This is a genomic window from Brevundimonas sp. (assembly GCF_035627475.1).
GTDB lineage: Bacteria > Pseudomonadota > Alphaproteobacteria > Caulobacterales > Caulobacteraceae > Brevundimonas.
In genome coordinates, this window is the sequence record NZ_DASPLR010000004.1 from 55,096 (window position 1) to 110,603 (window position 55,508).

The 55,508-nt window shown below is 69.8% G+C and carries 55 protein-coding genes (2 of these 55 only partly in view); 31 read left to right on the top strand and 24 right to left on the bottom strand.

The genetic code is table 11. The annotated features are described in order from the left end of the window. The 3 genes in view from VEA62_RS01145 to VEA62_RS01155 are tightly spaced (at most 52 nt apart) and all read left to right on the top strand, a layout consistent with a single transcriptional unit that may run on beyond the window. Nucleotides 1-614: the 3' portion of a glycosyltransferase family 9 protein gene (locus tag VEA62_RS01145; RefSeq protein ID WP_324817297.1), read on the top strand. Its footprint begins 340 nt before the window's first position; only the last 614 of its 954 coding nucleotides appear in the window; its start codon lies beyond the left edge, outside the window; its stop codon occupies nt 612-614. A gap of 9 nt (nt 615-623) precedes the next feature. Next, entirely contained in the window at nt 624-1,955 is a 1,332-nt protein-coding gene (locus VEA62_RS01150; RefSeq protein ID WP_324817300.1) for a dihydroorotase, read from the top strand. Nucleotides 1,956-2,007: 52 nt separating this feature from the next. Next, the gene (locus tag VEA62_RS01155) at nt 2,008-2,187 is read left to right on the top strand and encodes a hypothetical protein (RefSeq protein WP_324817303.1); all 180 of its coding nucleotides are present in this window, start codon (nt 2,008-2,010) and stop codon (nt 2,185-2,187) included. On the opposite strand, the gene VEA62_RS01160 is transcribed toward VEA62_RS01155, so the two are convergent. From VEA62_RS01160 to VEA62_RS01170, 3 genes are read right to left on the bottom strand one after another with little or no spacing between them, the layout of a single operon-like run. Further along, nucleotides 2,184-3,110: an alpha/beta hydrolase gene (locus VEA62_RS01160; protein ID WP_324817306.1), complete on the bottom strand. Its 927-nt coding sequence runs from the start codon at nt 3,108-3,110 to the stop codon at nt 2,184-2,186. The genes VEA62_RS01155 and VEA62_RS01160 overlap by 4 nt on opposite strands. Nucleotides 3,111-3,124: 14 nt before the next feature. Beyond that, nucleotides 3,125-3,790 carry an SdpI family protein gene (locus VEA62_RS01165; protein ID WP_324817309.1) on the bottom strand — a complete coding sequence of 222 codons (666 nt, stop codon included), beginning with the start codon at nt 3,788-3,790 and terminating at the stop codon, nt 3,125-3,127. Next, nucleotides 3,787-4,077 (bottom strand): metalloregulator ArsR/SmtB family transcription factor, encoded by a 291-nt coding sequence (locus VEA62_RS01170; protein WP_324817312.1) that lies wholly within the window; start codon nt 4,075-4,077, stop codon nt 3,787-3,789. Before VEA62_RS01170 ends, VEA62_RS01165 begins: the two co-directional genes overlap by 4 nt. A 577-nt stretch (nt 4,078-4,654) precedes the next feature. On the opposite strand from VEA62_RS01170, the gene VEA62_RS01175 reads away from it, so the two are divergent. Both VEA62_RS01175 and VEA62_RS01180 read left to right on the top strand, forming a co-directional pair. Beyond that, nucleotides 4,655-4,936 (top strand): hypothetical protein, encoded by a 282-nt coding sequence (locus VEA62_RS01175; RefSeq protein WP_324817314.1) that lies wholly within the window; start codon nt 4,655-4,657, stop codon nt 4,934-4,936. A 143-nt stretch (nt 4,937-5,079) separates the two neighbouring features. Continuing rightward, on the top strand, nt 5,080-5,757 hold the full coding sequence (locus tag VEA62_RS01180; protein ID WP_324817317.1) for an alpha/beta fold hydrolase: 678 nt from the start codon (nt 5,080-5,082) through the stop codon (nt 5,755-5,757). A 248-nt stretch (nt 5,758-6,005) separates the two neighbouring features. On the opposite strand, the gene erpA is transcribed toward VEA62_RS01180, so the two are convergent. Next, on the bottom strand, nt 6,006-6,383 hold the full coding sequence (gene erpA, locus VEA62_RS01185) for an iron-sulfur cluster insertion protein ErpA (RefSeq protein WP_324817320.1): 378 nt from the start codon (nt 6,381-6,383) through the stop codon (nt 6,006-6,008). A gap of 62 nt (nt 6,384-6,445) precedes the next feature. On the opposite strand from erpA, the gene VEA62_RS01190 reads away from it, so the two are divergent. From VEA62_RS01190 to lpxC, 14 genes are all read left to right on the top strand, one after another. Next, nucleotides 6,446-7,621, top strand: coding sequence for a deoxyguanosinetriphosphate triphosphohydrolase (locus VEA62_RS01190; protein ID WP_414641774.1), 1,176 nt, complete (start codon nt 6,446-6,448; stop codon nt 7,619-7,621). A 246-nt stretch (nt 7,622-7,867) separates the two neighbouring features. Further along, nucleotides 7,868-8,608 (top strand): SPOR domain-containing protein, encoded by a 741-nt coding sequence (locus VEA62_RS01195; RefSeq protein WP_324817325.1) that lies wholly within the window; start codon nt 7,868-7,870, stop codon nt 8,606-8,608. Then, complete coding sequence (nagZ, locus tag VEA62_RS01200) at nt 8,605-9,657, top strand: beta-N-acetylhexosaminidase (RefSeq protein WP_324817327.1); 1,053 nt, start codon at nt 8,605-8,607, stop codon at nt 9,655-9,657. The genes VEA62_RS01195 and nagZ overlap by 4 nt, the downstream gene beginning before the upstream one ends. Continuing rightward, a complete protein-coding gene (locus VEA62_RS01205) occupies nt 9,654-10,472 on the top strand; it encodes a ScpA family protein (RefSeq protein ID WP_324817330.1) in 819 nt (272 codons plus the stop codon). Before nagZ ends, VEA62_RS01205 begins: the two co-directional genes overlap by 4 nt. Further along, nucleotides 10,469-11,128 carry an SMC-Scp complex subunit ScpB gene (gene scpB / locus VEA62_RS01210; protein WP_414641776.1) on the top strand — a complete coding sequence of 220 codons (660 nt, stop codon included), beginning with the start codon at nt 10,469-10,471 and terminating at the stop codon, nt 11,126-11,128. The genes VEA62_RS01205 and scpB overlap by 4 nt, the downstream gene beginning before the upstream one ends. 166 nt (nt 11,129-11,294) lie before the next feature. Then, entirely contained in the window at nt 11,295-12,725 is a 1,431-nt protein-coding gene (murC, locus tag VEA62_RS01215) for a UDP-N-acetylmuramate--L-alanine ligase (RefSeq protein ID WP_324817333.1), read from the top strand. Further along, nucleotides 12,722-13,195, top strand: a complete 474-nt coding sequence (locus tag VEA62_RS01220; RefSeq protein ID WP_324817335.1) for a hypothetical protein — start codon at nt 12,722-12,724, stop codon at nt 13,193-13,195. Before murC ends, VEA62_RS01220 begins: the two co-directional genes overlap by 4 nt. After that, nucleotides 13,185-14,090, top strand: coding sequence for a UDP-N-acetylmuramate dehydrogenase (murB, locus tag VEA62_RS01225; protein ID WP_324817337.1), 906 nt, complete (start codon nt 13,185-13,187; stop codon nt 14,088-14,090). The genes VEA62_RS01220 and murB overlap by 11 nt, the downstream gene beginning before the upstream one ends. 250 nt (nt 14,091-14,340) lie before the next feature. Then, complete coding sequence (locus VEA62_RS01230) at nt 14,341-15,279, top strand: D-alanine--D-alanine ligase (RefSeq protein ID WP_324817339.1); 939 nt, start codon at nt 14,341-14,343, stop codon at nt 15,277-15,279. Continuing rightward, complete coding sequence (locus tag VEA62_RS01235) at nt 15,267-16,151, top strand: cell division protein FtsQ/DivIB (RefSeq protein WP_324817340.1); 885 nt, start codon at nt 15,267-15,269, stop codon at nt 16,149-16,151. Before VEA62_RS01230 ends, VEA62_RS01235 begins: the two co-directional genes overlap by 13 nt. 14 nt (nt 16,152-16,165) lie before the next feature. Then, a complete protein-coding gene (gene ftsA, locus VEA62_RS01240; RefSeq protein WP_324817343.1) occupies nt 16,166-17,494 on the top strand; it encodes a cell division protein FtsA in 1,329 nt (442 codons plus the stop codon). Nucleotides 17,495-17,714: 220 nt separating this feature from the next. After that, nucleotides 17,715-21,068: a TonB-dependent receptor domain-containing protein gene (locus VEA62_RS01245; RefSeq protein ID WP_324817346.1), complete on the top strand. Its 3,354-nt coding sequence runs from the start codon at nt 17,715-17,717 to the stop codon at nt 21,066-21,068. Nucleotides 21,069-21,312: 244 nt separating this feature from the next. Further along, nucleotides 21,313-22,923, top strand: a complete 1,611-nt coding sequence (gene ftsZ, locus VEA62_RS01250) for a cell division protein FtsZ (protein ID WP_324817348.1) — start codon at nt 21,313-21,315, stop codon at nt 22,921-22,923. 232 nt (nt 22,924-23,155) lie between these two features. Beyond that, on the top strand, nt 23,156-24,055 hold the full coding sequence (gene lpxC, locus VEA62_RS01255; protein ID WP_324817351.1) for a UDP-3-O-acyl-N-acetylglucosamine deacetylase: 900 nt from the start codon (nt 23,156-23,158) through the stop codon (nt 24,053-24,055). A 12-nt stretch (nt 24,056-24,067) separates the two neighbouring features. Here lpxC and pgeF read toward each other — a convergent pair whose 3' ends face one another. The 3 genes from pgeF to lgt form a co-directional block, all read right to left on the bottom strand. Then, nucleotides 24,068-24,838 (bottom strand): peptidoglycan editing factor PgeF, encoded by a 771-nt coding sequence (gene pgeF / locus VEA62_RS01260; protein WP_324817353.1) that lies wholly within the window; start codon nt 24,836-24,838, stop codon nt 24,068-24,070. Nucleotides 24,839-25,013: 175 nt separating this feature from the next. Continuing rightward, nucleotides 25,014-26,102, bottom strand: a complete 1,089-nt coding sequence (locus VEA62_RS01265) for a class I SAM-dependent methyltransferase (protein ID WP_324817357.1) — start codon at nt 26,100-26,102, stop codon at nt 25,014-25,016. After that, on the bottom strand, nt 26,103-26,978 hold the full coding sequence (lgt, locus tag VEA62_RS01270) for a prolipoprotein diacylglyceryl transferase (protein WP_324817359.1): 876 nt from the start codon (nt 26,976-26,978) through the stop codon (nt 26,103-26,105). A 180-nt stretch (nt 26,979-27,158) separates the two neighbouring features. On the opposite strand from lgt, the gene VEA62_RS01275 reads away from it, so the two are divergent. The 3 genes from VEA62_RS01275 (at nt 27,159) to VEA62_RS01285 (ending at nt 28,813) form a co-directional block, all read left to right on the top strand. Further along, a complete protein-coding gene (locus VEA62_RS01275; protein WP_324817362.1) occupies nt 27,159-27,434 on the top strand; it encodes an accessory factor UbiK family protein in 276 nt (91 codons plus the stop codon). 64 nt (nt 27,435-27,498) lie between these two features. After that, entirely contained in the window at nt 27,499-28,002 is a 504-nt protein-coding gene (locus VEA62_RS01280) for a YbjN domain-containing protein (protein ID WP_324817364.1), read from the top strand. Nucleotides 28,003-28,006: 4 nt separating this feature from the next. Beyond that, the gene (locus VEA62_RS01285; protein WP_324817367.1) at nt 28,007-28,813 is read left to right on the top strand and encodes a pyrroline-5-carboxylate reductase family protein; all 807 of its coding nucleotides are present in this window, start codon (nt 28,007-28,009) and stop codon (nt 28,811-28,813) included. On the opposite strand, the gene VEA62_RS01290 is transcribed toward VEA62_RS01285, so the two are convergent. The 3 genes from VEA62_RS01290 to VEA62_RS01300 form a co-directional block, all read right to left on the bottom strand. After that, entirely contained in the window at nt 28,803-29,297 is a 495-nt protein-coding gene (locus VEA62_RS01290) for a hypothetical protein (protein ID WP_324817370.1), read from the bottom strand. The genes VEA62_RS01285 and VEA62_RS01290 overlap by 11 nt on opposite strands. An 86-nt stretch (nt 29,298-29,383) precedes the next feature. Continuing rightward, nucleotides 29,384-30,727, bottom strand: a complete 1,344-nt coding sequence (locus tag VEA62_RS01295; RefSeq protein WP_324817373.1) for an ATP-binding protein — start codon at nt 30,725-30,727, stop codon at nt 29,384-29,386. 7 nt (nt 30,728-30,734) lie between these two features. Next, nucleotides 30,735-31,466: a response regulator transcription factor gene (locus VEA62_RS01300; protein ID WP_324817376.1), complete on the bottom strand. Its 732-nt coding sequence runs from the start codon at nt 31,464-31,466 to the stop codon at nt 30,735-30,737. A gap of 88 nt (nt 31,467-31,554) precedes the next feature. Here VEA62_RS01300 and VEA62_RS01305 point away from each other — a divergent pair, with 88 nt between their 5' ends. Further along, nucleotides 31,555-32,430, top strand: coding sequence for a branched-chain amino acid aminotransferase (locus tag VEA62_RS01305; protein ID WP_324817378.1), 876 nt, complete (start codon nt 31,555-31,557; stop codon nt 32,428-32,430). On the opposite strand, the gene VEA62_RS01310 is transcribed toward VEA62_RS01305, so the two are convergent. Continuing rightward, nucleotides 32,427-33,362 (bottom strand): DUF4349 domain-containing protein, encoded by a 936-nt coding sequence (locus tag VEA62_RS01310; RefSeq protein WP_324817381.1) that lies wholly within the window; start codon nt 33,360-33,362, stop codon nt 32,427-32,429. The genes VEA62_RS01305 and VEA62_RS01310 overlap by 4 nt on opposite strands. 220 nt (nt 33,363-33,582) lie before the next feature. Between VEA62_RS01310 and VEA62_RS01315 the strand changes: the two genes are divergently transcribed. The 3 genes from VEA62_RS01315 (at nt 33,583) to VEA62_RS01325 (ending at nt 36,340) form a co-directional block, all read left to right on the top strand. After that, on the top strand, nt 33,583-34,854 hold the full coding sequence (locus VEA62_RS01315) for a NupC/NupG family nucleoside CNT transporter (protein ID WP_324817384.1): 1,272 nt from the start codon (nt 33,583-33,585) through the stop codon (nt 34,852-34,854). Nucleotides 34,855-34,871: 17 nt separating this feature from the next. Further along, entirely contained in the window at nt 34,872-35,492 is a 621-nt protein-coding gene (locus VEA62_RS01320) for a glutathione S-transferase (protein ID WP_324817387.1), read from the top strand. 68 nt (nt 35,493-35,560) lie between these two features. After that, on the top strand, nt 35,561-36,340 hold the full coding sequence (locus tag VEA62_RS01325; protein ID WP_324817389.1) for a hypothetical protein: 780 nt from the start codon (nt 35,561-35,563) through the stop codon (nt 36,338-36,340). Nucleotides 36,341-36,348: 8 nt separating this feature from the next. On the opposite strand, the gene VEA62_RS01330 is transcribed toward VEA62_RS01325, so the two are convergent. From VEA62_RS01330 to VEA62_RS01355, 6 genes are read right to left on the bottom strand one after another with little or no spacing between them, the layout of a single operon-like run. After that, nucleotides 36,349-37,227, bottom strand: a complete 879-nt coding sequence (locus VEA62_RS01330) for an RDD family protein (protein ID WP_324817392.1) — start codon at nt 37,225-37,227, stop codon at nt 36,349-36,351. Continuing rightward, nucleotides 37,224-38,222 (bottom strand): stage II sporulation protein M, encoded by a 999-nt coding sequence (locus VEA62_RS01335; RefSeq protein ID WP_324817394.1) that lies wholly within the window; start codon nt 38,220-38,222, stop codon nt 37,224-37,226. Before VEA62_RS01335 ends, VEA62_RS01330 begins: the two co-directional genes overlap by 4 nt. Then, on the bottom strand, nt 38,219-39,523 hold the full coding sequence (locus tag VEA62_RS01340; RefSeq protein ID WP_324817396.1) for a DUF58 domain-containing protein: 1,305 nt from the start codon (nt 39,521-39,523) through the stop codon (nt 38,219-38,221). Before VEA62_RS01340 ends, VEA62_RS01335 begins: the two co-directional genes overlap by 4 nt. After that, complete coding sequence (locus VEA62_RS01345) at nt 39,520-40,470, bottom strand: AAA family ATPase (protein ID WP_414641781.1); 951 nt, start codon at nt 40,468-40,470, stop codon at nt 39,520-39,522. The genes VEA62_RS01340 and VEA62_RS01345 overlap by 4 nt, the downstream gene beginning before the upstream one ends. Then, nucleotides 40,463-41,698 (bottom strand): hypothetical protein, encoded by a 1,236-nt coding sequence (locus VEA62_RS01350; RefSeq protein WP_324817401.1) that lies wholly within the window; start codon nt 41,696-41,698, stop codon nt 40,463-40,465. The genes VEA62_RS01345 and VEA62_RS01350 overlap by 8 nt, the downstream gene beginning before the upstream one ends. Then, on the bottom strand, nt 41,695-42,360 hold the full coding sequence (locus VEA62_RS01355; protein WP_324817403.1) for a DUF4129 domain-containing protein: 666 nt from the start codon (nt 42,358-42,360) through the stop codon (nt 41,695-41,697). The genes VEA62_RS01350 and VEA62_RS01355 overlap by 4 nt, the downstream gene beginning before the upstream one ends. Nucleotides 42,361-42,524: 164 nt before the next feature. Between VEA62_RS01355 and acs the strand changes: the two genes are divergently transcribed. Then, nucleotides 42,525-44,498, top strand: a complete 1,974-nt coding sequence (gene acs, locus VEA62_RS01360; RefSeq protein ID WP_324817405.1) for an acetate--CoA ligase — start codon at nt 42,525-42,527, stop codon at nt 44,496-44,498. A 192-nt stretch (nt 44,499-44,690) separates the two neighbouring features. Further along, nucleotides 44,691-45,362 (top strand): Crp/Fnr family transcriptional regulator, encoded by a 672-nt coding sequence (locus tag VEA62_RS01365; RefSeq protein WP_324817408.1) that lies wholly within the window; start codon nt 44,691-44,693, stop codon nt 45,360-45,362. Here VEA62_RS01365 and VEA62_RS01370 read toward each other — a convergent pair. Genes VEA62_RS01370 through VEA62_RS01380 form a run of 3 tightly spaced genes read right to left on the bottom strand, consistent with a single transcriptional unit; the run spans nt 45,359 to nt 49,192 of the window. Continuing rightward, nucleotides 45,359-46,936, bottom strand: coding sequence for a tetratricopeptide repeat-containing protein (locus VEA62_RS01370; RefSeq protein WP_324817411.1), 1,578 nt, complete (start codon nt 46,934-46,936; stop codon nt 45,359-45,361). The genes VEA62_RS01365 and VEA62_RS01370 overlap by 4 nt on opposite strands. 49 nt (nt 46,937-46,985) lie before the next feature. Continuing rightward, complete coding sequence (locus VEA62_RS01375; protein WP_324817415.1) at nt 46,986-47,594, bottom strand: nucleotide synthetase; 609 nt, start codon at nt 47,592-47,594, stop codon at nt 46,986-46,988. Next, a complete protein-coding gene (locus tag VEA62_RS01380) occupies nt 47,591-49,192 on the bottom strand; it encodes a toll/interleukin-1 receptor domain-containing protein (protein ID WP_324817418.1) in 1,602 nt (533 codons plus the stop codon). Before VEA62_RS01380 ends, VEA62_RS01375 begins: the two co-directional genes overlap by 4 nt. 156 nt (nt 49,193-49,348) lie before the next feature. On the opposite strand from VEA62_RS01380, the gene VEA62_RS01385 reads away from it, so the two are divergent. Together VEA62_RS01385 and VEA62_RS01390 are read left to right on the top strand one after the other, a co-directional pair. Then, nucleotides 49,349-50,182, top strand: coding sequence for a hypothetical protein (locus VEA62_RS01385; RefSeq protein ID WP_324817420.1), 834 nt, complete (start codon nt 49,349-49,351; stop codon nt 50,180-50,182). Then, nucleotides 50,182-51,075, top strand: coding sequence for a hypothetical protein (locus tag VEA62_RS01390; RefSeq protein ID WP_324817422.1), 894 nt, complete (start codon nt 50,182-50,184; stop codon nt 51,073-51,075). The genes VEA62_RS01385 and VEA62_RS01390 overlap by 1 nt, the downstream gene beginning before the upstream one ends. Nucleotides 51,076-51,357: 282 nt before the next feature. On the opposite strand, the gene VEA62_RS01395 is transcribed toward VEA62_RS01390, so the two are convergent. After that, complete coding sequence (locus tag VEA62_RS01395; RefSeq protein ID WP_324817424.1) at nt 51,358-52,377, bottom strand: type II CAAX endopeptidase family protein; 1,020 nt, start codon at nt 52,375-52,377, stop codon at nt 51,358-51,360. Between the two features lie 495 nt (nt 52,378-52,872). Then, complete coding sequence (locus tag VEA62_RS01400) at nt 52,873-53,424, bottom strand: GNAT family N-acetyltransferase (RefSeq protein WP_324817425.1); 552 nt, start codon at nt 53,422-53,424, stop codon at nt 52,873-52,875. Between the two features lie 584 nt (nt 53,425-54,008). On the opposite strand from VEA62_RS01400, the gene VEA62_RS01405 reads away from it, so the two are divergent. Then, complete coding sequence (locus tag VEA62_RS01405) at nt 54,009-54,302, top strand: hypothetical protein (RefSeq protein ID WP_324817428.1); 294 nt, start codon at nt 54,009-54,011, stop codon at nt 54,300-54,302. Between the two features lie 76 nt (nt 54,303-54,378). Here the strand turns inward: VEA62_RS01405 and VEA62_RS01410 are convergent, their stop codons facing one another. Both VEA62_RS01410 and VEA62_RS01415 read right to left on the bottom strand, forming a co-directional pair. Beyond that, nucleotides 54,379-55,146 carry an AraC family transcriptional regulator gene (locus tag VEA62_RS01410; protein ID WP_324817431.1) on the bottom strand — a complete coding sequence of 256 codons (768 nt, stop codon included), beginning with the start codon at nt 55,144-55,146 and terminating at the stop codon, nt 54,379-54,381. A gap of 88 nt (nt 55,147-55,234) precedes the next feature. Beyond that, a protein-coding gene (locus tag VEA62_RS01415; RefSeq protein ID WP_324817434.1) for a hypothetical protein crosses the window boundary here: on the bottom strand, nt 55,235-55,508 show its 3' portion. 134 nt of this gene lie beyond the right edge of the window; the window shows 274 of its 408 coding nt (coding positions 135-408); the start codon falls outside the window, past its right edge; its stop codon occupies nt 55,235-55,237.

Consider the following 55,508-nt stretch of genomic DNA (forward strand, 5'->3'; position numbering starts at 1 on the left):
TGGAGCTGGCGGCTCGGGTGCTGCAACTTGATGAAGTTCCGGCCCCTAGGCTGTTCGTGTCCGAGGCGACGCAGGCGGCGACCGACGCCCTGATCCCGCCGGGCGACGGGCCGATCCTCGCTGTCGGGCCGGGGGCCGAATGGATGGGCCGGCGCTGGCCCGCCGAGCGGTTCGCCAAGGTGGCCGCGGCCCTGGTCGGCGAGGGCGGGCCGCTGGAGGGCGGCCGGGTGCTGGTCGTGGGAACGGAGGCCGACCGGGACGCCGCCCACACCATCCGGCTGAGCCTGCCGCGCCACCGGACGATCGAACTTCACGGCCGGCTGAGCCCCTTGCAGGCGGTGGCGGCGGTGGGACGCTGCGCCCTCTACCTCGGCGGAGACTCGCTGTGGACCGACCTGGCTGTGGCGTCGGGGGTTCCGGTGGTGGCGGCCTATGGACCGTCGGACGAGGTCGAGCGGGGGCCCTGGGGCGGGATCGCCGTGCGCGGGCCGCGCTCGGTCGACGAGTACCGCAAGATCGATCCGCGGCTGGACCAGGCCATCGAACACATGAACGACCTGCCGGCCGATCGGGTGCTGAAGGCGGCTCGCAAGCTTCTGGCCGAGCGGGTATAGGGCCGGGCCATGACCCAGACATACGACCTGATCGTCCGCGGCGGCGAGGTGGCCAATCACGCCGGGCGGGGCATGGCCGACGTCGGGGTGATCGACGGACGGATCGCCTTCGTCGGCGACCTGTCGCAGGCGACGGCCGGCGAGACGGTGGATGCGGCGGGCCTGACGGTTCTGCCGGGCGTCATCGACACCCAGGTCCATTTCCGCGAACCGGGGCTGGAGTGGAAGGAAGATCTGGAGACCGGGTCGCGGGCGGCGGCGCTGGGCGGGGTCACCGCCGTGTTCGAAATGCCGAACACCGAGCCGAACACCACCGACCCCGACACCCTCGCCGACAAGCTGGAGCGGGCGCGGGACCGGATGTGGACCGACCACGCCTTCTATATCGGCGGCACGCATGAAAATGCGCGGTTCCTCGGGGAGCTGGAGCGGCTGCCGGGGTGCTGCGGGGTCAAGGTGTTCATGGGGGCCTCGACCGGGACCCTGCTGGTCGCCGATGACGACGGCGTGCGCGAGGTGCTGCGCCATGTGAAGCGGCGCGCGACCTTCCACTCCGAGGACGAATACCGGCTGGCCGACCGGCGGCCGCTGGCCCGCGCCGGCGACTGGACCAGCCATCCGGAGGTGCGCGACCCCGAGAGCGCGATCATGTCGACGCGCCGTCTGGTGCGGCTGGCGCGGGAGACGGGGGCCCGCATCCATGTGCTGCACGTGACCACGGCCGAGGAGGTCGAGTTCCTGGCCGGCCACAAGGACGTGGCGACGATGGAGCTGACGCCTCAGCACCTGACCCTGGATGGGGACGAGGCCTATGAGCGGCTGAAGGGTCTGGCGCAGATGAACCCGCCGATCCGCAACAACTATCACATCGCCGGCCTGTGGCGGGGGATCGAGCAGGGCGTGGCGGACGTGCTGGGCTCGGACCACGCGCCGCATACGCTGGAGGAGAAGGCCCGGCCCTATCCGGCCTCGCCGTCGGGGATGCCGGGGGTGCAGACGCTGGTGCCGGTGATGCTGACCCATGTGGCGAACGGGCGGCTGAGCCTGGACCGGTTCATCGACCTGACCAGCCACGGGACCAACCGGGTGTTCGGCATCGCCGGCAAGGGGCGGATGGCCGAGGGCTATGACGCCGACCTGACGCTGGTCGACCTGAAGGCGAAGCGGGTGATCAAGCATGAGGACATGGCCAGCCGCTGCGGCTGGACGCCGTTCGACGGTTTCGAGGCGACCGGCTGGCCGATGGCGACGATCGTGCGCGGCCGGGTGGTGATGCGCGACGGCGAGCTGATCGGAAGCGCCCACGGGCGGCCGGTGCGGTTCCAGGAGACGCTGGCCTGACGGGAACTTCCCGGACTCTCCACGATTCCCTTGTCGTGGAAGGAGTTACGCCATGAGCAAACGCGAACTGATCGAACCCAATCCCGGCGACAAGCGCTATGCCCGCAGGGACGAGGAGGGCCGCTTCACCGAGATGGTCGACGTTGGCCGGTCGCTGTCGCAGGACCGGCGGCGCGAGGCGAAGCACGAGGCGCCGAAGGGCCAGGGCGACCGGGGCGACCGGCGCAACTAGCGCGGCTGGAGGATGAAGCCGGCGATGTCGTCGACGACGCCGGGGGCCAGCGGCAGGTCGGGGTTGCTGTAGGTCGCCGCGTTGGCGGCGCGGTCGGCGGGCGCGACCTTGAGCAGGTGGTTGACGCCCTCCCAGATCTTCAGAGCGGCGTCCGGCCGGGCGGCGGCGAGCGCCTCGGCGTCGGCGACGCTCACTTGGATGTCGGTGGTTCCCTGGCCGATCATCACCGGGCCCTCGTAGGCCGTGACCAGCGCCGCGGGGTCGAGCGGCAGCCATGAGATCATGTAGGGCTGGACCGAGGGGCGGAACAGGGCGACCAGCTGCGGCGGGATCTCGGCGACCGGGCGGCCGGCTTCGAGTTCGGCGAGGATGGCCAGGGCCTGACCGAGCAGGGGCTCGGGGACGCCGGCCAGCTGTTCGCGCAGCACGGCGCCGATCGGACGGCCGGCGCCGGACAGCAGCACCAGGCCGCAGACGGCGTCGTCGGCCTCGCCCGCGGCGACGAGGGCGACCAGGGCGCCCTCGCTGTGGCCGATCAGCCAGGCGCACGGCTGGCCGGTCAGCCGGGCCGTCTCGGCGGCCCAGGCGCGGGCGTCGTCGGCGTAGTCGGTGAATTTCAGGTCGGCCTCGGAGGTCAGGGCGGAGGCGCTCTCGCCGATGCCCCGCTTGTCGGTGCGGACCGTGGCCACGCCGTGCCCGGCGAGCCCCTCGGCCAGCAGGCGGTAGCTGGAGGCCGAGACCCCGAGCGGGCTGTTGCCGTCCCGGTCGGTTGGCCCGGAACCGGCGATGATCAGGGCCGCGGCGCGGGCGCCGCCCTCGGGCGCCAGCAGGGCTCCGTGCAGGGGGGCCGGCTCCGACGGCAGGGTCACGGGCGCGGAGACCGGGTCGGACAGCAGGGCGGCGGCGAGGATCAGGCTGAGCATGGCGGTCTCCGTGGTCAGAAGGGCTGCCGGTCGGGGTCGGTGCGCCAGACGCGCCAGCTCTCGATCACCGAAAGCAGGGCGGCGGCGACGACGGCGCCGATGAGCAGCTGATAGCCAAGGGGCTGGGGCGCGACGGGGGCGGCGGCGAGACCGACGAGGCCGATCAGGAAGAAGAGCCGGCCGGCGAGGCGGTTGGAGCGGTCCCAGGCGAGGCGGCTCTTGTAGCTCCACGGGGTGCGGACGCCGGCGAGCGGATTGGGGCCGACGCGGCCCAGCACGGCCCCGATAAGCAGGAACAGGGCGGCGAGGCCCGCCATGGGGACGGCCGAGCCCAGCGAGGTCAGGTCGGTGAGGCTGGACACGCCGGAGAACAGGGTCAGGCCGAGGAAGGTGAGCAGGATCAGCACCTGGCCGGAGCGGAGGGCCCGGGCCCGGGCCCTGTCCTCCGCCCGGGCGGCGGCGGCTCCCATGCCGCCGGCGAACACGCCGGTCAGCAGGCCGAGGACGACGATGCCGCCGCCGATGGCCTCGCGCCCGGCCCAGGCGTCGGCCTGGCCGTCGGCGCCGTAGTGGTAGGGCATCACTTCCAGCGGGCCGGCGAGGAAGATCCAGACGCCGGCGGCGACGATCAGCAGGGTGACCGCGACGGTGGCGCGGTCGGCGGCGGTCAGGCGGGTCATGGGCGGGGCTCCTCTTCGGGATCGGGGGCGCGGGCGCCGGTCATCTGCAACAGGAAGGCGAGGGCCTCCTCGACGGCGGATATCTCCAGCCGGTAGCGGATCGAGGCCCCGTCGCGCTCGGGCGAGACCAGGCCGGCCTCCTTGAGGGCGTTGAGGTGGCCGGTGATGGTCGGCCAGCTCATGTCGAAGGCGGCGGCGATGTCGCCGGACGCCAGCGGCCCCTTGCGCAGCATCTCGACGATGCGGCGCCGTACCGGGTGGGACAGGGCCTTGAACAGGGCGTTCATAGGAAAGAGGCTAATTAGGAAAGTCCCTAATAGCAATCCGGCGACGTCGGAAATTCGGTGTGACAGAGTCGGCAGCGGGTCCGAAAATTCGAGGTGGCGGAGTCGGCAGAGTCGGCAAACGCCGGAGCGTTCGTTGTTTGCCGGACCCTGTGGCGGGCCGGGCGGAGTTCGATTGTCAAAGACCGGGCGAGGCGACGTCTCGGCGAAGGCGCACATCATAGGGGAGCCTCGCCCTCAGGCGGGTTCATGACGCTGACGTCGTGGCGGAGTGGAGGGAAAACAGCGGGTTAGCCGATGAAAGTGTGACGGCTGGCGGCGGATTTGCAGCGCAGCAATCCTTCCTGTCGTCAGCCTCCGGCGCTCCGCAGGCGCGACCGGGGGACCCGGCGGCGCCGAAGGCGATTTGTTCGCGCCGGCTGACTGAAACAGCGGCGCACCGACAGGGTCGCGCTCACGCGCGCCGCCGGGTCCCCCGGTCGCGGCGCTGAAGCGCCTCGCCGGAGGATGACGAAAGCGGGGAGGCTGCTTCCGCTTGCGACCCGTTGCGGACGTTTGGACGGTGGCAGATCATCGGCGAATGACAGCAGCGATCAAGCCGAGCGTGGCGACCCCGCAGTTCCGCACAGCACTGTTGCGGGCGCTCAAAAATGATTTCCCCAGTTGCGAGCCGCATATCCATCCAGCGGCGGGAGCGCGTGTCGCATTCCAGCTTTTCGACGCTGACGGAAATGCTCGAAGCCAGTTGGTGACCATCAGCCGGCACACAACGGATACGCTGACGCGATCAGGGTTGTATCGGATGATCCAGAACGCGGGCGCGACTGACACCGGCTTTCCCAAGGAGCTTGGCGGTCGCTGAGCGATGTCCGCTATCCACCCGCAGGCGTCGGTCCGCTTTCGACCCGTTGCGGACTCTGTTCGGTCGCACGACATTAAGCTATGCCTTATGCCGAACACGATGGACACCGCATCTTCTACACGGTTCAAGGCAGTGGGCCAGTCATGGTTCTGCTGCATGGCCACCTGCTGAGTTCAGCCTCTTGGCGAGATGGCGGTTTCGCTCAAGCTCTCGGAGACGGCCACACGGTCGTTCTCATCGACGCCTTGGGCCATGGCTTCAGTGACAAGCCGAACGCCCCCTCCGCTTATCGGCGGGAGCGTCGTGCCGGCGAGGTCATTGCCGTTCTCGATGCCATCGGAGCCGGGAGCTTCCATCTCGTGGGTCATTCCATGGGCGGTTGGACGGCAGTCGGATTGGCGCAGGCCACACCGGGCCGCCTGCTCTCGGTAACGCTGGGCGGATGGAACCCCGTGCAGGGCATCGCGGCAGGGCTTCCGGCCGGGGTGACAGGGCCAGTCCCGTTTGCCCGGGTCCTTGGCATGGCCCGGGCGACCGCCCCTGATCTCGTCTCGTGGGTGACTGCCGAGAACGAGTCAGGATTGCGCGCCTGCTGGGAGGCGATGGACGACCTCGACGGCGCGGCTGAGGTGCTTCTCGGCTGTGGGTGCCAGGTGCTGCTCTGGAGCGGGCGCGACGACGCGAGAGGGACGTCTATGCAGACACTCGCAGACCATTTCGGATGGGAGATGCTTTGGACCGAAGGCGATCACCTAACTGTCGTGACCAAGCATGGCGAGGAGAACGCGCTGCTGGTCCGGCAGGCCATCGAGAAGCATTGAAGACTGCTGGCGGCAACGTCCGCTTCCCACCCATTGCAGCCCTCCACAGTGTCCGCTTGCGGCGCATTGCCCCCCCAGCTCACCCCGTCGTCATCCTCGGGCTTGACCCGAGGATCAGAGGTGGGAGGCGGGCTGAGCGGCGGTGGCGGCCCGGCGAGCGTGACCGTGCATCGTTCGACCGGGCGCCGGGGGGTCTGATCCTCGGGTCGAGCCCGAGGATGACGGGGAAGGGGTGGTGGACGTCGCCCTCAGATCGAGAAGCTGACCCCGCAGCCGCAGCTGGAGGCCGCGTTCGGGTTGCGGACGACGAACTGGGCGCCGGCGAGGTCGTCGACGAAGGCGATCTCGGAGTTCTTGAGGAAGGGCAGGGAGACGGGGTCGACGAGGGCGGCCTGGCCGGCGGTTTCGATGCGCAGGTCGTCGGGATCGGCGGCCTCAACCAGTTCGAAACGGTACTGGAAGCCGGAGCAGCCGCCGCCGTCGACGGCGACGCGCAGCATGACCGGGCGGCCCTCGGCCCCGGCCAGTTTCGCGAGGCGGGCGGCGGCGCTGTCGGACAGGGTCAGGCCGTGGCCGCCGGCGTGGGGCGAAATCTGGAAGGTCGGGGCGGATTGGACGGTGCTCACGGGGCTCTATATGAGGCGCGGACGGGCGATCGCAAAGGCCCGCCGGAGAATGAGCCGCCGTGTTGATCCCTGAGCGTGCGCCGTACGCCGAATACCCCGAGCACAGCCGCGGCCGGCTGACTCCGGAGCCGATCAGCCGCACGCGCAACGCCTATGCCCGGGACCGCGACCGGATCATCCACGCCACCGCCTTCCGCCGCCTGAAGGAGAAGACCCAGGTCTTCGTGGCGCACGAGGGCGACCACTACCGGACCCGGCTGACGCACAGCCTGGAGGTGGCGCAGATCGCGCGGTCGCTGGCCCATGCGCTGCGGCTGGACACCGACCTGGCGGAGACGGTGGCGCTGGCCCACGACCTCGGCCATCCGCCGTTCGGCCACGCCGGCGAGGACGAGCTGCAGGCGCGGATGGAGCGCTGGGGCGGCTTCGACCACAACGTCCAGACCTTCCGGGTGGTGACCCGACTGGAGGAGCGCTATCCGCAGTTCGACGGGCTGAACCTGAGCTGGGAGACCGTCGAGGGGGTGGTCAAGCACAACGGGCCGGTGGCGCACCGGCTGGACGAGCCGGCGTGGCGGGCCATCGCCGACTATGCGCCCGGTTGGGACCTGAGGCTGGACAGTTTCGCCTCGCTGGAGGCGCAGGCGGCGGCGATCGCGGACGACATCGCCTACAACAACCACGACGTCGACGACGGGGTGCAGGCGGGGCTGTTCACCCTGGAGGACCTGTCGGACGTGCCGCTGATCGGGCCGGTGCTGCACGGAGTGCGCAGGGACTGGCCGGACATCGACGAGCGGATGGTGCGGATCGAGGCGGTGCGCCGGATGATCGGCGTCATGGTCGAAGACGTGCTGGCCGAGACGGAGGCGCGGATCGAGGACGGCGCGGTGCGCTCGACCGAGGACGTGCGGACGGCGGGGCGGCCGCTGGTCGGTTTCTCGCACGGCATGCTGGCCGACCTGGGCGTGCTGCGGAAATTCCTGTTCGAGCGGATGTACCGCCACTATCGCGTCAACCGCACGCGCAGCCAGGCGCGGCGGCTGCTGGGCGAGATGTTCGAGCTGTTCATGGCCGACCCGGGGACGCTGCCGCCCGAGTGGTCGGGCAAGGCGGGGACCAGCGACGAGGCGCGGCGGGCGCGGGCGGTGTGCGACTACATCGCCGGCATGACCGACCGCTATGCGATCGAGGAGCACAGGAAGCTGTTCAGCCTCGATCTGGCGCTGGATCTGTAGAGCGCCCTCCACCGCCGTCATCCCCGGACTTGATCCGAGGATCAGAGGCAAAGCCGGGCTGTGCGGTGGAGACGGCCCGGGGACGGCGTCCGCGCGACCTTCGACGGAGCACCGGACGGTCTGGCCCTCGGGTCAAGCCCGAGGGTGACGGGCAAGGGCGCCAGAACCCGCCTGAAAAAGGACTCGGACCGGGATAGAGTGTCGGTCCCGCGTCTCGATTCGCGCGGCAGGACGGAAGGCGCGGCCATGTCTCACGAAGATCCCTATCGTCCCAATCCGGGCCGCGACCGCGGCGCCTATACGCCGCCGACGGACGACGACCTGCCGTTCAACCGCCAGGGCTACGACCCGCGCCGCGGCGGCGGGGGAGGCGGCGGCGGCAAGGCCCCGCCGATGACGCTGATCATCTCGGCGGTGGTGCTGCTGGTGCTGATCGTGGCCGTGGTGGTCTATTACCGGGCCGGGCCGCGGTCCTCGGACGACGCGCCTCCGGCCGTCGGCACGCCGGTGGGCGAGATCAGGTCGGACGCGCCGATCGACGCCCAGCCGGTCGATCCGACCGCCGGCATCGACGTCTACGCCGGCGAGGAGCCGGTCCCGGCGGCCCCGACCTTCATTCCGCCGCCGGAAGCGGTGCAGCCGCGACCCGCGCCCGCGCCCGTCGAGACCGCGCCGGAGCCGGCCCGGCCCGCGCCGGCGCCGACGACCCCGCCGCCCGCGAAGAAGGCCGAACCGGCTCCGGCCGGCGGGACCTCGGGCGTGCAGATCGGCGCCTTCTCGACCCCGAGCCTGGCCGAGCGCGAATACAATGCCGTGGTCGGCCGCTATCCGGCCCTGACCGAGGGCGGCAGCCGGCGGGTGCAGGAGGTGACGGCCTCGAACGGTTCGACCGTCTATCGCACCACCATCACCGGCCTGAGCCGCGAGCGGGCGACCGGGCTATGCAACGCCATCAAGGCCTCGGGCGGGGACTGCATCGTCCGGTGACGCGTTCGGCGGCGATCTACGGTTGCAGCGGGCACAGGCTGACGGAGGACGAGAAGGCCTTCTTCGCCGAGGTCCGGCCGTGGGGCTTCATCGTCTTCCGCCGCAATGTCGACAGCCCGGACCAGATGCGGGCCCTGACCGACGAGATGCGCGACTGCGTCGGCGACCCCGACGCGCCGGTGCTGATCGACCAGGAGGGCGGCCGGGTGCAGCGGATGGGCCCGCCGCACTGGGCCAAATATCCGCCGGCCGAGGCGTATCTGAAGGCGACGAACGATCCGCTGGCGGCGCGCGAACTGGCGAGGCTGGGCGCGCGGCTGATGGCGCACGACCTGAAGTCGGCGGGGGTGAACGTCGACTGCGCGCCGGTGCTGGACGTGCCGGTGCCCGGGGCCCACGACATCATCGGCGACCGGGCGTATGCGCGGGATCCGGCGACGGTGGCGATGCTGGGCCGGGCGGCGGCCGAGGGACTGCTGGCCGGCGGGGTGCTGCCGGTGATCAAGCACATGCCGGGGCACGGGCGGGCCTTCGCCGACAGCCACCACGACCTGCCGGTGGTGCATGCGGACCTGAAGACGCTGGACGGCTGGGATTTCGCGCCGTTCAGGGCGCTGTCGGACATGCCGCTGGCGATGACGGCGCATGTGGTGTTCGACGCGGTCGACCCGAAGCGGCCGGCGACCACCTCGAGGAAGGCGCTGAAGCTGATGCGCGAGGGGCTCGGCTTCGGCGGGCTGATCATGACCGACGACCTGTCGATGAAGGCGCTGACGGGAAGCCTGCGGGAGCGGGCGGAGGCGGCGCTGGAGGCGGGCTGCGACGTGGTCCTGCACTGCAACGGCGAGCTCGGCGAGATGCGGCAGGTGGCCGAGGGCGTCGGCGGGCTGAAGGGCAAGGCCGGCAAGCGGGCGGCGGCGGCGCTGGCTCGGATCGTGCGCGAGGTGGAGCCGCTGGACGTGTTCGCGGCGCGCGACCGGTTCGACGCCCTGATGGCCGGCAAGGTCGAAGCGGCGCGGGGCCCTGACGTGGGGGAGGCGCAGGCGTGACCGACGCGTTCCAGCCCAATCTGGACTTCGCCGCCGTCGAACAGGCCGACGACCGCGAGGCGTTCGTGGTCGATCTGGAGGGCTACGAAGGGCCGCTGCACGTGCTGCTGGCGCTGGCGCGGACGCAGAAGGTCGACCTGCTGAAGCTGTCGATCACCCGGCTGGCCGAGCAGTATCTGGCCTTCGTGCACGAGGCGCGGCGGCGGAATTTCTCCCTGGCGGCGGACTATCTCGTGATGGCCTCATGGCTGGCCTATCTGAAGTCGCGCCTGCTGCTGCCGCGCACCGACAGGAAGGGCGAGGAGGCGCCCGCCGAGGAGATGGCCGCGGCCCTGGCCTTCCGGCTGCAGAAGCTGGAGGCGATGAGGAAGGCGGTGGAGGCGATCACCGCCCGGCCGCGGCTGAAGCGCGACGTGTTCACGCGCGGCGACCCGGAGGCGCTGGTGATCATCCCGTCCGACCGGATCGACGCCAGCCTGTACGAGCTGATGGCCGCCTATGTGACACAGCGGCGGCGCGAGGAGCAGCGCCACTACAATCCCGGCCAGCGGGTCGAGGCCTTCGGGCTGGAGGCCGCGCGGGACTGGCTGAGGGACATTTTGCCGAGGCTGGAGGAGTGGACGCCGCTGGAGCGGGTGGCGCCGGAGAAGCATGGCGAGGCGGGGCCGTCGCAGGCCAGCTTCACCGCCTCGACGCTGTCGGCCAGCCTGGAGCTGGTCAAGGAGGGGGCCATGGACGTGAAACAGGCCGAGGCCTTCGCCGAGCTGTATCTGAAGCGGCGGGGCAAGGGTCAGCCGCTGGAGCTGGTGCCTTGATCCAGTTCGCGCCGGACCATCTGGAGATCGAGCGCCGGGTCGAGGCGCTGCTGTTCGCGGCGGCCGGACCGTTGTCGGCGGCGGAGATCGCGCGGCGGCTGCCCGAGGGGGCGGACGTCGGCGGGGCGATCTCGGCGCTGCGCGAGCGCTACCAGGGGCGGGGAGTGGAGCTGGAGTGCGTCGCCGACCGCTGGCGGTTCCGCACGGCGCCGGATCTCAGCTTCATGATGACCGAGGAGCGGGAGGAGCCGCGGCGGCTGTCGAAGGCGGCGCTGGAGACGCTGGCGATCATCGCCTACCACCAGCCCTGCACCCGGGCCGAGATCGAGAGCGTGCGGGGGGTGTCGCTGTCCAAGGGGACGCTGGACCTGCTGCTGGAGCTGGGGTTCGTGCGGCTGAAGGGCCGGCGGCGGACGCCGGGGCGGCCGGTGACCTACGCCACGGCCGACAAGTTCCTCGAGCATTTCAGCCTGTCGAGCCTGTACGACCTGCCGGGGGTGGCCGAGATGAAGGCGGCGGGGCTGCTGGACCTGTCGATCCCGGTCGGGTTCGAGGTGCCGGACCCGTCGCGGGCCTCGGATGACGACGATGCGCCCCTGCTGGCGGGCGAGGAGGACAGCCCGGAGTTCGCGCAGGATTTCGTCAAGGAGGACTGAGCTCCCGGCCGGACCCCTCCACCCCTTCGGGGTCCCCCTCCCCATCGCTGCGCGACAGGGAGGAGACAGCCGCCTCGCTCCGTCTCCTCCCCGCGAAGTGGGGAGGGGGACCGCGAAGCGGTGGAGGGGTGATGCATTCCCGCAGAACCCTTGCTAATCCGCTGCGATGATCGCACGCCTTCGTCCCGTTCCGTTCGACCTCGGTCCCGTCCATTTTGTCGGCATAGGCGGCATCGGCATGAGCGGCATCGCCGAGATCATGCTCAAGATCGGCTATTCGGTGCAGGGCTCGGACGCGAAGGCCAGCGCCAATACCGAACGGCTGGAAAAGCTGGGCGCGAAGATCTTCATCGGCCACGATGCGGCGCATGTCGGCGATACGGTGTCGGCGGTGGTCTATTCGACCGCGGTCAAGGCCGACAATCCCGAGATGGTGGTCGCCCGCGAGCGGCGCATTCCGCTGGTGCGGCGGGCAGAGATGCTGGCCGAGCTGATGCGGCTGCAGTTCTCGATCGCGGTCGGGGGGACGCACGGCAAGACCACCACGACCTCGATGGTGGCGGCCATCCTCGACGCCGGCGGGCTGGACCCGACGGTGGTCAACGGCGGCATCATCAACGCCTATGGCACCAACGCCAAGGTCGGCGACGGCGACTGGATCGTGGTGGAGGCCGACGAGAGCGACGGCAGCTTCCTGCGCCTCAAGTCGACCGTGGCCATCGTCACCAACATCGACCCGGAGCACCTGGACCACTACGGCGACTTCGACGGGGTGCGGAAGGCGTTCGTGGACTTCGTCGAGAACATCCCCTTCTACGGCTTCGCCGCCGTCTGCCTCGACCATCCCGAGGTGCAGCGGCTGGTGGCCTCGATCGATAACCGGCGGCTGGTGACCTACGGGATCAATCCGCAAGCCATGGTGCGGGCCGACAACTGCGTCATGGGCGCGGACGGCTGCCGCTTCGACGTGGTCATCCAGGGGCGGGGTATGGCGGCGCTGGACGAGCCGACGCGGATCGAGGGGCTGCACCTGCCGATGGCCGGCTGGCACAATGTCTCCAACGCCCTGGCGGCGAGCGCCGTGGCGCGCGAGCTGGACGTCTCGGACGAGGCGATCAAGGCCGGACTGGCCGGGTTCGGCGGGGTGCGGCGGCGCTTCACCACCACGGGCGTGGTCGGCGGGGTGCGCATCGTCGACGACTACGGCCACCACCCGGTCGAGATCGCCGCCGTGCTGAAGGCCGCGCGGCAGGTGGCGGAAGGCCGCGTCATCGCCGTGGTTCAGCCGCACCGCTACACCCGGCTGCGCGACCTGATGGAGGAGTTCTCGACCTGTTTCTCGGACGCCGATGCGGTGATCGTGGCCGACGTCTATCCAGCCGGGGAGACGCCGATCGAGGGGGTCGACAAGGAGGCGCTGGTGGAGGGCATCCGCCGCTTCGGGCACCGGAGCGTGCAGCCGCTGGAGAGCGTCGAGGCGCTGCCGGGCGTGGTGGCGGCGGAAGCGAAGGCCGGCGATCTGGTAGTGCTGCTGGGCGCGGGGGACATCACCCAGTGGGCCTACGCCCTGCCGGCGCAGCTGGAGGGGCTGGGTTGAGCGAGGAAGCACCCGAGGAGCGGATGGTGGCACTCCACAGTCTTGCCGCCGAGTACTCGCAAAAACTCGACCTCACCAACCCTGTCCTGAGCCGGTCAGCGCTCTCCACAGCGCGAGATGGTTGGTGGTTCGACCTGACGTTGGTCTCGGCTGAAGACGCTGATGATGATGACGGACCGGCTTGGTGGTTCAGCCTCATTCGGCGAGAGGACGGTGTGGATGCGGTCCAGTCCGAAGCGACGCTCGGCAATGAAGAGCGCCTCCTGTTCGAACTGTTTTCAAGCGTCACGCACGAACTTGCGCGACAAGGCCTAGACGCGATCGAGGGAAGCGATTTCCGCCCTCAAATGTTCGCTGATCAACACCGCTTGTTGGCGGCCATCAACCCGGGTTGGGCGGCGCTGAAAGCGGAACAGCATCGCCGGCTGTTGGCGCAAAGCCCGGCTCAGGACGTAGCCGATGTGGACTGACTCCCTCCCTCCTGTTCGCGGCAAGCTCCTGCGTGACGAGCCGCTCGGGCCGTTCACCTGGTTCCGGGTGGGCGGGAAGGCCGATGCGCTGTTCATACCGGCCGACGCCGACGATCTGGCGGATTTCTTGAAGGCGCTGGACCCCCGCGTGCCGGTGACGGTGCTCGGCGTCGGCTCGAACGTCATCGTGCGCGACGGCGGGGTCGAGGGGGTGGTGATCCGGCTGGCCGGGCGGCCGTTCGCGGGGATCGCGACCGACGGCGACATCATCACGGCCGGCGCGGGCGCGCTGGACTCGATGGTGGCGAGGGCTTCGGCCAAGGCGGGGCTGGCGGGGCTGGAGTTCTACGCCGGGATTCCGGGCACCATCGGCGGGGCCCTGACGATGAACGCCGGCTGCTACGGGGCGGAGACCAAGGATATCCTCGTCTCGGCCTGGGGGCTGAACCGGAAGGGGGAGCGGGTCGACTACGCGCTCGGCGACTTCGGCTACACCTATCGGCATTCCGAGGCGCCGGCGGACATCATCTGGATCGAGGCGATCTATCGCGGCACGCCCGACGATCCCGAGGCGGTCGCGGCCCGCATCGCCGAGATCACTTCCCGCCGCGAGCAGACCCAGCCGATCCGGGAGAAGACCGGCGGCTCGACCTTCAAGAACCCGCCGGGGCATTCGTCGTGGAAGCTGGTCGACGAGGCGGGCTGGCGCGGCAAGCTGTTCAAGGCGACCGGGGGCGGGGCCATGTTCAGCGAGCTGCACTCCAACTTCATGATCAATCCCGGCGAGGCCACGGCGGCCGACATCGAGGGGCTGGGCGAGGCGGTGCGGGCGGACGTGCTGGCGAAGACCGGCGTTCAGCTGGATTGGGAGATCAGGCGGATCGGACGGGCCTGAGTCTCCCCTTCCCCTCGAGGGGGAAGGGGTCGGGGGATGGGGTGGAGGCAGGCCGTGTCAGACAGTGGCGCGGGAGGCGTCGTCGATCTTCGTCCTGACGGAGCCCATCCGCTCTCAATCGACAACCATCCTGCCTCCACCCCACCCAACCCTCCCCCTCGAGGGGAGGGCTTTTCTGTTCACGGACCCGATTGGTTGACGGGCTGTTAAGGACGGTTGCCGCATTGCGGAGACTGTTCCGGAGCTTCGCATGACCCGCCCCTTCGCAGACCTTCACGTCGCCGTGCTGATGGGCGGACTGTCGGCGGAGCGCGAGGTGTCGCTGAGCTCGGGCAAGGGCTGCGCCGACGCCCTGGAAGGGCAGGTCGCCAAGGTCAGCCGGGTCGACGCCGGGCGCGATCTGGCCGAGGTGCTGACGGCGCTGAAGCCGGACGTGGTGCTCAACGCCCTGCACGGGGCCTGGGGCGAGGACGGCTGCGTCCAGGGCGTGCTCGAGACCCTGGCCATCCCCTACACCCATTCCGGCGTGCTGGCCTCCGCCCTGGCCATGGACAAGCACAAGTCCAAGGCGGTGCTGAAGGCGGCCGGCATCATGGTGCCCGGCGGCGGGCTGTTCGACCGGCACGAGGTGGCCAGCCGCCACGTTCTCGAACCGCCCTATGTGGTCAAGCCCAACGCCGAGGGATCATCGGTCGGGGTCTATCTGGTGCGCGAGGGCGCCAATTGGCCGGTGGCCGAGGTGGGCGAGCCGGGCTGGGCCTATGGCGAGCAGGTCATGGTCGAGCCGTTCATCGCCGGCAAGGAACTGTGTGTGGCGGTCATGGGCGAGGCCTCGGGCCCGCGCGCCCTGACGGTGACCGACATCACTCCGGTGAAGGGCTTCTACGACTACGAAGCCAAATATGCGCCGGGCGGCTCGATCCACCAATTGCCCGCCGACATCCCGCCCCACGTGTTCGAGACGGCGCTGCGCCAGTCGGAGCTGGCGCACGCCGCCATGGGCTGCCGCGGCGTGTCGCGGACGGACTTTCGTTATGACGATCTTAACGACGTTCTCGTTCTTCTGGAGGTCAATACCCAGCCCGGCATGACGCCGACCTCGCTCGTCCCCGAGCAGGCCGCCCATGCGGGGATGGGATACAAAGACCTGGTCCGGTGGATGGTGGAGGACGCCTCATGCCCGCGGTAGTTCGCGGCGGTCGGCGACAGAGTGCGAAACAGCCCGCCAAGCGGCCCGGGGCTCCGAAGGGGGGCAGGGGCCGCGCGCCCCGCAACGCGCCGGCTGTTCCCGGCAAGGTGGCGGCGATCGGGCGGCTCGACCTGTCGCCCCGCGCGGTGATGATCTCCATAGCCGCCGGCGTCGTGGTGCTGGGCGGCGTACTGGCCACCGGCGCCCGCGCGGACCGGATCGGCGCCTCGATCGGCCGGGGCGTCGACGGCGCGGCCGTCGGCATGGGGCTGAAGCTCGAGAAGGTGTTCATCGAGGGCGAGTCCGCCGAGGCGACCGCGGCCATCCAGCGCGCGGTGCAGCTGGACGGCGGACAGGCCATGACCTCGATCGACCTCGACGCCGTGCGCGAGCGTGTCGAGCAGGTCGGCTGGGTCAAGGAGGCGCGGGTCGTGCGCCTGCTGCCCAACACCCTGATCGTCCACGTGACCGAACACGACCGGCTGGCCATCTGGCAGGCCGGCGGGCGCAACCTGGTCATCGACAGCCACGGACAGGTTATCCGCGGCGCCGACGCCGGCCGCTATCCGAACCTGCCGCTGGTCGTCGGCAAGGGCGCCGAACAGGCCGCCGCCGAGGTGCTGCCGCTGATCGCCCAGCGGCCCCGGCTGATGGCCCGGCTGGAGGCGCTGGTGCGCGTCGACGAACGGCGCTGGGACCTGCGCCTGAAGGACGGCAGCCTGATCCAGCTGCCGGCCACGGACCAGGACGCAGCCCTGATCCAGCTGGACGCGCTGGACCAGCGCGAGCGGCTGCTGGAGCTCGGGTTCGCCCGGATTGATCTGAGGACACCGGAGGAGGTCGCCGTCCGGCCCTCCGCCGGCGACGCGTAGGGCAGGAACATAGTATGGCTGGGCGGTCTGTGGACAAGTCTGTGGATGGCGGCAAGACCGCCGCGGGTCGCGCGCCGGTCGTGGCCGCGCTGGACCTCGGCCAGTCCAAGGTCGGCTGCTTCATCATGAAGCCCGACGGCGTGCGCCACGCCGACCGCACCATTCGCGTCGCCGGGGCCGGACACGTCCAGTCGCGCGGCATCCGCGGCGGCGGCATCGTCAATATGGACGAGGCGGCCCAGGCGATCGGCCACGCGGTCGAGCGGGCAGAGCGCGCCGCCGGCTCGCCGGTCTCGGGCGTGGTGGTGACCACGGCCATCGGCCAGATGGCCAGCCACCGGGTGCAGGCCCGCGTCTCGCTGGGGGCCAATCCGGTCGGGGACGCCGACCTGGCGCGGGCCATCGCCATGGCCCTGGCGCAGATCCGCCTGCCGAACCGGCGGCCGATCCATGTGCTGCCGATCGCCTGGTCGGTCGACGGAGCGCGCGGGGTGCACGACCCGCGGGCCATGCGCGGGCATTCGCTCGGCCTCGACCTGCTGGTGGTGTCGATGGCCGAGAGCGCCTTCACCGCCCTGAGCCACTGCCTCGAACTGGCGCACCTCGACCTGCAGGGCGTGGTGGCGGCGCCGGTGGCCTCGTCGCTGGCGGCGCTGGAAGACGACGAGATGGATCTGGGCTGCGTCTGCATCGACATGGGCGGCGGCGCGACCTCGGCCGCGGTGTGGGGCGGACGTTCGCTGCTGCATATCGAGAGCCTGAATGTCGGCGGCGACCATGTGACGGCGGATATCGCCCGCGGCCTGTCGACCTCGCGGGCCGGGGCCGAGCGGCTCAAGACCCTGCATGGCTCGGCCATGGCCTCGGCCAACGAGGACCGCGAGATGCTGGAGGCCCCGCCGCGCGGCGAGGATCCGTCGGCCGGGCCGGTGGTGGTGCCGCGGGCGATGCTGAAGACCGTCATCGCGCCCAGGGTCGAGGAGACGCTCGAGCTGCTGCGCGACCGCCTCCGCAGCGCCGGGGTCGGGCTTGAGCCGGGGGCCGGGCTGGTGCTGACCGGCGGGGCCAGCCAGCTGAACGGCGTGCGCGAGCTGGCGGTGCGGGTGTTCGACCGGCCGGTGCGGCTGGGCAAGCCGCAGCGGGCGCCGCACCTGGCGGACGCCGCCTCGGGGCCGGCCTTCTGTTCGGCCGCGGGCGTGCTGCTGCGCGCCGCCTACGGGCCGCGCGAGGCCGTATCGGCGCGGAAGCTGATGTCGCGGCAGATTACCGCAGCGGACGCGCCCCGCATGCACCGGGGCGGAATTGTGGCCCGCGCGGCGGGCTGGCTGCGGGAAAATCTCTAATAAAGCCAAGGGGGCGGGAGGCCGGGGCGAGGCTGTCCGGGCGTTTTGGGCGGCTGTCGCAACTGTGTCCAGATTGTAACAGACCGTGCCTTGATTGGGCGCCTGTCGGCCACATTCCCTTGCCGACACACCCTTTGCTGCTAGCGTGCAAATTCGAAGCGGAGTCCGTCGTCAGGCGGAGGACGCATCTTGCTTTCCATAACCGGTTGGGGCCCAACACATGCTTCTCAAGCGCAAGTTTCTTTTCGGCACGACGATCCTCGCAGGCGTTGTAGCCGCCGCGGCTCCGGCCCTGGCTCAAGACCAGCTGCCCGGCGTCAACGTCCAGGGCCAGCAGAGCCAGGAAGCGACGCAGATCGAAGAGGTGGTGATCACCGGTTCGCGTATCCGTCGCGACCCGACCAACTCGCCGACCCCGCTGATCTCGGTTTCGCGTGAAACCCTGCTGACGACTGGTCAGTCGACGGTGATCGACTATCTGGCCACCATCCCGGCCCTGTCCAACTCGGTCGTTCCGTCCGACACCACGGGTTCGGGCCTGGGCGACGGCGGCCTGTCGCTGGCCAACCTGCGCTCGCTGGGCTCGAACCGCACCCTGACCCTGGTTGACGGCCGTCGCCACGTCGGTTCGGGCGGCGGTTCGCTCGCGGTCGACGTCGACACCATCCCCCGCCTGCTGATCGAGAACATCGAGATCGTCACCGGCGGCGCCTCGTCCGTGTACGGCGCCGACGCCGTCTCGGGCGTGCTGAACTTTGTCCTGCGCAAGGACTTCGAAGGCCTCGAGATCGACGCCAACTACGGCATGATCAACGAGAACGGTGAAGCCGCGAAGCGCATCTCGGCCCTGATCGGTCACAACTTCCTCGACGACCGCCTGAACGTCTACGCCCACGCGGAGTACGAAGAGCAGGATCAGGTCACCGCCTACGACATCGACTGGATCAACGACGGCTACTACCTGATCGGCATGGACGCCGATCCGACCAACCCGGCGCTCGGCCCCAACGTCGACGGCACCACCGACCTGGCCCTGTTCCGCTCGCCGCTGCGGATGGACCGTCCGGTCTGGGGTCAGACCACCGTCGTGCACGTGACGCCGCTCAGCCCGACGGGCGACCCGGACGTCGCCAACTTCTCCGGCAGCAGCTGTATCTTCACCTACGCCGCCGGCTGCTACGCCGTGGCTCCGGGCTACACCTACTGGTATGACGGCACGACCGCCCGTCCGGCCAACTTCGGCACCCGCATCGGCAACACCGGCGTGAACCGCCCGTACAACTACGGCGGCGACGGCATCAACGCGGCGGCCTTCGGCACCCTGTCGATCGTTCCCCAATCGGAATCGTCGCGCTTCCAGGCCGGCGCCAACCTCGACATCACCGACAACATCCAGGCGTTCTTCGAAGCCAAGCACGTCATCGAAGACACCTTCGACGTCAGCCAGCCGACGTTCTTCGACTTCGATCTGGACAACACCTCCTACGCCCCGACCCAGCTGAACTCGCTGTGGGGCGTGCAGGCCATGGACCTGCGCTGGGACGACAACGCCTTCCTGCCGGCCCTGGTGCGCAACGCCATCGCCACCAACGTCCTGCAGGGCTGCACGGCGCCGACCCAGAACACGGGCAGCACCTGCGTCCCGCTGGGCGTGCTGCAGCTGGCCCGTCACACCATGTTCGGCCCCGACCGCACCCAGGAGAACGAGCGCGTCCTGACCCGCTTCGTCGCCGGCCTGCGCGGTTCGATGGACCGGCTCGCCTTCGTCGACAACGTCAACTGGGACATCGGCTACACCTACGGTGAAGTCGAGGTCGAGAACCGCGAACGGGGCGTCGACTCGCTGCGCTTCGGCCTGGCGGCCGACTCGGTCGTCGACACGGCCGGTCTGGTCAACGGCAACCCGGGCGAGATCGTCTGCCGCGTCCAGCTGCTGGACGCCCAGGGCCTGCCGCTGGTGTACGCCAACAACGGCAACGTCTTCGGCGGTGAAGACCTCCGCAACCTGCAGGGCTACGGCCAGGCCGACGTCGACCAGTGCGTGCCGCTGAACATCTTCGGCGACGGCAACCAGGACCCGGCGGCTCTCGCCTATGTGGACGCCACGATCGGCATCACCGAGCGCAACGAGCAGGAGCAACTGATCGCTTCGGCCGCCGGCGAGCTGTGGGACATGTGGGGCGCCGGCCCGATCGGCATCGCCGTCGGCCTTGAGCACCGCCGCGAGTTCACCGAAGGTGTGGGCCGTGACGCCGATACCAACGGTCGCCTCCTGTTCATGAACACGGGCCCGGACTTCCAGGGCGCCGAATACGAAAGCGACGAGGTCTTCGCCGAACTGTCGATCCCGCTGTTCCGTGACAGCTGGCTCGGCGAGTACGCCGAACTCAGCGGTTCGTACCGCTACGCCGACTACTCGACCGTGGGCGAAGTCGACGTCTACGGGATCAACCTGGTCTACCGTCCGATCCAGGACATCTCGTTCAAGACCAGCTTCAACTCCTCGGTGCGGGTGCCGGACCTGGGTGAGAACTTCTCGCCCTTCAGCCAGACCTTCGCCAACGGCTTCGTCGATCCCTGCTCGACCACGGTCATCGGCAACCTGACGGACAACGAAATCCGCCAGAACCGCATCGCCAACTGCTCCGCCCTGGCGGCGGCGCAAGGCTTCGCGTTCGACTTCGCCGGCGCGACGGTGACGACGACCGACGACTTCCTGCCCAACTACACCTCCGGCATCGCCGGCGTGTCGGGCGGCAACCCCTTCCTGAAGCCGGAAACGTCTGAATCCTTCACCTTCTCGACGGTCATCCAGCCGCGGTTCATCCCGAACTTCTCGCTGGTCCTCGACTATTACGAGATCGAGATCGAAGACGTTATCTCGACGGTTTCGGCCCAGACCGCCGCCAACAACTGCGTCAGCGGCGACCAGCTGAACCAGGCCGCTTGCGACACCATCTTCCGCGACACCGGTGCGGCCGGCGAGGAGTTCTGGGTCGGTGGTCCGGTTGGCGACCCGATCGGCGGCTTCATCGAAGGCTCGATCAACTACGCCGCCCTGACCACCCGTGGTCTGGACTTCACGGCGCGCTACAGCCTGGATATCGAAGAGACCTTCGGCCACAACTGGGGTCGTCTGGACTACTCGATCGGCGGCCTGTGGCTGATCGAGCAGGAGCAGTTCCTGAACGCCTCGGATCCGGAAGACGGCACCGAGCTGGGCAGCACCACCTTCTACCCGCGGGTCCGCTTCTCCTCGTCGCTGACCTACACGCCCAACGACACCTGGAGCGTGAACTGGACGGTGGACTGGCAGACGTCGCAAGACATCGTCCAACTGCGCAACTACGTGACCAACTCGGACAGCCGGCCGATCCAGTACATCGAGACGGGCAACTTCGCCCGCCACGACTTCACGGTCCGCTGGAACGTCCGCGACGATCTCTCGCTGCGCGCCGGTGTGGTCAACGCCTTCGACGCCGAGCAGGCGCCGTGGCTGGAGCGTACTGTGTTCTCGAACTTCGACCCGTACGGCACCCGCTACTTCATCGGTCTGAACTACCGCCCGTTCTAAGACCGGACGGACGACCAAAGACGGAAGGGGCGGCTCGCGAGAGCCGCCCCTTTTCGTTGTCCACAGAGCGAAATCTGCGGCGAAGGTTAACGATTCCCGTGGCTCGCGGCCCGACTCAGCCTATCCGGTAACACTCCCTTAAGCAGATGGGGTGTTTCCTTAACGCGCTCATAACCAATGCGAATCGGCGGGGTTTTCGCATCGGGGCTGCAGGGCAGGGTCGGAACCTAAGGTCGGAATTAGAATGTCTCTCTCGCTGGTGCGTCCGCAACACACGGAACTGAAGCCCCGCATCGTCGTCTTCGGCGTCGGCGGCGCCGGCGGCAACGCCGTCAACAACATGATCGACGCCGGCCTCGAAGGGGTCGAGTTCGTCGTCGCCAACACCGACGCGCAGCACCTGTCGTTCGCCAAGACCGACCGCCGCGTCCAGCTGGGCGAGACGATCACCCAGGGCCTCGGCGCGGGCGCTCACCCCGAGGTCGGCATGAACGCCGCCGAGGAGTCCGCCGAGGAGATCTACGGACACCTGGACGGCGCCCACATGGTGTTCATCACCGCCGGCATGGGCGGCGGCACCGGCACCGGCGCGGCTCCTGTCATCGCCAAATGCGCGCGCGACCGCGGCATCCTGACCGTCGGCGTTGTGACCAAGCCCTTCACCTTCGAGGGCCGCCACCGCATGCGCCTGGCCGACGCCGGCATCGCCGAGCTGCAGCGCTACGTCGACACCCTGATCGTCATTCCGAACCAGAACCTGTTCCGCGTCGCCAACGAGCGCACCACCTTCGCCGACGCCTTCGGCATGGCCGACCAGGTGCTGCACTCGGGCGTGCGCTCGATCACCGACCTGATGATCCTGCCTGGCCTGATCAACCTCGACTTCGCCGACGTCCGCGCCGTCATGTCCGAGATGGGCAAGGCGATGATGGGCACGGGCGAGGCGTCGGGCGACGACCGCGCCCTGATGGCGGCCCAGAACGCCATCGCCAACCCGCTGCTGGACGAGACCTCGCTGAAGGGCGCCAAGGCCGTGCTGGTCAACATCACCGGCGGAATGGACATGACCCTGCTGGAAGTCGACGAGGCCGCCAACGCCATCGCCGGCGAGGTGGACGCCGACGCCAACATCATCTTCGGCGCGGCCTTCGATCCGGCCCTGGATGGCAAGATCCGCGTCTCGGTCGTGGCCACCGGCATGGAAGATCTGGCCGCGGCCCAGACGCCGTCGAACACCTCGACCTCCGTGTTCGACACCCGTCGGCCGACGCCGTCGTACGCCGCCTCGCGCGCCGAGCCGGTGCGTCAGGAAGCGGTTCGCGAGCCGGCCCGTGACTTCGGCCGCGCCGAGGCCCCGCGCCAGCCCGAGCCGGCGCCCATCGTCCCGACCTTTCAGTCGAGCCAGCCGGCCTACGGCGCCGTGGCCCGGGCTCCGGAGCCGCGCCCCGAGCCGGTGATCCACGTCGCCGAGGAGCGGACGCTGGAGCCCATCGTCGATCCGTGGGTCGAGGAGTATGAATCCTCGCCGCGCACCGCTGCGCAGGCGACGGCGCCGGTGGCGCAGGGCGACCTGTACATGGACCGCATGGGGGAACGCGCCGCCGACCGCCCGGAGCCGGAACAGCGCCGCGACGAGCCGGCCTATGACGATCACGACGACCGCGACCACCGCAAGTCAGGCTGGAGCCTGTTCGGCCGCGGCAAGCGTCAGCCGGCCCAGCCGACCTACGCTCCGCAGACCCGGACCACGGAAATGCGCTCGACCAGCCAGGTCCAGCCGACGCCCGAGCCCGATCAGGGCCAGGCCGAGGACGATCTGGAAATCCCGTCGTTCCTGCGGCGGCTGGCCAACTAGGGTTCAGGCCACAGGCAACAGGCAACAGGGAGGGCGGTCTCAGGGCCGCCCTTTCGCTTTTGCCGGGACAGCGAGACTGATCCACACCCCTGGTGCCTGCCGCCTCCCGTCTCCCGTTAACGAAACAATCCGAAACCCGACTTTCATTTTCCGCTGGCCGCCCGGCCGGTAGACGGTTCGTGGGGCGTACTCCGCACGCAGAGGCGGGGCGCAAGTTGAAGAGAGTTCGAGATTGCCGGTCCGCAACGACCATCACCAGAAGACCACCGTCGCGCCCGCGATCATCGCCGGCGTCGGCGTGCACACGGGCGACCGCGTGCGCCTGGCCGTGCGCCCGGCGCCGGTCGGCACGGGCATCGTCTTCGTGCGCACCGACATCACCGATCGCGACAACCGCATCCCGGTCTCGGGCGAGGCCGTCGTTGACGCCCGGCTGAACACCATGATCGAGAACGCCGCCGGCGTGCGGCTGTCGACCATCGAGCACCTGATGGCGGCCTTTTCGGCGCTGGGCGTGTCGAACGCCGTGGTCGAGGTGGACGGGCCCGAGCTGCCGATCCTCGATGGGTCGGCGCTGCAGTTCGTCCAGCTGCTGGACCGCGCCGGCTTCCGCCGCCAGGAAGCGCCGGTCCGCTATATCGAGATCCTCGAGCCGATCCGGGTCCAGGACGGCGACAAGAGCGCCGCCCTGCTGCCGTGCGACCGCTACGAAATGCGCTTCGAGATCGACTTCCCGACGCCGGTGATCGGCAACCAGGTGGTGGATTTCGTCGTCGACGAGCAGACCTTCCGCGACGAGATCATGGCCGCCCGCACCTTCGGCTTCGCCCATGAGGTCGAGGCGCTGCGCAAGGCCGGTCTGGCCCGAGGCGGCAGCCTCGAGAACGCCGTGGTCATCGACGGCGACCAGATCCTCAATCCCGGCGGCCTGCGGATGGAACGCGAGTTCGTGAAGCACAAGGCGCTGGACGCCATCGGCGACCTGTATGTGCTGGGCGTGCCGCTGCTGGGCCGCTACGAGGGCGTCAAGGCGGGGCACGCCATCAACAACCTGCTGGTCCGCGAACTGCTGGCCAGGCCGCAGGCGTGGCGCGAAGTGGTGCGGGTGCCGGAAATGGCGATGGCGGGCTGAACAGCCGCGGGATCAGCCCAGGCTGATCGCGCTCATCAGCCGGCCGAAGTCCGGTTCCCCGTTCAGATACGCCCGGCGGTTCGAATAGAAGCGGGCTGCGTCGGTACGGGTGTCGTCACCGGTCCAGGCGGCGTCGGCGACGCCCGCCTGTTCGAGACGCCACAGAACGTAGCCGGGCAGGTCGAACAGACGTTTGTCGGTCGACGCGCCGGGGGCGAAGAAGCGGCCGCTGCCGGCGTCGTGGTGTTCGAACCTCTCCCGATAATCCGCCCCGACCTCGTAGCTGGCCTGGGCGATGCAGGGGCCGACGACGGCGACCATGCGGGCGGGGCGGGCGCCGAGCGCCTGCATGGCGGCCACGGTCGAGTGGACGATGCCGCCGAGCGCACCCTTCCAGCCCGCGTGGGCGGCGCCGACCACGCCCGCTTCGGGGTCGGCCAACAGCACGGGGGCGCAGTCGGCGGTCAGGACGGCGCAGATCACGCCGGGCGCGGCGGTGACCGTGGCGTCGCCCTCGGGCCGCTCGCCCTTCCAGCCGGCCTCGGCGACGCGGGCGACGGCGGAATGGATCTGGTAGCAGGCGGCGATGTCGTCGGGGCTTCCGCCGAGGTGGGCCGCCACGCGGCGGCGGTTCTCGGCCACGGCGGCGGGATCGTCGTTCGAGCCGACGCCGGTGTTGAGGCCTTCGTACAGACCGGTGGAGACGCCACCCTGACGCGTGAAGAAGCCGTGGCGGAGGCCGGCGCGGTCCAGCAGGGGGTGGGTGATGGGCTGGAGGGTCATACGACTAATCACTTCTCTCTCCGTCATCCTCGGGCTTGACCCGAGGATCAGAGGTTGGGCCGGACTGTGCGTCCGGGACGGCCCGGCTGACGCAGCCACATCAAGGGTTCACCCAGCACCGGACAATCTGATCCTCGGGTCAAGCCCGAGGATGACGGGCGGGGGGAGAAGGGCGTCAGGATTCAAATCCGGGGACGACCAGGCTGCGCGGCGAGAAGATGGCGCAGGCCTTGAACAGGGCGCCCATCTGGTCGTCGGCGGTCAGGCGGGCCAGCTGGCGGTCGATGACCGGCGCGGCGTCGGGGCGACCGTCCTTGAGCCGGTCGGCGCGGGCCTCGATGCCCAGCAGGCGGAGGAACTCGCCCTGGCCGAGGCAGCCGGTGACGTCGGCGCCGGCGTGGACGGCGGCTTCCAGCACGGTCGGAAAATCGGCCCACTGGGTCAGGTCCGCCTCGCCCGGGGCCTCCAGCGGATCGACCTTCCGGTGCCGCAGCAGCGCCTGCAGGGTGTCGCCGGCCTCGGGCCGGGCGCGGCCGTAGTCGATCAGCAGGGCGGCGCCGGTGGCCGCCTTGACCAGGGCCGCGACCCCCCGCCCGAACACGGCTTGCTGTTCGGAGATCTCGACGGTCTGCCCCGGCTCGACGGCGAAGGCGGGGCGTTTGAAGCCGGCGGTGATCGCCTTCAGCCCGAAAGTGAGTTCCCCGTCGTCGGTGACGCCGACGCAGCGCTCGGCCCAGCCGTCTTCCGTCTTCACGAACTGACGGGCGGGCAGGCAGTCGAGCACCTCGTTGGCGATCAGGATCACCGGGGCGTCGGTCTCGATCCGGTCCAGCGAGGCGACCCAGCGCGGGTGGACGTCGCTGTCGGCGAGCATGCGCGCCTGGGCTTCGCGCAGCGGCGGGCTGGGCTCGATCAGGATCAGGTCGACGGCGCGCAGGAAGTCGGGGGCCAGGCGGGCGGCGCGGAGGGCATCGGCCATCAGGGTGCCGTCGCCGGGGCCGACCTCGACCAGCCGGACCCGCTCGGGCGCGCCGAGCCGCTCCCACAGCTCGATCGCCCACAGTCCGATCAGCTCGCCGAACATCTGGCTGATCATCGGCGCGGTGATGAAGTCGCCCGTCGCGCCGATGGCCGGGCGGGTGGCGTAGTAGCCGTCCTGCGGATCGTGCAGGCACCGCGTCACGAAGTCGGCGACGGTCAGCGGCCCGGTCAGGGCGATCTCGCGCGCCAGCCTTTCCTTGAGCGGATTGGCCTTCAGCGTCACTCAGGCCTCCGCGGCGACCGGGGGGCGGCTCCAGGCGCGCCAGATCAGCCAGGCGCCGACCAGCATCATCGGGATGGACAGCATCATGCCCATGGTCAGGCCGAGCGGCAGGTTCTCCATGCCGAAGTCCGGTTGGCGGACGTTCTCCAGCGAAGCCCGCACCAGGCCGTAGCCGAACAGGAAGATGCCGGTGACGTAGCCGGGCTTGGCCAGCAGCCGGCCCTTGTAGACGGCCAGCCACAGGATCGCCGCCAGGGCGATGCCTTCAAGCCCCGCCTCGTAGAGCTGGCTGGGGTGGCGCGGCTCGAGGCCGGCGGGGCAGAAGCCGTACATCGTCTCGATGGTTCGGTTGCAGAAGACCATGCCCCACGGCGCGTCGGTGGGACGGCCCCACAGCTCGCCGTTGATGAAGTTGGCGATGCGGCCGAAGAACAGGCCGAGCGGCACGACCGGGGCGACAAGATCGCCCAGGCTGAGCAGGCGGACCTTGTTCTTCCAGGCGAACCACACGATGGCCAGGCTGACGCCGATCAGGCCGCCGTGGAACGACATGCCGCCGTCCCACAGCCGGAACAGGGCCAGCCGGTCGCCCCAGTCGGCGCCGGTGAACAACTGGGCGTAAAGCTCGGGCTTGTAGAACAGGGCGTAACCGAAGCGCCCGCCGAGGATGATGCCGAGGGTGATCCACAGCACCAGATCGTCGAGCTGGACCGTCGTGACCGGCGGCTTGCCGGGCTGCCAGACGGCGTTGTCGCGGGCCAGCCGGTTGGCGTACCACCAACCCAGGACGATGCCGGCGACGTAGGCGAGGGCGTACCAGCGGATGTCCAGCGGGCCGATGCTGAACAGGACGGGATCGAACTCGGGAAATTGCACGGGCGCTCCTGCAGGCGGTTCCTGCGAGGGGTTTAGCAAGCGTCGCCGGGCGCGTCCCTGATTTTTCCACTGTGGCGTCGCCCCAATGAAGCCATACCCGGCATCGACAGCAAGGTTTCGTTCACCATATCGGGCAACCATCGGTTAACGACGCTCGTAGGCCCGAGTCGGAGAGTTTCCATGCAGACGCGCAATCCCATCCTCGACGAGTTCGCCAAGCTGACCACCGGCGCCATGGGGCTGGCCCAGGCCGCCGGGGAGGAGGCGAAGACCGCCTTCCGCGCCCAGGCCGACCGGTTCGCCGCCGACATGGATCTGGTCCGGCGCGACGAGTTCGACGCCCTGAAGGCCGAGATTGCGGCGCTGCGGGCCGAAATCGCCACCCTGAAGGCGGCGAAGAAGCCTCAAAAGGGAACGTCCACAGCGGCTTCTCCCGCGCAGGACGCAGCCGGTTGAGCCGAATCTGCGAACCCGCCTACCGTTCCCTGACAGGGCGTGAGTCGCGCCTGGAGACGCCTTGATGGACACTGCCCGGCCCGAAGAAGTCGAGGTTCCCTACGATCCGCTGGACGTGGTGGAGCACGTTTTGGTGGCCGAGAACCTGCCGTTCGACCGCACCGACGAGGGCGACCTCGCCTTCGCCCTGGCCGGCGACTGGAAGGACTATGAGCTGTGGTTCGCCTGGCGGCCCGAGGGCGACTGCCTGCAGCTGTGCTGCGCCCTCGACCTGCAGGCCTCGAAGGCGCGCCGGGCGGCGGCCTACGAACTGGTCGGCCTGATCAACCAGCGCACCTGGATGGGGCATTTCGAGGTCTGGGCCGAGGATGGCGAGATCGTCTTCCGCCATTCGCTGGCCCTGCCCATGGGCGAGCGGCCTACGCTGGGCCAGGCGGCGTCGATGATCGATGCGGCGGTGGAGGCGGCGGATCGCTACTACCCCGCCTTCGACTTCATGATCCGCGGCAACAAGAAGCCGCAGGAGGCGATCGACTCCTGCCTGTTCGAGACCATCGGCACGGCCTGAGGCCATGACAGACAAGCGATCGAGCGGCGCCGTGGTCCTGGTGGGTTGCGGCCGGCTGGGATCGGCCATTCTCGAGGGCTGGCTGGCGACGGAGACGGTCGCGCCGGCCGATCTGATCGTTCTGACGCCGTCGGAGAAGCCGGCCGCCGAGGCGGCGCGAGCCGTGGGCGCGGCGATCAACCCTCCTCACGGAGCGCTCGGGAGGGCCCGCGCCGTCGTGCTGGCGGTCAAGCCGGCGAAATGGCGCGACGCCCTGGAGCCTGTGCTCGGGGGCCTGCCGCCGGAAGCCGTGATCGTCTCCGTCATGGCCGGGGTGAGCGCCGACGGGATCGCCGCCCTGGCCGCTCGGCCGGTCGCCCGGGTGATGCCGACCACCGGCGTGGCCCAGGCACGGGGCGTGGCCGCCCTGTGGTCCGCCGACGCCGCGGCCCGCGAGACGGCCCGCCGGCTGTTCGGCGCGATCGCCGATGTCGTCGATCTGGACAGGGAGGCGCTGATGGACGCCGCCACCGCGGTGGCCGGGTCGGCGCCGGCCTTCATTCACGCCTTCGTCCAGGCGCTGGCCCGGGCGGGGGAGGGGCAGGGGCTTTCGCCGGAAGCGGCGGGGCGACTGGCGCGGGGAGCGCTGCGGTCAGCGGGCGCCGGAGCCGACACGGGCGAGCCGCTGGACGCCCTGATCGCGCGTATCGCCTCCCCCGGGGGCACGACCCGGGCCGGGCTCGACGCCATGCAGGCGACTGGCGACCTCGACCGCGCGGCCGAAGCCGCCGTCGAGGCCGCCGTTCAGCGGGCGAAAACGATCAGCGGCTGACGTAACGTCCGTCGGCCAGCCGGCTGGCGAGGCGCTGGTAGGCGCGGTCGGCGTCCTGCCAGGTGGTGTTGCCATGCACCTCGGCCAGGCTGGTGGAGTACCAGTCGTAGCTGACCGGCAGAACCTGGCCATCGGCCGTGGTGACGTTGCCCTCTATGGCGGCCCCGCCGATGGAGATGCTGCGGTGGCCATCGAGGCCCGGGCTGTGGGACAGCTGCTCGAAGGTCGGGCGGTTTGGCTTGAGGTCCGTCAGCACCAGATCGATCCTGGCCCCGTCCAGACGGCCGCTGCGGGCAAGGGCGCGGCGGACGACTTCGGCCAGCCGGTCGGCCTGCTCGCGCACCTCGCGTTCGCCCAGTTCGTCGGCCTTCTGCTGAAGGTCGGCGCCGAGGGTGACGTTGATCGAGGCGGGATCGGCCAAGGCGGGGCCGGCGGCTACGGCCAGCACGGCGCCGAGGGGAGCAAGAAAGGCGAGTTTGCGCATCGTGTATCCTCCAATTGCCCTGTCGAACGGAAAGATGCGCCCTGCGGCCCCGCTTCGCCAGTGGAAGTAGCGAATTGTGATCCGTCTCAGCCGGGCAGGCGGATGACGGCCCGCAGACCGCCCAGGTCGCTCCGCGCCAGCGTGATGTCGCCGCCGTGGCTGCGCGCCACGTCCCGCGCGATGGCGAGGCCGAGGCCGACGCCCTTCCGGTTCTGGTTGCGCGAGGCGTCGAGGCGCGAGAACGGACGGAACGCCTCCTCGTGCATGTCGTCGGGAATGCCGGGGCCGTCGTCCTCGACGGTGATCTCGAGGCCGCCGGACGGCAGGCCACGGGCGCCCAGCCTGACGTGATCGCCGTGGGCCGCGGCGTTGCCGGCCAGATTGGCCAGGGCGCGCTTGATGGCGAGCGGGCGCAGGCTGGCGGTCAGGCCCGCCGGCACCTGAACCACGACCTCGGCCCCGGCGCGGCGGGCGTCCTCGGCGGCGACAGCCAGCAGATCCCCGATGTCCACCATCTGCGCCGCCTCGCCGGCCTCGCCGCGGGCGAAGGCGAGGTATTCGTCGATCATGTGCTCCATTTCGTCGAGGTCGCCCCGCATGGCCGAGGCGCGCTTGAACGGCGGGGCGAGGGCCAGTTCGAGCCGCAGCCGGGTCAGCGGGGTGCGCAGGTCGTGGCTGACAGAGGCGAGCAGGGCGGTGCGCTGGTCGATATGGCGCTGGATGCGGTCGCGCATGTCCATGAAGGCCTGCGCCGCCGCCCGGACCTCCTTTGCCCCGTGGGGCTTGAAGCGCTCGCGGGCCTCGCCGCGTCCGAAGGCCTCGGCCGCCTCGGCCAGCCGCTCGATGGCGCGGACCTGGTTGCGGATGAACAGGATGGCGACGCCCATCAGCAGGACTGTGGCGATGAACAGCCAGACCACGAAGATGTGGGCCTGGGTGGCCACGGCCCGTTCGCGCGGCGCGATGATGCGCAGCACCCCGTCGGGCTGCTGCACCCGGATGTCGACATAGGCGGGATATTGGGTGGTCGAGAACCAGAAGGGCCGGTCAAGGCGGGACGACAGGGCTTCCTCGAGGGTGCGGTCGACGACGCCGATCGGACCGCGCTCCTGTTCGCGCGGCAGCACATCGCCCTCGCGCAGGTCGACCGACAGCGACATCGACCGCTGGGCCCGGTCGGCGATGATGGCGAGATTCCGCGGCGTCGGATCGTCGGCGTAGCTCTCGGAGGCCCAGGCGATGTCGCCGGCGAGGCCCTCGGACAGGCGGGCCGTCACGGTCTGCCAGTGCATGTCGAAGAAGGCCCAGGTCACGGCGACCTGCATGACCAGCACCGGCAGGACGATGATCAGCAGCGACCGGCCCCACAGCGAGGTCGGCAGGCGCCGCTTCAGCACCCGCGCCCAGACGTTTGCGGGGAGCCAGCGCACCGGCGGCTCAGTCCGGGGCCAGCATGTAGCCGACGCCGCGCACCGTCTGCAGGTAGCGCGGGTTCTTGGGATCGGCCTCCAGCTTGCGGCGCAGCCGGGTGACCTGCACGTCGACGGCGCGGCCGGTGATGTCGGCGGTGTCGGGCGACAGGCTCATCCGCTCGACCGGCGCGTGGGCGTGGATGGCGAGCGTCTTGAGCAACTGGGCCTCGGCCTCGGTCAGGCGCTGGGGCTTGCCGTCCTTCGACAGCTCCAGCCGCTCCATGTCGAACACGGCCGGGCCGAGCTTGATCTCGCGCGGCGTCAGGGGCTTGCCGCCGGTGCGGCGCAGGATGGCGTCGACGCGCAACGCCAGCTCGCGCGGGTCGAACGGCTTGGACATATAGTCGTCAGCGCCGCGCGACAGGCCCTCAATGCGGTCGTCGGGGTCGCCCCTGGCGGTCAGCAGCAGCACCGGCGTCTTCGAGGTCTCGGCCTTGGAGCGGACCCAGGTGGTCAGGTCGAAGCCGCTCTCGCCCGGCATCATCACGTCGAGCACGACAAGGTCGAACTCGATCAGCTCCATCAGCCGCTTCGCCGCCGCGGCGTGCGCCGCGCCGGTGACGCGATAGCCCTCGCGGGCGAGGAATTCCTTGAGCAGTTCGCGAATCCGGTCGTCGTCGTCGACCACCAGCAAATGGCGGCCGGCGCCGGGACCGGCGACCGGACCCGAGCGGCCATGGGGGCGGACGTCGGTCATGCGGATGCGACCCCGTGCGCTGTGGAGGCGTTGACCTCGCGGGTTCGGACGGCTCTAACCCGGGGGCAGACGCGGGAGACGTTATTCAATGGCCTTCGTTCCTTTCGACGATCGTGACGGCTGGATCTGGATGGACGGGGATTTCGTGCCCTGGAGGGACGCGAAAACGCACGTTCTGACCCATGCCCTTCACTACGGCTCGTCGGTTTTCGAGGGTGAGCGTATGTATGGCGGCGAAATCTTCAAGCTGACCCCGCATAGCGAACGCCTGAAGCGCTCTGCAAACCTGCTGGATTTCGACCTTCCGTACAGCGTGGCCGAGATCGACGCGGCCTGCAAGGCGACCTGCGAGAAGATGGGGCTGGCCGACTGCTATGTGCGGCCGGTGGCCTTCCTCGGCCCGGAGGCGGTCAGCGTCTCGGCGATCCGCAACAAGGTCCGGGTCGCCATCGCGGTGTGGGAGTGGCCCAGCTATTTCGACCCGGAGACCAAGGCGCGCGGCATCCGGCTGGAGTGGTCGAAATGGCGCCGCCCCGACCCGGCCACGGCGCCGTCGGCGGCCAAGGCGGCGGGCCTGTACATGATCTGCACCATGTCGAAGACGGCGGCGGAGCGGCGCGGCTACGCCGACGCCATGATGCTGGACTGGCGCGGCTATGTCGCCGAGGCGACCGGCGCCAACGTCTTCTTCGTCCAGGATGGCGTGCTGCACACACCGCCGGTCGACGCCATCCTGGACGGCATCACCCGCCAGACCGTGATCGAGATGGCCGCGGCCAAGGGCATCGAGGTGGTGGTCCGCCACATCCGCCCCGAGGAACTGGCCACCTTCAGCGAATGCTTCCTGACCGGAACGGCCGCCGAGGTGACGCCGGTGAGCGAGATCGGCGAATACCGATTCACCCCCGGCGCCCTCAGCCTCGGCCTGATGGAAGACTACGGCCGGCTGGTGCGGGGCGGCTAGGCCGCCACAACCGGCTTGCGCCGCCGCACCACGGCCCACCACACCGCGCCGCCGATGACGGCGACGGGCAGCAGCACCGATCCGATCGTGATCAGCACGGCCAGCATGCCCATCGACAGGCCGAAGGCGTCGCCGAGGGCGCGGGCGACGGGGCGGGTCGGGCTGTCGGCGGCCATGAGGCCGCCCTGACGGTATTCCAGCGTCAGCCGGGCGCTCTGGACGCGGTCGTTCAGGGCCTTCAGCTCCAGCTGCCGGGCGTCGTACTGGCGCTGCAGGTCCGCGAGCTGGCGTTCGATCTGCAGCCGCTGTTCGAGCGTGCCGCCCGGGCGGCGCTGCAGTTCGCGGATGCGCTCGGCGAGCGAGGCCGAGGTTTTCGCCCCGGTGGCGGCGGCGTCGATCCCGCCGGTGACGTCCTCGCCCTCGGTCAGGGCTTCCTCCAGACGGCCGCCGGCGTTTTGGGCGTCGAGGGCCAGTCCGGCGCGGAAGCGGTTGATCCACTCGGGTTGGCCGCGCAACTCCAGCCGACCGCCGGGTCGGCGCGAGGCCCAGTCGGCGTTGGCTGACACCACCTGGCAGAGGCCGGGACCGGCGGTGACGCAGGCGAACTCGTGACGGCTCATCAGCTCGGCGCCGCGCTCGGTGGGCACTGACATCACATAGCTGAAGGCATAGGCGATCTGCGCGACCGGGGCGAGCGGGGCGGGCAGGGGCTCCGGCGTTTCGGCGGCGGCGGGCAGCGGACGGCCATCCGAAGGAGCCGCCGCCTCGGCGCGCGTGATCCTTGCGGCGGCGTCAGGAGCCGCCGGAGCGAGGTTCGCCTGCACGTCCGCCCCGGCGGCGGCGTAGTCGGAGGATTCCCTCGCCTTGTCGGCTGGCTGGCAAGCGGACAGAACCAGTGCGCTGGCGGCTGCCAGCATCAGAGCCTTTCGCATCGTCATTCTCCCTGTCGCCGTGCTGATCACGGTTCCGTGATGGCGCGCCGGGATCGCGGCGAACTGTGGGCCGGGGTGGAGCGGAACCTTGGCCGGGCCGCGTCGAATTCAGGTCGTGGTCACCCGCGGACGCGCGGCGGGCGACGGCGGCTTGCCAGAAGCGCGCGCGTGGCGTTCAACGGGGCAGGGCCGGCGGGGAGCCCGACGGGGAAATGCGTCCATGTTCAGCGTCCTGAATCTGCAAAGCCTTCTGGGCCTGGTCGTCGTCGTCGCCGCCTGCTGGGGTCTGTCAGAGAACCGGCGCGCCTTCCCATGGAAACTGGCGCTGGGCGCGATCGCGGTTCAGGCCGGGCTGGTGCTGGCGCTGTTCGCCATTCCGGGCTCCCAGAACGTGCTGGCGGCGATCACGGGGGCGGTCGACGGGCTGAACGCGGCGACCCAGCGGGGCACGCAGTTCGTGTTCGGCTACCTGGCCGGAGGCGACCAGCCCTACGCCGTGACCAACCAGCCGGCCCTGTTCACCTTCGCCTTCCAGGTTCTGCCGCTGATCCTGGTGATTTCGGCGCTTTCCGCCCTGCTGTGGCACTGGAAGGTGCTGAAGTGGATCACCCACGGCTTCGGCATCCTGTTCCAGCGCACCATGGGCCTGGGCGGGGCCTCGGCGCTGGCGGTGGCGGCGAACATCTTCCTCGGCATGATCGAGAGCCCGATCGTGATCCGCGCCTATCTCGACAAGCTGACGCGGTCGGAGCTGTTCCTGCTGATGGTGGTGGGACTGGCGACGGTCGCCGGCTCGACCATGGTGGCGTATGCCGCGATCCTCGCGCCGGTGATGTCGAACGCCGCGGGCCATGTGCTGGTCGCCTCGATCGTCTCGGCGCCGGCGGGCATATTGCTGGCGCGGATCATGATCCCGGAGCGGCCGGGCGAGGGCGGGGCGCACGCCGACTACGACTCGGCCCTGAAGTACGACAGCGCCATCGACGCCATCGTCAAGGGCACGGCGGACGGGCTGATGGTGGTGCTGAACATCTCGGCGGTGCTGATCGTGTTCGTGGCGCTCGTCGCCCTGGCCAACATCATGATCGGCGGCCTCTGGCTGTTCGACGGGCCGGTGACGGTCGAGCGGGTGCTGGGCTGGCTGTTCATGCCGGTGGCGTGGCTGACCGGGGTGGAATGGTCGGAGGCCGGGCGCGCGGGGTGGCTGCTGGGGGTCAAGCTGACCCTTACCGAGTTCGTCGCCTTCATCGAGCTGGGCAAGGTTCCCGTCGCGGAGATGAGCGAGCGGACGCGGATGCTGATGACCTATGCCCTGTGCGGTTTCGCCAACATCGGCTCGGTGGGGATCACCGTGACCGGCCTCAGCGTGCTGATGCCCGAGCGGCGCGAGGAGGTGCTGGGGATGGTCTGGAAGGCGCTGTTCGCCGGTTTCCTGGCCACGCTCATGACCGCGGCGGTTGTGGGCGCGATGCCGGCCTCCATATTCCGCTGACGCCGGAGGCCTGATCGATGAAGCTGTACACCTCGCACCGCGCGCCCAATCCCCGCCGCGTGCGCTGGGTCATGGCCGAGAAGGGCATCGAGGATGTCGAGGTCGTCGAGGTCGACATCCTGGCCGGCGAGCACAGGACGCCGGAGTACCGCAAGCGGGTCGGCGTGCCGCATCTGCCCTCGCTGACGCTGGACGATGGCACGACGATCTCGGAATCGATCGCCATCGGCCGCTATCTGGAGTCGCTGTATCCCGAGCCGAACCTGTTCGGCCATGACGCGCGCGAACAGGCGGTGGTCGAGATGTGGACCCGCAGGGCGGAGTTCTATCTGGCCAATCCGATCATGCTGAGCGTGCGCCATTCGCATCCGGCGCTGGCGGCGCTGGAGGCGACCCAGCTGCCGCAGGTGGCGGAATACAACCGGGCGGCGGCCGAGCGCTTCATGAAAACGCTGGACCGGCACCTCGCCGACCGCGAGTTCATGGCCCTGGACCGGTTCACCATCGCCGACATCGTCGCCGTGGTCGGCCTCGATTTCGCGCGGCTGGTCCGCTACCGCCCGCCGGAGGAGTTCGGGCATCTGGCGCGCTGGCTGGAGGCCTGCCGGAACCGGCCCGCGGCGAAGGCGGGCGCCTAGGGTTACTGCAAACTCCGGTTGCGCGCGGAGCGGGCCGATGCTCTGTTCCCCTTCAAACGGAGGGGATGATGTCCAGCACTTTCAGGGAACGGCGCCGGTTCGACGTGGGCCGCGTATTCGAGCTCACATTCGGCGCGATCGGGGCCAACGGCCTGCCGCTGTTGCTGATCGCCTTCCTGTTCGTGGGGATCCCGCAGGCCGCCCTCGCCTGGGGCCAGTCGACGATGCTCGGCCGGACGGGGACCGACACCTTCCTGGGACTGGCCGCCCTCGTCTGGCTGGGAGGCCTCTTCCTCAGCATGGTCTGCAGTGTGCTGATGCAGGGTGTCGTCACCCACACCGTCGTGGCGGACCTGCAAGGCCGCAAGACATCGCTTGGAGAGAGCCTCGGCGTGGCCCTGCGGTCGTTCTGGGTGCTTCTGGGGATCGGCATCGTCAGCGGCCTGGCCATGATGCTCGGCCTGATCCTGCTGGTCGTCCCCGGGATCCTGATCTTCCTCATCTGGATGGTGGCCGGCCCGGTCGCCATCGCCGAGCGGACGGGCGTCGGGCGGGCCCTGAGCCGCAGCCGCATCCTGACCCGCGATCACCGCTGGTGGCTGCTGCTGATCGCCGTGATCTATTTCGCGGTCAGCTGGGTTCTGGGCCTGATCGCGGGGATGGTGAGCGTGGCCCTGGGAGGTTTCGATCCAGACTCCACCCTGAACGTTGCGAGCCTGATCATCGGCCCCGCCGTCCAGGCGCTGTCGACGCTGATCTGGGGCGCCATGGTCGCGGCCGCCTACGTCGAGCTCCGCTCCGTCAAGGAAGGCGGCGGCAAGGAGAGCGTCGCCGCCATCTTCGACTAGAGGCCGGTCTAGGCGGCGTCGAACTTGTCCTTGCGGCGCCGGCCCATCAGCAGGCGCGATTCCAGCCGCCCGCGGATGCCGTGGTAGTAGGCGCGCAGGAACTCGCCGTCGGGCGCGTCGCCGCGGACATAGCCGATCTTGGTGGCGATGCGGTCGGCGACGGCGCGGACCGTCGCCCGGTCCCCGGTGCGGAGCACCTGCTCCAGCACCTGCAGCTCCTTGACCCCGTAGACGTCCAGCTGGGCCGGGGTGAAGTCGAAGGCCGGCCGGTGCAGGGCGCCCTCGTCGGCCATGTCGCGGAGCATCTTCTGGCGCGGCGCGCGCAGCACCCAGGTGCCCGCGACGAGATCTCCGGCGCGCAGCCGGTCGGCGTTGAACACCGGCAGGAAGACGAAGACGCCGCACCAGATCAAACCCAGGAGGTAGATCCAGCCGTCCACGCCGCCGCCGCTGAAGGGGCCGGCGATCATCAACGACAGCGGCAGGAACAGCTCCAGTTCGCGCAGGGCGTTGCGGGTGAAGACAGCGTCGAACCTCAACCGCCCGCCGTCACGCGCGGCGACGCGGAGACCCAGGACCCGCTTGCCCGGCGTCGCCGCCTTGGCCGACATCTCATAGGCGAGGAAATAGCCGTTCCTGAGCAGGAACATGCCGAGGAAGAACACGACCGCCACCAGTTCGGCGGCGCTCTCGCCGACCGCCGAGGCCACCAGCAGGAGGACGATGATCGTGGTCAGGGTGATCCCGCCGATGATCAGCATGTCGATGATCAGGGCGCCGAGCCGCTGGCCGACCGACGCCAGTTCGAGCCGGAGTTCCAGCCCCTCCGGCGTGACCAGGGCCCGCTGGCGCTTTCGTTCCGCGGGAGTGAGGTCGACGGCGGTCATGCGCCGGCCTTCCGGGGGCGTGGACCGTAGAAATAGAGGCCCCAGATCAGCGCGGTGGCCGCGGCGACGCCGTAGCGGGCCAGGTCGTTGACGATCAGCTGGCGGCCGAAGCCTTCGAGCAGGCCGGCGCACAGCAGCATCAGCACGACCCCGACCATGGCCGCCCCGGTCGAGCGGCCGGCCCCCGAGAGCGCCTCGAGCCGGCTGTCCTGGCCCGGAAAGGCCACCGCCCAGCCGATCTTCAGCCCAGCCGCGCCCGCCAGGATGATGGCGAACAGCTCCGTCACGCCGTGAATCAGCAGCCAGCCTCCGAATTCGAAGCCCAGCCCCTTCTCGACGAAGACATGGACCACCGCGCCCAGCATCGCCCCGTTCATCAGCAGCAGCACGATCGTCGGCGCGCCGAAGGCGAAGCCCAGGGCGAAGGCGACGAGCGCCACCTGGGCGTTGTGGGTGAACAGATAGGTCGAGAAGGCCGACAGTCCCTCGGCCCCCTCGTCGTGGTAGAGGGTCGCGCGCAGCGCCTCGCGCGACGCGGTCGGGTCCCGGCCGTCGGCGAGCGCCTGGTCGACGAAGCCGAAGAACCAGTCGCTGTCCGATCCGATCAGCCACCAGGCCACGACCGCCCCCAGCAGTGTGATGGCCAGCGCGATCAGGGTCTCGCGCCACAGTCCGCGCACGCTGCCGGGCCAGTCCCGGCTGAAGAAGGACGCCAGCTGTTCCTGCGGCGTGGAGCGGGCGCCGTAGACGAAGAAATAGGCCCGGGTGGCGAGGCTCTCCAGATAGCCGATCAGGCCCTGGTCCAGGGAGGTGGCGCGAGCCACCGACAGCGACGACAGGGCCGATCTGTAGAGCACCGGCATAGCGAGGATCTCGGCGTCCGACAGCGCCGAGGCCGAGCGCTTCTCGGCCTTGTCGACGATGGCCTCCAGCCGCCGCCAGTCCGCCTCGCGTTCGCGCCGGAAGCGCTGGCTCTTGAGTTGGTTTTCGCTCACAGCAGGTCCCGCCGCTTGAGGTCGAGATAGACGTTCAGGATCTCGGGCCCGACCCGCTCCGCCGGGGTCTCGACGATATGGGCCCCCAGCCTGCGCAGGCGGGCCAGCACCAGATCCCTTTGCTGGAGCAGGCTGGCGGCGACGACGGCGCGGGCGACGTCCTCCGGCGTCTCGGGCGGGGCGGTGACCAGCGCCTCGAGCTCATCGTCGCGCATGACCACGAACAGCACGAGGTGCCGCTTCACCAGCCGGCCGGCGCTCTCGATCATCAGCTCTGCGGCGGTGGAGTCCGCGAACTCGGTGAAGATGACCACCAGCGAGCGCCGCTTGAGGCTGGACGACAGGCTGGTCAGACCGAGCGCATAGTTGGGCTCTTCCGCGCCATAGTCGATGCGGGCGGCCTGGCGGGCCAGCAGGGGGAAGGCCCCGACGCCCGCGACCACGCCCGTGGACAGTCTCGGACGGTCGTCGAAGGCGAACAGGCCGGCGCGGTCGCCGCCGCGCAGCGAGGCATAGGCGAGGATCAGGGCGCCGTGGATGGCGCGGTCGATGCGCGGGGCGCCGGCGATCGGCTCGCTCATCACCCGGCCGCAGTCGAGGGCCATGACCACCTGGTGATTGCGCTCGGTGCGGAACTCCTTGGCCAGCAGGGTCTGGTGCCGCGCCGACTGCTTCCAGTCGACGGTGCGGCGGTCCATGCCGGAGTGGAAGTCGCTCAGGGCGTGGAACTCCGCGCCTTCGCCGATGTCGAGTTGCACCTTGGCGCCGTGCTGGGCGTCGCGGGAAAACATCCGCACCGCCTCGTCCTCGATGCGGCGGATGTCGGCGCCGATGTCGACGGTCACATCCAGCTTGCGGCGGGCCTGGCGCCAGACGAGGCCCAGCGGGCCGCGCCAGCGCACCACCGCCTGCAGGAAGGCGGCCTGGCCGCGCCGCACGGGACGCAACGGAAAGCGGAAGCCGCCTCCCGCATCGCCGACGCCCCGCACCTCCACAAGGCCCAGCCGCGGCTCCGCGTCGAGCGCCGCCTGCACCGAGCGGCGGGCGCCCCAGCGGCCGAAGCCGACCGTCAGCCGGGCCTCGGCCGGCGCGGCGACGGCGAGATAGTCCGGCGCCTCCAGTTCGATCCGCGCCGCCGCGGGAGAGGCGGCCATCAGGGCGTCGATCAGCATCAGCAGGCCCACGCCGAGCAGCCACGCCGGCGCGACGATCCACAGGCCGGGCTGAAGCAGGCCCACGAGCAGGGCGAGCGGCGCTCCCGCGAGGGCCGCCAGGACGCTGAGGCGCGTCGGATAGATCATCGCGGAGCGGCGGCCTGTTCGATCAGGCTGCCGATCACCTGGTTGACCCGGCGGCCCTCGATCTCGGCCGCCGGAGACAGCACGACCTTGTGGCGCAGGGCCGGCAGGGCCAGCGTCTTGACGTCGTCGGGAATGACGTAGTCGCGTCCATCCAGCGCGGCGCGCGCCCGCGAGGCGAGGGCCAGCATGGCCGCGGCGCGCGGGGAGGCGCCGGTCTCGAGGTCAGCGCTTTCTCGCGTCGCCCGGACCAGATCGACCACATAGGCGGTAATCTCCGGGGCGAGCCGGACCCGGCCCACCATGGCGATGGCCGCGGCGACGGCCGCCGCGTCGGCCACCGGCTGGACGCCCAGGGCCACCGGATCGGGCATTCCGCCGCGTGAGCCATGCGCCTCGACCACCTTCAGCTCGTCGTCCCGGGACGGATAGTCGAGCGTCTGCTTGAACAGGAAACGGTCCAGCTGGGCCTCCGGCAGCGGATAGACGCCCTGCTGCTCGATCGGGTTCTGGGTGGCGATGACGGTGAACCGGTCGCTCAGCACATGGGTGTCGCCGTCGACGGTGACCGACCGCTCCTGCATGGCCTCGAGCAGGGCCGCCTGGGTCTTGGGCGGGGTGCGGTTGATCTCGTCGGCGAGCAGGATGTCGCAGAACACCGGCCCGCGCGTCAGGGTGAAGGTCGAGGTCTGGAAGTTGAAGATGTTGGAGCCGAGGATGTCGCCCGGCATCAGGTCGGGCGTGAACTGGATGCGGCCGAAATCGAGGCTGAGCGACCGGGCGAAACTCTGGGCCAGGAGCGTCTTGGCGGTGCCCGGAGGCCCTTCCAGCAGAATGTGCCCGCCGCAGAACAGCGCCGTCAGCATCAGATCGACGGTGTCGGTCTGGCCGATCACCGCCTTGCCGACCTCCGCGCGTATGCGGGCGGCCAGCGTCCCGACTTCAGTCATGTCCACGCGTCATCTCCAGTTTCCAGCGGTTCAGGGCTCGGGCGACGGCCATCAGGTCGCTCGCGTTTCGGGCCGTGTCCGCCCGGGCGGCCAGGGCGGCATAGGGCGTCGCCGGGCCCTGGCGCGAGGCGAGCCGGTCAAGCAGGGCTGTGAGGGCCTCCTCGGACAGCCGCGACGGCGCGGCGACCGCCCGGGCGGCCTGGGCGTGGACCAGCCTGGCGTAGGGCCCCGCCATCCGGTGTTCGCGCCGGGCCAGGCGCACGAGGGCGGCGGTATTGTCGGCGAGCGCCTTCTTGCCCAGCGCGACCGCCCGCCGGGCATGGCGATGCGGCGCGAAGCGGATCATCGCCTGCCAGCCCACGAGGGCGACGGCGAAGGCCAGGCACAGGGTGAAGCCCAGAAGCGGCGGCTCCAGCATCAGGCGCGGCACGCTTCGCGGCCGGGCGAACCCGTGCAAGGTCAGGTCGAACACGACCCCGCCCTTTCCGGCCTGCAACTCGTCGATCAGGGCCAGGGCGGCGCGCGCCTTGCGCGGATCGTCCATGCCGCGGGTGTTGAGCAGGTCGGGGTCGGAAAGCACGTAAACGCCCGTATCGCGGTGCACGACGACGACGGCCTGGCCCGCGCCATCGAGGATGACCGGAGTCCAGCCGTGGCCGGACAGGGTGCGTAGTCCCTCGACCCGAACCCCGCCGGCAAGGCGGCGGTCGCCGGCGGCGGTCAGCCGCACCTCCGAAGGACCGTTGCGGCGGGCAAGCGTCAGGGTGTCGCGCAGATGCGGCGGCAGCACGGACAGGCTCTGCGGGGCGCCGAGCTCATGGAGGCCACGAACCCAGCCGCGGCGTGCGGGATCGTTCAGGGCGGTCCATTTCGGCAAGACCACGAGGACCTCGGCGGAGCTGTCGAAGAGCCGATCCAGCGCCTCCTCGTCGCGGCCTTCGGGCGGGGTCAGAATGACGAGGCTCCCGGCGGCGCCGCTCCCGAGGCTTCCCCGGCTGAGCAATACGGGGCGGTCCATGTTGCGGAGCAGGCTGACGAGGCCGGCATAGCCGATCGCCGAGCGCGACAGGGCGTGGTCCCGGCCGTCGTCTCCCCGGTCGAGTTCGGGCGCATAGGCCCCCAGGACGCCGATGGCGGACAGGGCGAAGACCGCCGCCAGGACCAGGGCCAGCACCACTCCGGGCCGGAAGCCGCGCGCGGCCGTTGGCGGGGGGGCGACGCCGGTCATGCGGTCCACGCGCCGGGAAAGGCGAACGCCTCATAGGCCTGCCGGCATTCGGTGAAGGCGGCCCGGTCCACGGGCCGCCCGCCGAACAGGCTGGCCTCTACGGCCCGGGCGATGCGCGAGAAGGCGGGTCGTGCGGCGGCGGGCAGGCGCTGCAGACCGGCGATGTCCCGGGCCGTGAGCGCCGGTCGGACCGTATTCGGAAGCCTGCCGTCGATGTCGCCGATACTGCGCAACAGGATGAGATGGACGGCCTCGTCGTAGCGGCCCTGCTCGGCCAGGGCGTCGGCGTCGGACAGGAGGGCGAGCGCGACGCCCGCGGCCGGCCGCCAGTCGCCTTCGCCCGACGGGGCGGAGGGCCGATGGCGCTCCGGAAAGCGTATGCGGAGCAGTTCGCGCCCGATGAACCAGAGGATCGTCAGGACGATGGCGGCGAGGCCGATCCAGAAGATGACCCTGAACAGCGGCGCGAGCTCGCCGAGGAAACGGAACACCGCCATCAGCCAGTCGGGCATGGACGGGGGCGGCGGCATCGCCGCGACCTCGAATTGCAGGGAGGGGTCGCCCGCCACGGCGGCGTGCGCGGCCTCGAAGCCGCCGCCGCCGTCGGAGGCTGCGCGCCCGGCCCCCGCCGACGCTGTACTGACAACCGAAGATCGCCCCATGCCGGCCCACGATGCCGACTGTGGGTTGAGAAGTCGAGACTTTGGCGGGCGTTGACCCCGTCTTTCGCAGGGGGCAGCATCGCTCGGGGGGTCCGCCGGGCGACCGAGGACCTTCGACCGGCCCTGCGGATGGCCGGTCAGCCGTTGAACCGCCCGAGACATCCATGACCGATCAGCCAGACGTCTATCCCGTTCCTTCCGAATGGGCGCAGCGGGCCCGCATGAACGCCGCCGGCTACGAGACCGCGAGGACCGCCGCGCGGACGAATCCCGCCGCCTTCTGGCGCGAGCAGGCGCGGCGGCTGGACTGGATGACGCCGCCGACCCGGATCAAGGACGTCTCGTTCGACCGGGCCGACTTTCGCATCCGCTGGTTCGAGGACGGGGTGCTGAACGTCGCCTGGAATTGCCTCGACCGCCATCTGGAGACGCGGGGCGACGAGACGGCGATCCTCTGGGAAGGCGACGACCCGGCGCAGTCGGGCAGGCTGAGCTATCGCGAACTGCACCGCGAAGTCTGCCGCATGGCCAATGTCCTCAAGGGGCTGGGCGTGGCGAAGGGCGACCGGGTCACGATCTATTTGCCGATGATCCCGGCGGCGGCGGTGGCCATGCTGGCCTGCGCCCGGATCGGGGCGGTGCATTCCGTGGTGTTCGGCGGCTTCTCCCCCGACAGCCTGTCCGGCCGGATCGAGGACTGCGGGTCCAGGGTGGTGATCACCGCCGACGAGGGGCTGCGCGGCGGCAAGCGGGTGCCGCTGAAGGCCAATGTCGACGCGGCGCTGAAGAAGGAGGCCGGCGCCATCGTCGAAAAGGTGCTGATCGTCTCGCACACCAACGCCGACATCCCGATCGTCGAGGGCCGCGACGTGCGCTACGGCGAGGCCAGGCACGGGGTCGGCGACGACTGCCCGTGCGAGCCGATGAAGGCCGAGGATCCGCTGTTCATCCTCTACACCTCGGGCTCGACAGGCAAGCCGAAGGGGGTGCTGCACACCACGGGCGGCTATCTGTTCTGGGCGGCGTGGACGCACGAACTGGTGTTCGACTACCGCCCCGGAGAGGTGTTCTGGTGCACCGCCGATGTGGGCTGGGTCACCGGCCACAGCTATTGCGTCTATGGTCCGCTGGCCAATGGCGCGACGACCCTGATGTTCGAGGGGGTGCCCAACTACCCGGACCACAGCCGCTTCTGGCAGGTCGTGGACAAGCACAGGGTCGAGATCTTCTACACCGCCCCGACGGCGCTGCGGGCGCTGATGCGGGAAGGCGACGGGCCGGTGAAGGCGACGAGCCGCGCCTCGCTGCGCCTGCTCGGCACGGTCGGCGAGCCGATCAATCCGGAGGCCTGGCGCTGGTATCACGAGGTGGTGGGAGAAGGGCGCTGCCCGATCGTGGACACCTGGTGGCAGACCGAGACGGGCGGCGTGCTGGTTTCGCCCCTGCCGGGGGCGACGGATCTGAAGCCGGGCTCGGCGACGAAACCGCTGCCCGGCGTCGAGCTGCAGCTGGTCGACGCCGATGGCGCTGTGCTGGAGGGCGCCGCTTCGGGCAATCTGTGCATCACCGATAGCTGGCCGGGGCAGATGCGCACCGTCTGGGGAGACCACGCCCGCTTCTTCGACACCTATTTCAGCGCCTATCCGGGCAAGTATTTCACCGGCGACGGCTGCCGCAGGGACGAGGACGGCTACTACTGGATCACCGGCCGGGTGGACGACGTCATCAACGTCTCGGGCCACCGGATGGGAACGGCGGAGGTCGAGAGCGCCCTGGTGCTGCACGAGGCGGTGGCCGAGGCGGCGGTGGTCGGCTTTCCGCACGACATAAAGGGCCAGGGCATCTACGCCTATGTGACGCTGAACGCCGGTGTCGAGCCGAGCGAGGCGTTGCGCAAGGACCTGATCGCCCAGGTGCGGACCGAGATCGGGCCGATCGCCGCGCCCGACGTGATCCAGTGGGCCCCGGGTCTGCCCAAGACCCGGTCGGGAAAGATCATGCGCCGTATCCTGAGGAAGATCGCCGAGAACGAGATCCACGCCCTGGGCGACACCTCCACCCTGGCCGACCCGGCGGTGGTCGAGGACCTGGTCCGGAACCGCGCCGGGGCAAGTTTCCCTGCACAAGCCGGTGGTTGAACCACGTCCCTGATTGGCACGATTCGCGCGTGCGGGTGGATATCGGCGGTGGGGCAGGGTTCCGACCGGGCGGGTTTCCGCCCCGGTCAGCTGGCGCAATACCGAAGGGCGGGCGTGACGATTGCGGATGGCCGCGATTTTGGCGACCCTGCCTCGCCGGCCGCGAGGCCGGCGCTATCCGGGGGGCGCCGCATGGCTGTCGAGGCGACCGAGCTGCGGGACGATATCCGGAACGCCCTGGGGGGCTCGCCAGAGGTGGCGGACGCCCTGGCGGCGCACGCCACGGCGCGGGAGTATGCGGCCCGCGCGGTGATCCTGCGCCATGGCGACCGGTGGGGCCACGCCTACCTCGTCGTGGGCGGACGGGCCCAGGCGCTGGTCTACGGCCTCGACGGCCAGATGGTGCTGGTCCACGAATACCGGACGGGCGACCTGTTCGGCGCGATCGGCGCGGCGGACGCCTGGCCGGTCGAGGCGGACGTCGTCGCCGCGGACCCGACGCGCGCCGCCTGCGTTCCCGCGGGCGACTTCGTGATGCTGGTCGACCGCCATGGCTCGCTCGGCCTGCTGCTGGTCCGTTCCCTGCTCGGGCAGTTGCGCGCCACCAGCGCCAGGATGGTGGACCGGACGACCCTCTCTGCTCCCGGCCGCGTCTATGCGGAGCTGCTGCGGCTGGCGCGGCTCGGCGACGGAAAGGCGATCCGCCCCGCGCCTGTGCACGCGGCCCTGGCCGTCCGGGTCCAGAGCACCCGGGAGACCGTATCCCGCGCCGTCAGCGCCCTCGAGCGGCGAGGCATCGTGCGCCGCGAGGGCGACGCCCTGGTCATCGTGGCGGCCCAGCGCCTCGAGGAACTGGTCGTCTAGCCGCCCGCACGGCTCAGGGCGTACAGGGCGATCGTTTCGCCGCCTCTCGACAGCTCGCCGACGTAGGGGGTCTCGCCGGCCGCGACGGGGGTCCAGCCGTGCAGGGCCGCGGCGAAGGTCTCGCTCAGATGGATCGCGCCGTCGGGGGTCGAGGCCAGCATGTCGGGCGCGACGCCGGTGGCGGCGCCGATCAGTGCGGGCGGACCCGCGAACGGGCTGTCCACCCGCCGCGCCACGCCGTAGTGGGCGGCGATCCGCCCGGTGTCCGGCCCGAGGGCGGCGATGATCCGGTCCGCGGCGTCGGCGGCCTGGGCGGGATTCGGGAAGGCCAGGTGGAGCGCCTGCCCGGCGACCACCGGAGCCGTCAGCGGGTTCGCCGCATCGGCCAGAGCCCCGCCGATGCGGGCGAGGCCGCTGGCGTCGTCGTCGAGGGCGACCGCCAGCATGGCCGCGAGGACACCGTCCGGGGGGCCGTCGGCCAGCGACTTCACGCCCCCGGCGAGGTTCGGCGGCCGGGCGACATCCAGCTGCGTCTGGCGGCGGCCGCTCCGCCGCCAGTGCTCGCCGATCCGCGCCGTCGCGCCGGTCGAGGCGTCCGGATCGACAAGCAGCAACTGCACCGCCTGGGTGGCCAGCGAGGCCGCTTTCATCACGGCCCGGCCCATCGCCGCCTCGGCCGCGAGCCGGATGTGGAGCATGGTCGTCGCGGCGAGCTCCGCCTCGACCACGGATACGCTCGCCGCCTGCGCCAGAACCGCGTCGAACCGCTGCGCCCAGTCCCCGCCCAGGGGCGCGGCCGACTCGGCCCTGAACACGGCCGCAGGGGCGGGCAGCACCAGATGGAGTTCGGCTCCGCGCGCCAGAACCGCTTCGGAGATGATCAGGTCGGCCCCGCCGGCCAGGGCGCCCCAGGCGAAGCCGATGCGCGCCTCGTCCAGGGCCGCGTCGATGCGCCGGCGCAGGTCCGCGTCGTCGGCGACGGCGAGAGGCCCGGCGAAATGCAGGGTGCGCGGCGGCTGCAGCGGCGCCAGCCAGGCGTCGTCCTCGCCAAGCACCTCCAGGATCAGGGTGAACTGGCGCAGCGTCGTGGCGTGGTCCTCCCACGCCTCCGGCGCGAGGCGGCGGGCGTCCTCCAGCGCGGCCTTCGCCTCGTCGATCCGGCCAAGCAGCAGCAGCGCCTCGGCCCGCGTCGCGCCCAGATAGTAGGGGGTCTCGGGTCCGGTGTCCCCGGCGTCCAGCTTGCCCAGAACCCTGCGCGCCCGCTCTTCGGCGGCGGGCCGGTCGTCCGCAAGCAGGGCGAGGGTGGCGGCGTTGACCAAGTGGTAGCTGGTCCCGCTCAGATCGGCGGCCCGGGCGTAGGCGTCGCCCGCCTCGCGCCACAGGCGGGGGCGATCCGCCGCCGCCGCCTGCCGCGCCTCGTCCTTGAGCAGCCGCCCGCGCACGCTGAGCGTGGCCGGATCGTCGGTTACGGCGGCGAGCCCGGCCTCGTCGAACAGCCGTCTCGCCCGCTCCAGGGCTCCGGACCGGGCGAGGGCGATGATCGTCAGCAGGGACGCGGGCGGGGACTGGTTCAAGATGCGGGTCTCACGCGTCGGCCTCGTCGAGATGTTCTGCAGACAGACGTCACTTTCTGGGAAACCGGCCGCCGTCGTTCGGGATGTCGGGATCGATCATGTCGTCACGGCGCTTGCCTCCGTAGATGACGTTGCAGATGAATCCCTGGTGATCCATGTCATTCGGACGGCTCTGCACGACGAAGTAGATGAGCTTGCACGTGCCATTGGCGGGTGCCCGTGACTCCGCCCGGGTCCCGGTCGTCGTGACGTGGACGAGGTCGCAGTTGTCCTGCTTGTAGTCGGCCTTGGTGGTGATGCCCGGCTCGTCCGGTGCGAACTGCCAGTCGACGTCGGGATCGAGTTCGATGACCACCCAACATGGCTGGCCGACATAGATGTTGGAGTCCCGATCGTCCTTTTGATGCTTCCGCGTCCAGCGGCGGAGCTTGCCCTTGTCGGTCAGGGGCGCACGAGCGATCCGCTCGTCGACGAACCGGCCAATGTCGGTTTCGGGCAGGGCATAGCTGCGAATCTTGACGAATACCCTGTGCCCCTCCGGCAGCGTCTCGTCATAGCCATACTGGGTATAGACGACTTCCCCCAGGTTCCACTGCTGTTGGGTGCTCGGCAACGGAACGCCGCCGATCGGGAAGGCCTCGGGTTCTGTAGCGGTCATTGCAGTCTCTCCTTCTGCAGTCGTTCCAGCGCGACGAGGTCGTCGGCGGTCTTGCGGCGCAGCGCCGCCCAGCGTTCGTTGGCCGGTTCGTGGGCGACCATGGCGTCCGCCGTCTCCAGCGCGGATTGCAGCCTCTGGCGCGCCAGGTCGGCGCGTCCGCCGGTGAACTCGAGGCCTGCCACGGCCCGGTGCAGACCGACCCAGCGCAACCGGACCTCCATGTTGGCCGGGTCCGCGGCCGTCAGGCGGCGCAGGATCGTCTCCTCGGCGAGGCGGTGTTCGCGGGCCTCGCCGTCGTCGCCGTTGAGCCGCCAGGCGTCGGCCAGCCAGGCGTGCCGGTTGGCGAGGTCGAGCGCGTATCCGGCCGGCTGCGGGGCGGCGGCGGCGGCCGCCTCCATACGAGCCAGGGCCGCGCGGCAGGCGACCAGCGTCGCCCCGGGTTGCGAACGCTGCGCCACGCCCAGGCTGCACAGGTTCCCCTGGGCGAATCCGGCCTCGCGAAGGTAGCGGGCGTTCTTCGGCTCGCGCGCCACCAGCCGCTCGGACAGGTCGCGATAGGCTTCGAAGGCGGTCCGCGCCGGTCCGTACTGCTGACGGTCGAAGGCGAGGGAGCCGAGGGCGAACTCGCTCTGCCCGTGGGCCCAGATGCGGTCCGGATTGTCGGGGTCGGCGGCGAGCAGGGCGGCGGTGGTGCGCCGCGCCTCCTCGAACCGCTGCATGGCTCCGTCGAGATCGCCGCGCGTCTGCAGCTCCGTCCCGATGGCCAGCATCACCCGGGCGCGGCGCTCCAGCGAGTCGGGCGGGAGCCGGCCGATGTCCTGGGCCTCGTAGTACCGGATGGCCCGCGCATTGACCGCGTCCAGCGCATCGAGCCGGCCGACGCCTTCGAGCGTGTCTCGCAGATCGGTGAGCATGAACTCGACCATTCCCTCGGCTTCGGCGCGTTGCCGTTCCGCCTCACGCCGCGCCCCGATGGCCATGGCGGTCAGCAAGGTCATGGCTAGCATCCCCGCCACGGCCGCCGCCGTGACGGCGGTCACGGCCCGCAACCGGCGCTGGGCGTCGCGTTGCACCAGCTCGTCCAGCCCGAGGCCGACCACCCCCGCGACAAGCTTGAGGAAGCCAAGCCGCGGTCCGTCTCCCGCTGGCTGGAGATCGGCGGCCAGCGGTTCGCGGGCGCCTTGGGCGCCATCGTCGTGCAGGAGCGCGTCCGGAAAGGAGTCCGCCGGCGTCCCCGCGATCAGGGCGGCCAGAACGGGGCGGTCCGGATGCAGCGAACGGAACAGTTCGACCTCGCGCGCCACCCACGGCGATCGCCGGGCGGCCGGCGAGCAGACCACGATCAGGCTGGCCGAGTCGGCCAGCGCCGCCCGCACCTCCTTGCTCAGGCTGTCGGCGGCAGGCAGATCCTCGCGATCGCGAAAGATGGGGCTGAGCCGCCGGGGCACGGCGCCCCTCGGCGTGGTGCGCCCCACCAGCCGCCGGGGCAGAACATACCGCTCCAACCGCCGGTGGAGGCGTCTGCCCGCCGCCGCGTCCCGATGGCTGTAGCTGATGAAGGCCCGGTACCGCGCGGGCGCGCCATCCCCCTCGTCCATCGTCCCTCTCCCCCACAGCCACGCTGCCAGAGACCGGCGTCAGGCACAACCGAGGGGCGTGACGGCCGTCACGGACAGCGAGGGACGCAGCGCCTCATACTCGCCTGATCGATGGAGGTGCGCCTGGGCGCACGTCAGACTGTCAGGAGCGCAATAGTGGGCACGGATCTCGAGATTGTCGGATTTCGGCGGACGGTGCGCCGCAGTCCACCCGTCGCCGGAGTCAGCCGCAGGCGCTCCATGACGGGCGGTCTGCTTCTGGCGGCGGCCTGCGCCGCCTCGCTCGCCGGCTGCAGCACCCGGACCCAACTCCTGGAGCTGGACCGGGACCGGCTGCTGCGTATCGAGCAGAACGCGACCACGGTGAACCTGGCGGCACAACAATCGCTCTTCCGACCGGAAGATTACGACCTGTACCTCTCCCTGCACCGGTCGACGTTCGAGTCACTGCTCGAGGGCTTCAACGGCGCCACTGTGCAGATCGATGCGGGCGGCCGCCCGATCGAAATCACCCTGACGACCATTCAGATGGCGTTTCGGCCGGGAAGTCCGGAAGTCAGTATCGATGCGACCGCCCGCGACCTCGGCACGGGCATCGAGGCTGACTTGAAGATGGATACGCGCCTCCTTCTTGAGGGCGACCTGTCGCGGCCTGACGAACTCGCCCTGAGGATCGTGGCCACCCGCCTTGTTCCGAACCTGCGGTGGGGCTTCTTCGATCTGTCCCGCCACCAGTTCGCCCAGCGGCTCCTGACGCTGGAGGCGGCGCGGGTGACGGATCGGTTGCCGGCGATCTCCCTGCCGCTGGCTCATGATTTCTCGATCGGCGCGCCCCGGACCACCCGGGCGATTACGCTTCCCGTCGGACGCGGGAGCATCACCGGAAACCTGACCACGCCATCCACGCTGAGCGACGGTCAGATCAGCATCAAGCACGTCGTCTTCCTCAGAAACGGTGTTCACATCTTCGCCAATGTGGAGGGACTCTGATGAAGCTCTCGATCGCCATCCCCGCGGCCGTTGCAGCCTTCGGCGTATCGGCCTGCCAGACCCTCCCCCTGCCGGGGACGAACGAGCGGCTCCAGCGCGAGATCGCCGAGATATCAGGTCGCGTCGAGGCCCAGGAAAATGGCATCGAGCAGGCCACGGCCGAGATCTCGGCCACGGAGGAATCGATCCGCGCCAGCGTTCGCTACCGGCCGATCATCGCCTGGGCTGAGGGCTTCTCATCGGGACCGACCGACAACAGGACGATAACCTTCCGCCAGACGTCCAAGACCGGGAACATTGATCAGCGGAGGCACCAGTGCAGAGTGCCGTTCGGCCCCTATCATGACGGCTGGGAGGCCCGGATTCACGAGGAGGATTCGACCCGCGCCAGCGTGCTGATCGACCGTCTCGCCGTCGCGCCGCTCGCGGATGGTCTTCGCGTGTCAGCTCCGCTGAGGCTCGATTTCCGCACCCAGGTCGAAGGCAGTTACCGCCCGGCCTGCGCGGGCTGGCTGCCGTCGGCGAACATCGGCGTCACCGGCGAGGCTTCACCGACGGCGATCTTCAATCTGACGCTCGCCGGCACCGAGGATGGCTCCCTCCGCTACCGGCTCGCCCTGGTCTCCCCGAGCAGTATCGGCATCGAGATGCGGGCCCATTTTCCGCGTTTCCGGATCGGCTTCACCGTGCCGGTGGAAGGCCTGGCGAATGCCTTGGCTGACGGTGAGATCGACCTGCTGTTCGACAGGACCGGCGAGATCCGGCTGCCTGACGGCCAGGTGATCGGCTATCGGCTGAACACGGTCGATCCGGGCGTCACGACCGACCTGACCGGGGTGACTTTCACATCCGGCCTGAACGTCGTGGTCGGGACTTCCGGGCCGGAGCGGTAGCCCACCGGTTCCGGCGGCTCTTCGCCGCTCGATGAGCATTGCCGGGTGCGGTGCTGCGGCTCGCATGAGCAGGCATTTCAGCCCGGCAGTCGTCCCCACCACAATGGCTCTGCGGGGCGCGCTGCTCTTCCTCACGGCGGCGGCGACTATGGACGGTCGGAAAAACACACCCGCCGATGGACGGGGTGGGTCGCGCAAGGGGTCGCCAGACAGGATGTCCGGCCGGCTCCACCGCCCCAGGCGCGGATCTCTCGAATGTCGGCCTCGATAGCGACCCGGTCGTCAAGGCGGCGGCAGCGGACCTTCGCCCACTCCCGGAGTGCGACTCCCGGGTTCCCGCGAACGCGACAGCCGGAGACTTGGTTCGCAGCGGGTCACAGCCCGGGCGAAGTGTCCCATGCGCCAGGCCAGAACCATTACCGCCGCTCCGACTGCACAGCAGACGACCAGGGCAGGCAGCGAAGCCTCGGGGCCGAAGGCGCCGCCGGTCAGCCATTCAGGAAGGCCCGGCCGCGCCGTGCTGCTGGCCAGCGCCGGCCCGAAGTCGCCTCCACTGACCGCCGCACCAAACAGATAGCCTTGGGTGAAGTTCCAGGCCGCGTGGGTTCCAATGGACAGCCAGATCCGACCGGTCAGGGCGTAGAAGGCCCCCAGCATGACGCCGGCCTCCAAAGCGATACAGACCGACGCAAACACGGTTGCATCAGGATTGGCGATGTGACCGAATCCGAACAACGCGGAGGAGATGGCGAAGGCGATCCAGGGGCCGAATGCGCGCCAGATCAGCCGCAGGAGTATGGCGCGGATCATGACTTCCTCGATCACGCCCGATTGAACCGCGCGCCCTGCGGCAGTCCAGACCGGAGCAGCGTCCGGACTGCGAATCTCATAGAGGCCGAAACCACCCATGATGCTCATCACGGCCGCGAACATCATGGCTCCGATCAGCATGCCGGCGGCCAGTTCGGGCAGCAGCGGCTTCAACGCGAGTTCCGACGGCTTGCGCCCCTCGGCCATCCATACGGCCAAGGCGTAGGCGCCGACCGCCATGACCGCCCCGACGAGATTGGCCATGAGGCCCGCCGGCCCGCCATGCTCCTGGCGAGGGCTCAACGCCTCGATCACTGGCAGGGCGGCGAGGGCAATCAAGAAGAACAGGACGATGGCCCATGCCAGCGCTCTCAGCCAGCGTACCGGTCCTGGATGCAGGAAACGTCGCTCGCCCAGTTCAGGAGGCCGAAGCCCTTGACCGGCGGTCAGCAAGCGCGTCGCGGCCGCGCGGAAGGTTCGTTTCGTGCTCATGGAAAGCTCCGTGGGAGACGCCCCGGGGGACGGGGCGGTCCGGGTCTTCATCGCTCCGGTGATGCGCGCCGCCGCGATCTGGGCGGCGAGATCACCCGGAGGTCGGTTGTCGCACCCTGGGAGCCAGGTGTTTGGGCCGGGACAGCCGAGCGCGCTTGAACGAAAGGGCTATTCGCAGGAGAGCGAGGGTCGTGGCCTGCGCAATTTGACGAGGTTGCAGCCCCTGCGTTTTGCGTCGAGCGCTGTGTTGAGCATCGCCAGATCCCGGACCGATCCAAGTGACTTCAAATGCTGGCGGATCGCCCAGATATGCTTGGCTTGAGAGGAGCTTTCGCTCCAGTCATCCGTCCGGCGTTTCAGGGTTTGCGTGGTATGCGGAACAGATCGGGCTGGCCCATGGCCACCTCCCACTGTGGAGGCACCCCGATATCCACAATACGCCTTTTGGAACGCCTCAGCGCCAATAGCGGCCGTCCACCGACCACCAGCTTCGCTTCAGCGTCTCAAGGTCGCGCGCCACTGAGCCCGGCTCTGGCCCCAGCGATCAACCCTGACCTCCCGACCCGGCGGCGGAAGCTGAGCCGGACCAAGCCTTGTGGACCCGAGGCGATGGGCAAGGCGCTGGGAGGGACCATTATCCGGAGCGATGCAGTGAATCACATACGACCAGTCGAGCACGTCGAACGCATAGTCCATCGTGGCGACCGCTGCCTCTAGGCCCACCCCTCGTCCCTGCGCACCCGGATGCAGCCCCCATCCGATCTCGTTGCCGGGCCATCCCAGGGGACGCCATGGCCCGACACGGCCCAGCCACAGGCCGGTTTCACGTTCCAGGACCGAAAACATTCCGACCCCGGTGAGGCTCCAGGCGCCGCCCATGGTCATGAATACGCGCCAGGTCGCTTCCGGCGGCTGGACTCCGCCCAGGAAGCGCGCGGCGTCCGCATCCGTCATCATCTCCGCCCAACGGGAAAAGTCCGCTAGGATCGGGGGCCGCAGAATCAGGCGGCGAGTTTCGAGAATGGGGACAGGCGGGGGTTTCTTCATTGCTTCGTCGCGCCGCCGCTCCGGCGACCTCACGCTTCCCTTGCACGGCCGCATAGATCTGCTTGCCTGAGGCTCACACAAGATCAGCCGCGCGACGGGCAGGCTTGAACGAAGCGGCTGACCCCGGACGGCGGTTCGGTCCGATGGATCGACCTCCGACAGGTGGCGACCGCTCCGCTCCGGATATCAGCCCTTGCATTCAAGAACTGGCGCAAGGCCGGAACTAGAACCTGAGCATCGACAACCACAACTGAGGAGACTTCGATGCCTGACCCCAAACAAGCCGCCGCCCAGGCCGCCGATATGGCGTCCGTCCGCGGATCCTGTGCCGCTGATGGCGCTTGCGCCTGCGGACCGAACTGCCAGTGCGGCGACGACTGCCGCTGCACGACCGACGCGAACTGCGCGTCCGAGTAACGCCCCAATGAGGGTCGGTCCAACGGGCCGACCCTCTTTATCCGGGCTATCACGCCTTCACCCATCCGAGTGATCGGGCCGACATCACTGCTGTTCAACTCGCGCAAATCGGTTGCGCCAGCCTTTTTCTGGTCGGCTTGGGAACAGGCGTCTGGAAATACAGGGCGATGATCACCAGCGAGGCTGGAGAAGCGCCGGCCTATGTCGACATCTGCCACCGGGCAGCGCTGATGTACGCGTTCACCTGTCTGGTGCTGGCGCAGTTCGCCGGGCTGAGCGTGTGGCCCGAGCCGGTGAACCTGATCGGAGTCGCCGTGCCTTGGCCTTCTTCGTTTCCGCTGTGGGGACCTATGCCGTCCACGGCATATTGCGCGACACGGACAATCAACTTCGCCGGCCTCACCAGCTGGGACAACGTGTGGTCCACTCGCGCGTCATCAGCCTTTACATCTACGCCCTGATAATGGGCGAGATTGCGGGGTTCCTGGTATTGCTGACGGGCGCGGTTCCGCGGCTACTCGCTTGAGGCAACAAGGCCTACGTCAGCATCTGAAGCGCGGTGGGCGCCACCCCGAACATCCGCCGGAAAGTGCGGCTGAGATGCGCAGAGTCCGAAAACCCCGCCTCATGGGCAGCGGCGGTCAGCGGCGATCCTGCCGCCACGATCGCCAGCGCTCGACTTAACCTCAACCACAACAGATAGGTCTTGAAGGGCAATCCCGTCTGCTCGACGAACAGGTGTCGCAGCCGGCTCGACGACAGGCCCGCCACCGGAACGGCGTCCGCCAGGCTAAGCGTCCCATCGAGCCGTTCACTGGCCCAGCCGATCACCTTGCGGATCCGGTAATCGGGAATCTCGGCGCGTTCGTCCGCCGCCAACACTCCCAGCAGCCTGCGCCCCCACGCCAAGAGCTCGCTGTCCGGAGCCCGCCAGTCGGATGTCCTGAACGCATCCAGCTCCGCCGAAAGCACCGGCGATGGCGCAAGCTCGGTCAGGGTTCCTGCGATATGGCGGGCGGCGACCGCTCGACCCAGCCGGCTTTCGGGCTCTACGAACACCAGGGCGAAACGTCCCTCCGCTTCGAACCGGTGCAGTGCGTCAGCGGCCACCACCGTATCGCTGGTGGAGCTGGTATCATCCTCCGCAACCAGGCGGAAGCAACCGCCAAGGCTGAGGGTCACCTGAATGGCGTGGTGGGCGTGGAAATCCGTGGTTCTGGTTTCGCCCTCAAAGCGGGCGGCGTCGACCAGCCACAGGCTGCCGCCTTCCCACAGCACAACACGTGTTTGCGCCAAGACATCCATACGGAAAGCTTAGCTTTGGTGACGCCTGTTTGAAAGGTCCGTGCGCGACGGGACGCCGCAGACGCGTTCCGCCTGCGGCCCTGCCCGATCAGGCGAACCGAACCTGCGGCCCGCGACCGCGCAACAGACGCCTGGCGAGGAAGGCGCCGGCCGCGACGTCATAGGCCATGCAGAACATCGGCCACCAAACGGGCACGCCGGGGTTCATGAAGATCGCGGGATGGAAGATGTCATAAAGGCCGTGCCCGATAAGGCCGGCGACCACCCACCAGAGACTTGTGCGAAAGCCCAGGACCGACACCCCGATGAAGATGGCGGTCGGCGCAAGCTCCGACAGCAGGGCCGCGTTCGAGCCGCCCAGA

Coding starts and splice junctions, on each gene's coding strand:
- VEA62_RS01245 (WP_324817346.1), top strand. CDS start 17,715: ATGCTTCTCAAGCGCAAGTTTCTTTTCGGCACGACGATCCTCGCAGGC.
- VEA62_RS01350 (WP_324817401.1), bottom strand. CDS start 41,698: ATGACCGGCGTCGCCCCCCCGCCAACGGCCGCGCGCGGCTTCCGGCCC.
- VEA62_RS01235 (WP_324817340.1), top strand. CDS start 15,267: ATGCCCGCGGTAGTTCGCGGCGGTCGGCGACAGAGTGCGAAACAGCCC.
- VEA62_RS01405 (WP_324817428.1), top strand. CDS start 54,009: ATGATCACCAGCGAGGCTGGAGAAGCGCCGGCCTATGTCGACATCTGC.
- VEA62_RS01175 (WP_324817314.1), top strand. CDS start 4,655: ATGACAGCAGCGATCAAGCCGAGCGTGGCGACCCCGCAGTTCCGCACA.
- VEA62_RS01170 (WP_324817312.1), bottom strand. CDS start 4,077: ATGAACGCCCTGTTCAAGGCCCTGTCCCACCCGGTACGGCGCCGCATC.
- murB (WP_324817337.1), top strand. CDS start 13,185: ATGTGGACTGACTCCCTCCCTCCTGTTCGCGGCAAGCTCCTGCGTGAC.
- VEA62_RS01160 (WP_324817306.1), bottom strand. CDS start 3,110: ATGCTCAGCCTGATCCTCGCCGCCGCCCTGCTGTCCGACCCGGTCTCC.
- VEA62_RS01290 (WP_324817370.1), bottom strand. CDS start 29,297: ATGCGCAAACTCGCCTTTCTTGCTCCCCTCGGCGCCGTGCTGGCCGTA.
- VEA62_RS01325 (WP_324817389.1), top strand. CDS start 35,561: ATGTCCAGCACTTTCAGGGAACGGCGCCGGTTCGACGTGGGCCGCGTA.
- VEA62_RS01320 (WP_324817387.1), top strand. CDS start 34,872: ATGAAGCTGTACACCTCGCACCGCGCGCCCAATCCCCGCCGCGTGCGC.
- VEA62_RS01315 (WP_324817384.1), top strand. CDS start 33,583: ATGTTCAGCGTCCTGAATCTGCAAAGCCTTCTGGGCCTGGTCGTCGTC.
- ftsA (WP_324817343.1), top strand. CDS start 16,166: ATGGCTGGGCGGTCTGTGGACAAGTCTGTGGATGGCGGCAAGACCGCC.
- VEA62_RS01230 (WP_324817339.1), top strand. CDS start 14,341: ATGACCCGCCCCTTCGCAGACCTTCACGTCGCCGTGCTGATGGGCGGA.
- VEA62_RS01305 (WP_324817378.1), top strand. CDS start 31,555: ATGGCCTTCGTTCCTTTCGACGATCGTGACGGCTGGATCTGGATGGAC.
- VEA62_RS01280 (WP_324817364.1), top strand. CDS start 27,499: ATGGACACTGCCCGGCCCGAAGAAGTCGAGGTTCCCTACGATCCGCTG.
- VEA62_RS01165 (WP_324817309.1), bottom strand. CDS start 3,790: ATGACCCGCCTGACCGCCGCCGACCGCGCCACCGTCGCGGTCACCCTG.
- VEA62_RS01400 (WP_324817425.1), bottom strand. CDS start 53,424: ATGAAGAAACCCCCGCCTGTCCCCATTCTCGAAACTCGCCGCCTGATT.
- pgeF (WP_324817353.1), bottom strand. CDS start 24,838: ATGACCCTCCAGCCCATCACCCACCCCCTGCTGGACCGCGCCGGCCTC.
- VEA62_RS01180 (WP_324817317.1), top strand. CDS start 5,080: ATGGTTCTGCTGCATGGCCACCTGCTGAGTTCAGCCTCTTGGCGAGAT.
- VEA62_RS01375 (WP_324817415.1), bottom strand. CDS start 47,594: ATGACCGCTACAGAACCCGAGGCCTTCCCGATCGGCGGCGTTCCGTTG.
- VEA62_RS01390 (WP_324817422.1), top strand. CDS start 50,182: ATGAAGCTCTCGATCGCCATCCCCGCGGCCGTTGCAGCCTTCGGCGTA.
- VEA62_RS01310 (WP_324817381.1), bottom strand. CDS start 33,362: ATGCGAAAGGCTCTGATGCTGGCAGCCGCCAGCGCACTGGTTCTGTCC.
- VEA62_RS01275 (WP_324817362.1), top strand. CDS start 27,159: ATGCAGACGCGCAATCCCATCCTCGACGAGTTCGCCAAGCTGACCACC.
- VEA62_RS01410 (WP_324817431.1), bottom strand. CDS start 55,146: ATGGATGTCTTGGCGCAAACACGTGTTGTGCTGTGGGAAGGCGGCAGC.
- VEA62_RS01395 (WP_324817424.1), bottom strand. CDS start 52,377: ATGAGCACGAAACGAACCTTCCGCGCGGCCGCGACGCGCTTGCTGACC.
- VEA62_RS01365 (WP_324817408.1), top strand. CDS start 44,691: ATGGCTGTCGAGGCGACCGAGCTGCGGGACGATATCCGGAACGCCCTG.
- VEA62_RS01345 (WP_414641781.1), bottom strand. CDS start 40,470: ATGACTGAAGTCGGGACGCTGGCCGCCCGCATACGCGCGGAGGTCGGC.
- VEA62_RS01195 (WP_324817325.1), top strand. CDS start 7,868: ATGTCTCACGAAGATCCCTATCGTCCCAATCCGGGCCGCGACCGCGGC.
- VEA62_RS01285 (WP_324817367.1), top strand. CDS start 28,007: ATGACAGACAAGCGATCGAGCGGCGCCGTGGTCCTGGTGGGTTGCGGC.
- VEA62_RS01330 (WP_324817392.1), bottom strand. CDS start 37,227: ATGACCGCCGTCGACCTCACTCCCGCGGAACGAAAGCGCCAGCGGGCC.
- VEA62_RS01340 (WP_324817396.1), bottom strand. CDS start 39,523: ATGATCTATCCGACGCGCCTCAGCGTCCTGGCGGCCCTCGCGGGAGCG.
- VEA62_RS01355 (WP_324817403.1), bottom strand. CDS start 42,360: ATGGGGCGATCTTCGGTTGTCAGTACAGCGTCGGCGGGGGCCGGGCGC.
- VEA62_RS01300 (WP_324817376.1), bottom strand. CDS start 31,466: ATGACCGACGTCCGCCCCCATGGCCGCTCGGGTCCGGTCGCCGGTCCC.
- acs (WP_324817405.1), top strand. CDS start 42,525: ATGACCGATCAGCCAGACGTCTATCCCGTTCCTTCCGAATGGGCGCAG.
- murC (WP_324817333.1), top strand. CDS start 11,295: ATGATCGCACGCCTTCGTCCCGTTCCGTTCGACCTCGGTCCCGTCCAT.
- VEA62_RS01380 (WP_324817418.1), bottom strand. CDS start 49,192: ATGGACGAGGGGGATGGCGCGCCCGCGCGGTACCGGGCCTTCATCAGC.
- VEA62_RS01150 (WP_324817300.1), top strand. CDS start 624: ATGACCCAGACATACGACCTGATCGTCCGCGGCGGCGAGGTGGCCAAT.
- ftsZ (WP_324817348.1), top strand. CDS start 21,313: ATGTCTCTCTCGCTGGTGCGTCCGCAACACACGGAACTGAAGCCCCGC.
- VEA62_RS01155 (WP_324817303.1), top strand. CDS start 2,008: ATGAGCAAACGCGAACTGATCGAACCCAATCCCGGCGACAAGCGCTAT.